Source organism: Paenibacillus thailandensis (assembly GCF_042685365.1).
Taxonomy (GTDB): Bacteria; Bacillota; Bacilli; order Paenibacillales; family Paenibacillaceae; genus Paenibacillus_AP; species Paenibacillus_AP thailandensis.
The window spans coordinates 169,395-215,452 of the sequence record NZ_JBHUMY010000011.1 but is presented as its reverse complement, the minus strand read 5'-3'; the positions used below and the strand labels follow the sequence as shown (position 1 = coordinate 215,452).

General features: G+C 54.2%; 41 protein-coding genes. 31 read left to right on the top strand and 10 right to left on the bottom strand.

The genetic code is table 11. From position 1 onward, the window contains the following. Window positions 1–106 precede the first annotated feature (106 nt). Window positions 107–250 (bottom strand): hypothetical protein, encoded by a 144-nt coding sequence (locus ACFSW5_RS11450; protein WP_379272864.1) that lies wholly within the window; start codon window positions 248–250, stop codon window positions 107–109. 161 nt (window positions 251–411) lie between these two features. On the opposite strand from ACFSW5_RS11450, the gene ACFSW5_RS11445 reads away from it, so the two are divergent. Genes ACFSW5_RS11445 through ACFSW5_RS11400 form a run of 10 tightly spaced genes read left to right on the top strand, consistent with a single transcriptional unit; the run spans window position 412 to window position 11,079 of the window. Next, window positions 412–2,181 carry a recombinase family protein gene (locus ACFSW5_RS11445; RefSeq protein WP_379272896.1) on the top strand — a complete coding sequence of 590 codons (1,770 nt, stop codon included), beginning with the start codon at window positions 412–414 and terminating at the stop codon, window positions 2,179–2,181. A gap of 28 nt (window positions 2,182–2,209) precedes the next feature. Continuing rightward, window positions 2,210–2,623: an ATPase, T2SS/T4P/T4SS family gene (locus tag ACFSW5_RS11440; RefSeq protein WP_379272894.1), complete on the top strand. Its 414-nt coding sequence runs from the start codon at window positions 2,210–2,212 to the stop codon at window positions 2,621–2,623. After that, window positions 2,620–3,612: a type II secretion system F family protein gene (locus tag ACFSW5_RS11435; RefSeq protein ID WP_379272862.1), complete on the top strand. Its 993-nt coding sequence runs from the start codon at window positions 2,620–2,622 to the stop codon at window positions 3,610–3,612. Before ACFSW5_RS11440 ends, ACFSW5_RS11435 begins: the two co-directional genes overlap by 4 nt. 14 nt (window positions 3,613–3,626) lie before the next feature. Further along, on the top strand, window positions 3,627–4,523 hold the full coding sequence (locus tag ACFSW5_RS11430; RefSeq protein WP_379272860.1) for a type II secretion system F family protein: 897 nt from the start codon (window positions 3,627–3,629) through the stop codon (window positions 4,521–4,523). 39 nt (window positions 4,524–4,562) lie between these two features. Then, complete coding sequence (locus tag ACFSW5_RS11425) at window positions 4,563–4,748, top strand: Flp1 family type IVb pilin (RefSeq protein ID WP_379272857.1); 186 nt, start codon at window positions 4,563–4,565, stop codon at window positions 4,746–4,748. After that, window positions 4,720–5,442 carry a TadE/TadG family type IV pilus assembly protein gene (locus tag ACFSW5_RS11420; protein ID WP_379272855.1) on the top strand — a complete coding sequence of 241 codons (723 nt, stop codon included), beginning with the start codon at window positions 4,720–4,722 and terminating at the stop codon, window positions 5,440–5,442. The genes ACFSW5_RS11425 and ACFSW5_RS11420 overlap by 29 nt, the downstream gene beginning before the upstream one ends. Then, on the top strand, window positions 5,442–7,709 hold the full coding sequence (locus ACFSW5_RS11415; protein ID WP_379272853.1) for a TadE/TadG family type IV pilus assembly protein: 2,268 nt from the start codon (window positions 5,442–5,444) through the stop codon (window positions 7,707–7,709). The genes ACFSW5_RS11420 and ACFSW5_RS11415 overlap by 1 nt, the downstream gene beginning before the upstream one ends. Next, window positions 7,675–8,667, top strand: coding sequence for a TadE family protein (locus tag ACFSW5_RS11410; protein ID WP_379272851.1), 993 nt, complete (start codon window positions 7,675–7,677; stop codon window positions 8,665–8,667). Before ACFSW5_RS11415 ends, ACFSW5_RS11410 begins: the two co-directional genes overlap by 35 nt. Window positions 8,668–8,702: 35 nt before the next feature. Continuing rightward, complete coding sequence (locus ACFSW5_RS11405) at window positions 8,703–9,212, top strand: A24 family peptidase (RefSeq protein WP_379272848.1); 510 nt, start codon at window positions 8,703–8,705, stop codon at window positions 9,210–9,212. A gap of 31 nt (window positions 9,213–9,243) precedes the next feature. After that, the gene (locus ACFSW5_RS11400) at window positions 9,244–11,079 is read left to right on the top strand and encodes a DUF6382 domain-containing protein (RefSeq protein ID WP_379272846.1); all 1,836 of its coding nucleotides are present in this window, start codon (window positions 9,244–9,246) and stop codon (window positions 11,077–11,079) included. Window positions 11,080–11,258: 179 nt separating this feature from the next. Here ACFSW5_RS11400 and ACFSW5_RS11395 read toward each other — a convergent pair whose 3' ends face one another. From ACFSW5_RS11395 to ACFSW5_RS11385, 3 genes are all read right to left on the bottom strand, one after another. Then, the gene (locus ACFSW5_RS11395; protein WP_379272844.1) at window positions 11,259–12,242 is read right to left on the bottom strand and encodes a TIGR01777 family oxidoreductase; all 984 of its coding nucleotides are present in this window, start codon (window positions 12,240–12,242) and stop codon (window positions 11,259–11,261) included. Window positions 12,243–12,489: 247 nt separating this feature from the next. Continuing rightward, window positions 12,490–12,984, bottom strand: a complete 495-nt coding sequence (locus ACFSW5_RS11390) for a hypothetical protein (protein ID WP_379272842.1) — start codon at window positions 12,982–12,984, stop codon at window positions 12,490–12,492. A 273-nt stretch (window positions 12,985–13,257) separates the two neighbouring features. Further along, complete coding sequence (locus ACFSW5_RS11385) at window positions 13,258–13,701, bottom strand: DUF2621 domain-containing protein (RefSeq protein WP_379272840.1); 444 nt, start codon at window positions 13,699–13,701, stop codon at window positions 13,258–13,260. A 98-nt stretch (window positions 13,702–13,799) separates the two neighbouring features. Here ACFSW5_RS11385 and ACFSW5_RS11380 point away from each other — a divergent pair, with 98 nt between their 5' ends. The 12 genes from ACFSW5_RS11380 (at window position 13,800) to ACFSW5_RS11325 (ending at window position 28,923) form a co-directional block, all read left to right on the top strand. Then, window positions 13,800–14,930, top strand: a complete 1,131-nt coding sequence (locus ACFSW5_RS11380) for a deoxyribonuclease IV (protein WP_379272838.1) — start codon at window positions 13,800–13,802, stop codon at window positions 14,928–14,930. Between the two features lie 79 nt (window positions 14,931–15,009). Next, window positions 15,010–15,903, top strand: a complete 894-nt coding sequence (gene purU, locus ACFSW5_RS11375; protein WP_379272836.1) for a formyltetrahydrofolate deformylase — start codon at window positions 15,010–15,012, stop codon at window positions 15,901–15,903. Between the two features lie 191 nt (window positions 15,904–16,094). Then, window positions 16,095–16,583 (top strand): YqeG family HAD IIIA-type phosphatase, encoded by a 489-nt coding sequence (locus tag ACFSW5_RS11370; protein WP_379272834.1) that lies wholly within the window; start codon window positions 16,095–16,097, stop codon window positions 16,581–16,583. 284 nt (window positions 16,584–16,867) lie between these two features. Next, window positions 16,868–17,761 (top strand): AraC family transcriptional regulator, encoded by an 894-nt coding sequence (locus ACFSW5_RS11365; protein ID WP_379272832.1) that lies wholly within the window; start codon window positions 16,868–16,870, stop codon window positions 17,759–17,761. 2 nt (window positions 17,762–17,763) lie between these two features. Next, on the top strand, window positions 17,764–19,041 hold the full coding sequence (locus tag ACFSW5_RS11360) for an ABC transporter substrate-binding protein (protein WP_379272829.1): 1,278 nt from the start codon (window positions 17,764–17,766) through the stop codon (window positions 19,039–19,041). 27 nt (window positions 19,042–19,068) lie between these two features. Further along, complete coding sequence (locus ACFSW5_RS11355; protein WP_379272826.1) at window positions 19,069–19,986, top strand: carbohydrate ABC transporter permease; 918 nt, start codon at window positions 19,069–19,071, stop codon at window positions 19,984–19,986. Continuing rightward, the gene (locus ACFSW5_RS11350) at window positions 19,986–20,801 is read left to right on the top strand and encodes a carbohydrate ABC transporter permease (protein WP_379272823.1); all 816 of its coding nucleotides are present in this window, start codon (window positions 19,986–19,988) and stop codon (window positions 20,799–20,801) included. The genes ACFSW5_RS11355 and ACFSW5_RS11350 overlap by 1 nt, the downstream gene beginning before the upstream one ends. A 7-nt stretch (window positions 20,802–20,808) precedes the next feature. After that, window positions 20,809–23,346: a hypothetical protein gene (locus ACFSW5_RS11345; RefSeq protein WP_379272821.1), complete on the top strand. Its 2,538-nt coding sequence runs from the start codon at window positions 20,809–20,811 to the stop codon at window positions 23,344–23,346. Then, on the top strand, window positions 23,343–24,422 hold the full coding sequence (gene bglB / locus ACFSW5_RS11340) for a beta-galactosidase BglB (protein ID WP_379272819.1): 1,080 nt from the start codon (window positions 23,343–23,345) through the stop codon (window positions 24,420–24,422). Before ACFSW5_RS11345 ends, bglB begins: the two co-directional genes overlap by 4 nt. An 81-nt stretch (window positions 24,423–24,503) precedes the next feature. Next, a complete protein-coding gene (locus ACFSW5_RS11335) occupies window positions 24,504–26,990 on the top strand; it encodes a glycoside hydrolase family 31 protein (protein ID WP_379272817.1) in 2,487 nt (828 codons plus the stop codon). Between the two features lie 170 nt (window positions 26,991–27,160). Next, window positions 27,161–27,994, top strand: a complete 834-nt coding sequence (locus ACFSW5_RS11330) for a MerR family transcriptional regulator (RefSeq protein ID WP_379272815.1) — start codon at window positions 27,161–27,163, stop codon at window positions 27,992–27,994. Between the two features lie 158 nt (window positions 27,995–28,152). Beyond that, window positions 28,153–28,923 (top strand): SDR family oxidoreductase, encoded by a 771-nt coding sequence (locus tag ACFSW5_RS11325; protein ID WP_379272813.1) that lies wholly within the window; start codon window positions 28,153–28,155, stop codon window positions 28,921–28,923. A 113-nt stretch (window positions 28,924–29,036) separates the two neighbouring features. On the opposite strand, the gene ACFSW5_RS11320 is transcribed toward ACFSW5_RS11325, so the two are convergent. Next, window positions 29,037–29,348 carry an RNA polymerase alpha subunit C-terminal domain-containing protein gene (locus ACFSW5_RS11320; protein ID WP_379272811.1) on the bottom strand — a complete coding sequence of 104 codons (312 nt, stop codon included), beginning with the start codon at window positions 29,346–29,348 and terminating at the stop codon, window positions 29,037–29,039. A 138-nt stretch (window positions 29,349–29,486) separates the two neighbouring features. On the opposite strand from ACFSW5_RS11320, the gene ACFSW5_RS11315 reads away from it, so the two are divergent. The 3 genes from ACFSW5_RS11315 to ACFSW5_RS11305 all read left to right on the top strand — a co-directional run bounded on the left by ACFSW5_RS11315 (window position 29,487) and on the right by ACFSW5_RS11305 (window position 33,113). Next, on the top strand, window positions 29,487–30,683 hold the full coding sequence (locus ACFSW5_RS11315) for a TraB/GumN family protein (RefSeq protein WP_379272809.1): 1,197 nt from the start codon (window positions 29,487–29,489) through the stop codon (window positions 30,681–30,683). 78 nt (window positions 30,684–30,761) lie between these two features. Beyond that, entirely contained in the window at window positions 30,762–31,595 is an 834-nt protein-coding gene (locus ACFSW5_RS11310; RefSeq protein ID WP_379272807.1) for a hypothetical protein, read from the top strand. A 132-nt stretch (window positions 31,596–31,727) separates the two neighbouring features. Then, on the top strand, window positions 31,728–33,113 hold the full coding sequence (locus ACFSW5_RS11305; protein ID WP_379272805.1) for an outer membrane protein assembly factor BamB family protein: 1,386 nt from the start codon (window positions 31,728–31,730) through the stop codon (window positions 33,111–33,113). A gap of 99 nt (window positions 33,114–33,212) precedes the next feature. On the opposite strand, the gene ACFSW5_RS11300 is transcribed toward ACFSW5_RS11305, so the two are convergent. Together ACFSW5_RS11300 and ACFSW5_RS11295 are read right to left on the bottom strand one after the other, a co-directional pair. Beyond that, window positions 33,213–33,737, bottom strand: coding sequence for a hypothetical protein (locus tag ACFSW5_RS11300; protein WP_379272803.1), 525 nt, complete (start codon window positions 33,735–33,737; stop codon window positions 33,213–33,215). 182 nt (window positions 33,738–33,919) lie between these two features. Beyond that, window positions 33,920–34,372 carry a DinB family protein gene (locus ACFSW5_RS11295; protein WP_379272801.1) on the bottom strand — a complete coding sequence of 151 codons (453 nt, stop codon included), beginning with the start codon at window positions 34,370–34,372 and terminating at the stop codon, window positions 33,920–33,922. A gap of 173 nt (window positions 34,373–34,545) precedes the next feature. On the opposite strand from ACFSW5_RS11295, the gene ACFSW5_RS11290 reads away from it, so the two are divergent. The 3 genes from ACFSW5_RS11290 to tatC (ACFSW5_RS11280) all read left to right on the top strand — a co-directional run bounded on the left by ACFSW5_RS11290 (window position 34,546) and on the right by tatC (ACFSW5_RS11280) (window position 37,435). Continuing rightward, window positions 34,546–36,186 carry a PhoX family protein gene (locus ACFSW5_RS11290; protein WP_379272799.1) on the top strand — a complete coding sequence of 547 codons (1,641 nt, stop codon included), beginning with the start codon at window positions 34,546–34,548 and terminating at the stop codon, window positions 36,184–36,186. Window positions 36,187–36,474: 288 nt separating this feature from the next. Further along, window positions 36,475–36,687 carry a twin-arginine translocase TatA/TatE family subunit gene (gene tatA, locus ACFSW5_RS11285; protein ID WP_379272796.1) on the top strand — a complete coding sequence of 71 codons (213 nt, stop codon included), beginning with the start codon at window positions 36,475–36,477 and terminating at the stop codon, window positions 36,685–36,687. Window position 36,688: 1 nt separating this feature from the next. Then, a complete protein-coding gene (tatC, locus tag ACFSW5_RS11280; protein ID WP_379272794.1) occupies window positions 36,689–37,435 on the top strand; it encodes a twin-arginine translocase subunit TatC in 747 nt (248 codons plus the stop codon). Window positions 37,436–37,521: 86 nt separating this feature from the next. Here tatC (ACFSW5_RS11280) and ACFSW5_RS11275 read toward each other — a convergent pair whose 3' ends face one another. Beyond that, window positions 37,522–41,208: a glycoside hydrolase gene (locus ACFSW5_RS11275; protein WP_379272792.1), complete on the bottom strand. Its 3,687-nt coding sequence runs from the start codon at window positions 41,206–41,208 to the stop codon at window positions 37,522–37,524. Window positions 41,209–41,593: 385 nt separating this feature from the next. Here ACFSW5_RS11275 and tkt point away from each other — a divergent pair, with 385 nt between their 5' ends. Then, window positions 41,594–43,612, top strand: coding sequence for a transketolase (tkt, locus tag ACFSW5_RS11270; protein WP_379272789.1), 2,019 nt, complete (start codon window positions 41,594–41,596; stop codon window positions 43,610–43,612). 140 nt (window positions 43,613–43,752) lie between these two features. After that, window positions 43,753–44,070 carry a pyrimidine/purine nucleoside phosphorylase gene (gene ppnP, locus ACFSW5_RS11265; RefSeq protein ID WP_379272786.1) on the top strand — a complete coding sequence of 106 codons (318 nt, stop codon included), beginning with the start codon at window positions 43,753–43,755 and terminating at the stop codon, window positions 44,068–44,070. Window positions 44,071–44,193: 123 nt separating this feature from the next. Here ppnP and tatC (ACFSW5_RS11260) read toward each other — a convergent pair whose 3' ends face one another. Together tatC (ACFSW5_RS11260) and ACFSW5_RS11255 are read right to left on the bottom strand one after the other, a co-directional pair. Further along, window positions 44,194–44,949 carry a twin-arginine translocase subunit TatC gene (gene tatC, locus ACFSW5_RS11260; RefSeq protein WP_379272784.1) on the bottom strand — a complete coding sequence of 252 codons (756 nt, stop codon included), beginning with the start codon at window positions 44,947–44,949 and terminating at the stop codon, window positions 44,194–44,196. Further along, window positions 44,946–45,203 carry a MerR family transcriptional regulator gene (locus tag ACFSW5_RS11255; protein WP_379272781.1) on the bottom strand — a complete coding sequence of 86 codons (258 nt, stop codon included), beginning with the start codon at window positions 45,201–45,203 and terminating at the stop codon, window positions 44,946–44,948. Before ACFSW5_RS11255 ends, tatC (ACFSW5_RS11260) begins: the two co-directional genes overlap by 4 nt. 313 nt (window positions 45,204–45,516) lie before the next feature. On the opposite strand from ACFSW5_RS11255, the gene ACFSW5_RS11250 reads away from it, so the two are divergent. Next, on the top strand, window positions 45,517–46,058 hold a 542-nt coding region (locus ACFSW5_RS11250; RefSeq protein ID WP_379272891.1), incomplete at its 3' end, for an FAD-dependent oxidoreductase.

Here is a 46,058-nt window from a genome sequence, read left to right as displayed (position 1 = left end):
CCATGTCAAGTCCGGCACCAAACTTTGGCATAACCGAGTTTACACAAAATTCTTGACAGACTCGTCTGTGCGAATCATGCACAGGCTTTATTTAATATTAAGTCCGTCACTTTAACTGGGTTTCAGTATAATATTTGATTTCACCGTTAGAATCTAACTTTACTACATACCATACTCCACTATAATCCCATATTACCCCTTTACCATCAGGCGTGGTTACTCTCCAGCCTTTGGGATAAGCCATTCCCATCGATATTCCTCCTTTATATAAGGCATGAGTCTTCATCATTTAGCATTATCCTACCATTTAGAAATTACATTGTCATCTATTGGCTTTATAACCCGAATTGTATTTTTTTTCTAATTACCTTATTATATATATGGCTATAATTTTAGAGAGGGTGATAAACTCTGATATATACATTTTACGGTCGAGTAAGTACGGATAGTAATTCTCAAATTGCTGCTCTAGATAATCAAGAAGAGTATTGGAGAGAGTATTTCATTAGAAATAATCTTGAGATGAACCTAAACTGTGGAGCTTATTATAGCCGTGAAGGAGAGCTTGTGCCTAAAAGTGGCTATTATATTGATGAAGGTATATCAGGATATAGGTCAAAGAAGTATAGAAAGGCATTTATGCGAATGATTGAAGATGCCAAGCAGAAGAGATTTGATATGATTTATACACGCTCTATAAGTCGCTTTGGTCGAAATGTAGAGGATATTATCCAGACAATTAATGATTTGCGAAAATATAACGTAGGTGTTTTTTTTGAAGATATTAATGCCAACACACTTGATCGTAATGATGATTTCAAAATATTAATATTTACTGGATTAGCACAAGAAGAATCGCGTCTTAAATCATCCAGTGTACAAAAAGGTAAAGCAACCAGCGCTAAAAATGGTGTGTGGAGTGGCCGTGAACCGTATGGATATGATATTTATACTGGTAATTTAGAGGTTCAAGGTGTTTTGACATACGTTAAAGGTGTCTTGGTCATTAATCAAGAGGAAGCAATATGGGTTCGGAAAATATTTGATCTTTATTTGAATGAGGGTTGGGGAACAAGTAAGATAGCTAAATATCTAAATACTGAAGCTGTTCCAAGGAAAAGAAACTCAAAGAAGTGGGATCAAAGTATTATCAGTAAAATACTCAGCAATGTTATATACAAAGGTGAGGTTTGGCAGCATCGGACATATAAAAAAGATCCTCAGCAAAATATTATTGAGTCCGTACCAGAAGAACAGCAGATTAGATATCAAGATGAACGCTTGCGTATAATTGATGATGCTACTTTTGACAAGGTTCAAAAAATTAAACAAGAACGATTTGAGATGTTTGGGGATTTTAAATACGAAGTAAATAAGGACGGTAAGAAAGTTAGGATCGGTATAGAGAAAACGGGACAACGATATTCTAGCCGTCACATTTTTAGTAATTTGCTTAGATGTGGCTATTGTGAAGGTACGTTGCGGTTCAAGCGGCAAAAGAGTACTAGTGGAAAAACACATCTGTATTATTTTTGTGTGAATAATGAGAAGCTAGGAGTCTGCAATTACAGAAACCTTCAGAAGCATGAGGAACTATTGGAACACATAAAGAATGAAGTTTTAAAATTTAGAACAGATAGAGACATGTTATCACGAAACTTCGATAGATTGCTTGATAATAAGTACTCCGATCTTAATGTTGAGTATAGATTAAAGCAATTAGAGGAGCAGTTGTCTGAACTACAGAGGAGAAGTGACCTTAATTTTGATTTATATGCTGATGGTGTAATTGATAAAGACGAATATGGTCATCGAAATAATCAAATAAAGGCTCAGCGAGAAGAATCAGAACGTGAAGTCAATCGGCTTAAATATATTGACACTGAGATTCAAAGTCTAAAGGATGAGTTTGCTGATTTTATAAAGCAATTAGATGAAATTGACGTTGAAAACCTCAGTAATCAAGTGTTACGGCAAATCATCGATAAGATAACAGTCAAGGAAAACAATCGCTATATTGAGTGGAAGTTTATGGGCACTACAACTAACCGAATACTATTCGACTCAATTGATAAGGTGCTCGGAATGCATGGAATTAAACCCACGGATATCGAAGAAACACTTGGCAACACACTTAGTTATCATGATTTGTTAGGAGACAGTGATTCATTATCAAACTGACTATTAAGTCAGTTTTTTTTGTTTACTCATTGATTACCTTTTTATATCTATTGTTCAGGCGATGAACACCGGGCATGCGGGTTCGATGTCGACAGGGCATAGCAACGGCGCAAAAGATATGCTCGCCCGTCTGGAAACGATGGCGCTGAGCGGAGCCGAATTGCCCGTACAGGTCATTCGCCAGCAGATCGCTTCCGCGATCGATCTGATCGTTCACTTAAGCCGGTTCCGGGACGGAACGAGGCGGGTGGCCGAAATTTGCGAAGTTGCGGATGTCGTGAACGGCGAGATCGTACTTAATCCGCTGTTCCGGTTCGAGGAAACCGGGGAGCGGGACGGATGCGTTATCGGAGCGCTGAAGGCTACGGGCAACAGGCTGCTGCATACAGATAAGCTGCACATGGCGGGCCTTAGCCTGCAGGAAGGGATTGACGAACGATGAACCCGAAGGACTCGAACCTTTGGCGGGACGGCAAGGAGCGGCCGCATGGCGGGCCGGTAAAGTCGGGTCCCGGCGGTTATCGCGGGACGGCGGTAAGGGCCAAAGCAGCAGCGGGACAAGCGGGAGCTCGGGCGAAGGCCGGCAAATCCAAAGCGGCCGCTGCATCCGCGGCGAAGCGGTGGATGCAGCGGCTTGCGAAATACGGCCCGGAATCGGCGCCGGATGGTAACGGATCCTCCGCAAACTCCTTGGTCGACTACGGCGAGTATCGGCTTAGCCGAAGGCAATTCTGGGAAGCCGCTGTCGTCGGATACGCCGCAGCCTTTTGCGCCGCGTATTTGTTTTACCATAACTTGTTCGTGTCGCTTGCGCTTGGCTGTGCCGGATTGGCTGCGCCGAAGCTGTACAGGAAGAGGCTGCTGCGGAATCGCCAGGAGCGGCTGAAGCTGCAGTTCAAGGAGGCGCTTTATTCGATCACTTCTTCGCTTGCGGCGGGGCGGTCGGTCGAAAATGCGTTTATGTCCGCGCTTGAGGATTTGAAGCTGCTGTATCCGGATCCGCGGACGGAGCTGATATTGGAGTTCCAAATTATACGCAACCGGCTGGTGAATTCGGAGCCGCTCGAATACGCGCTCCGAAGCCTGGCAAGCCGCGCCCGTATCGACGATCTGACGCAGTTTGCGGATGTGTTCGCAGCCTGCAAGCGCTCCGGCGGCGATCTGATCGAGGTGATGAAGCGTTCGTCCCAGACGATAGGAGAAAAGCTGGACATTCAGCAGGAAATCGCCGTAATGGTTGCCCAGAAACGATTCGAGGCCCGGATCATGATGGCCGTTCCTTTCGTATTTCTCGGCTTTCTCCATATGGCGGCTCCCGATTATATGGCTCCGCTGTACGGCGGAGCAGGGTACGTTCTGCTTACGGTCGTGCTTGGCGTGCTGCTCGTATGCTTTCGAATCATCTTTAAAATCATGGATATCCGAATGTGAAAGGCGTTAGTGACATGCTGATTGCTGTAACGCTGCTGTTCATTATCGTTTGGGGCGCCCTGATCGGAGCCCGAGGCTTGCAGCAGGCGCTGAAGCTACTGCTCGGGACCCGCTCGCGCAATCAAAAGCAAGGTGGTCGATGGGCAAGTGATGCGCTTCGCGAGCTGCTCCTGATCAAGCCGTTCGCCGAAGCGCTCGACAAATACCGGTTGTACGACCGGCTGCAGCTTCATATCGGCAGCTACCATACGAAGCTGACCGTGCTGAAAGGGAACGGCTGGTCGTTCGATCAGACCAAGTTGGCCGTAGCCGAAGCAGCCGCTTACGGCTATGCGGCGATGATTCTTTGCTCGGTGCTGGCCGCCGCGGCGGACGAGCCGTTGCTGCTTGCGATGGGATTTGTCGTTGCTATGGTCCTCGCGTTAAGACCGTTCCTGGAAGCGAACCGGCAGGTGGAGAGGCGCAAGCAGGACATTCTGCTGGAGCTGCCGGAAGCGATCAGCAAGCTGCTGCTTCTCGTCAGCGCCGGAGAGACGACGCTGCAGGCGATGGCGCGCTGCCTGGAGGGCAAGGACGCCGACCGGCACCCGCTTTACAAGGAGTGGCGTACGGCGGTCCGTTCGCTGGAGACCGGGGATTCGTTCAGCACGGCGCTCGAGAGATTCAATCGCAGCTGCGCCGTGCAGGAGGTGTCGATCTTTACGACCGTATTGCTGCTCAATTACCGCAGAGGCGGCGAGCACTTCACGCTTGCGCTGCGCGAGCTGTCTTACACGCTTTGGGAGAAACGGAAGGCGGTCGCCCGTTCGCGGGGGGAGGAGGCCTCCTCCAAGCTTGTATTTCCGCTTGTGGGCATTCTGCTGGCGCTGATGGTGCTTGTCGCGGCGCCGGCCGTACTGCTTATGTCGTGACGACGGCCAATGTTAAACAAATATAAAGGAGATTATCGTATGGGGAAGCTGACAAAAGCATGGAAATCGTTTTGGCGGTCGGAATCGGGTCTTGGCACGCTCGAAATTATTTTGATTATTGCGGTCATTATTATTATCGCGTTGTTGTTTAAAGACTGGATTATCGACATGATTAAGCGCTTAATGGGCAAAGCCGATGACCAAGCGGATACGATCTTCGATTAACGGCAAGCTGCTGCGCCTCCTTCGGGGAGAACAGGGCAGCTATACGCTGGAATCTACGCTTGTTATGCCGTTGCTGGTTCTGACGGTGATATGCTTTTTGCTGTTCGGGATGTATATGTACCAGAAAATCGTCTTGTATTATGCCGCAGGCATTACCGCCGAAAGAGCGGCATTCAGCTGGGATAACAGCAAGAAAGAGCCGAAAAGCGGCATGGCCCCTGCCGGAAGCTACGACGGGCTGTATTGGAGGATCGGCGAAGACCGGATGCTGGAATCGGTATTCGGCTTGGCGTCCTCCGGCGACGGGGCCAGCGCGGTTTCCGTTCCGTCGGAGCTTGCCGGAGCCGATAAGTCCGAGCTTGCGTCCTACAAGTTGAGCCGGGCAGCGGGATGGCTGTCGGATGTCCGCCCCGCATTCGAAGGGCAGGCCGATTATACGCGCGGATTGCTGCAGCGTTTGGTCCAGGTGAAACTGCGCCAGCCGGTCGATTTGCCGGCGCTGGAGCTTCTGCTCGGCAAGCGGGAGCCGAAGGCGATAGCTTCCGCGAATGTCGTGGAGCCGGCGGAGTTTATCCGCAGCGTGGATCTCGCCCGGTATTACGGGACGAAGCTGAGCAGCGGGGTCTTTGCTTCCAAGGACGCCGGGGCGGTGCTCGCAACCTATAAGCCGAAGACGAGCGGAGGGCAGCCGTAATGCGCGCGGATGTTGCGCGCGGCCGATTGCTGCGCACTCAAGCTGCAGGGGGGCTTTTATTCGGCAAGGACGGTGCCGTAACGGTATTTTCGGTCGTGGTGTTGTCCGCTTTGCTGCTATTTGTATCGGTACTGATCGACTATGCCCGCATCGCCATGCTGAACAAAATGACGGAGGATGCCGCCCGCAGCGGAGTTCGGTCGGTTCTGTCCGCCTATGACGAATCCTTGTATGGGAGATACGGGTTGTTCGGCCGCGGCGGCACCGACGGCGATCGTATTTTGGAGCATGTGACGGCGAGCAATCTGGAGCGGGCTGAGGAAACCGGTTCGGTTGAAGAAGCTTTCCGGCTCGTTAATCCGAGCTTGGAGGAAGCGCATGTCAACGCTTCGGAGACGCTGGGCCATCACGACGTATTCCGCAGGCAAGTGCTGGAGGAGATGAAATATAAAGCACCCGTTGATTTTACGCTGGAGCTGGCGGGCAAGTTTGTCCCCATTGCGACGGCGGCGAAGGAAGCGGCCGTTACGGTTAACCTCCTTGAGAAGCTCAACAAGCTGTACGAAGAGCGGCAGAAGAAGCTGGACCGGGTGCTCGGCCTTCAGCTTGCCGCCGCCCAAGCGCTGCAGGATAGCGGCATAGACCGCTTGATTCCGTATAAGGTAAGCGAGCTTGTGCAAGGCGGGGACGACACGGCGGCTGGCCTGGCCGCCGATTATCCGGAATACGCGGAATGGGTGCTGGAAGACGAAGCGCTTGCGGAGCGAGGCTTGCCGAGAGTGAACACAGAGAAGATCAAGGAATACCGGGATCGGGCGCACGGTTTGTTGAATGAACTGAAGCCCGCCGGCACCAAAGTGATGAACAAGCATACGAAGCTGCAGGGTGAAGCGTTGACGGCGCTGGAGGAGGCCGAGCGTCTTAACGAGCAAATGCGAACCGTCCATGCGCAAGCGGAGCAGTCTGGCGCTACGGAAGGCTTTGACAAAGCCGAGGGCAAGCAGGTAACCGGACAGAAGCAGGCGGATATTCCGGCGAGCAACAAGTCCGATATGGAGGAAATCCGGGCGATGGGACAGGAAGTGATTTTGCCGGCCGGCTGGTTTCAGGAATACCGGACGGAGCTGTCGGAGCAGGCGGCGGCGTATGCTTCCCTGGATATGGAGATCGGCGGCTTCGGCTCCAACCTTGCTTACGGGCTGGACCACCCGGATCCCGACAGCCGGCTGATCCAGGAGGGGGCATTAAATCTTCGGACCGCCTACGATCAATACGATCGGCAATATATCCGGCAAGGCTCGAAGCTGGACGATCGAAAGAGCAAGCTGACGGATAATGCCGTATCCGAGGAACTGAAGCGGCAGAGGGAGCAGATCGGCGAGATGTGGAAGCAGACGCGCGGCTTCCTGCATGCGCTGACGGCGATTCCGCAAAGCGAAGAGCATACGAGAGCTTTTCAGGAGGTTCAAGCTTTATATAAGGACAATCTCGCCTTTAACGAAGCGGTAGACGAAGCGGAGCAATCGATTGAGGAACCGGCCGACGCCGATGCGGCTGCGGAGGCGTCGTATTCGCTGCTCGATCAAATGTTCGGCGGCATAGGGGATATGCTGGACAAGGCGCGGGATTCGGTTTATTTCAGCGAATATGCGGCCGGACGCTTCACTTATTTCGCACCGCAAAATTTGAAAGCGGCCGTTCAGAACGGCGATTTGACGGAGCTGACGCACGGAGTTGCGCTTGCGAATCAGGAGCTGGAGTATATCGTGTACGGGTTTCACGATCCGGTAGCCAACCTGGCTGCGGCCTATGGGGAGCTGTTTGCCGTACGCTATGCGATACGGACGATGGAAGGGCTGTCGGCTTGCAAGGCAACCGGCCACCCGCTGTTGATTCTGTCTTGTTCGATGCTTTACGGTCTGGAAAAAACCGGAGAGGATATGGCGGCGTTCGCCGAGCGGGGAGCGGCGCCCTTGTCCAAATATGCGGCGTTTGACGTTACCTACCTGGAGTATCTTCGTTTGTTCCTGCTCTTGCACGGGGCGGACGGTGCGACGAAGCTCGCACGCATGTCCGCGCTTATCGAGCATAATACCGGCGCGAAGCTGACTGCGGTACCTGCCTCTGTAACCGCGGAAGTAACCGCTGCGGCCGATTTGTGGTTTATTCCGGGAGCGATCCGCCTACTCGGAAGCATGGGGCTGCTTCAGGGACGAATTGATGGAGGACGGTATGAAACGACCAGAACAGTGGGTTATTCCTACTAGCGCGTTATGCGGCGGAAGGCGGCGGCCGGGCGGGGGAGAGCAAGGAAGCATCGTCCTGGAAGCTTCGCTCGTCATGCCGCTGCTTCTGATTGTTCTTGTGTTCTTTATTGTGATGATTCGCTTGTGTGCGGTGCAGCTTGCCGTACAATCCGCAGCTTCTCAGACGGCCAGACAGATCGCGGCCCATATGCGCCCCGTCGAGCTGTCCTATCAGCAAGCGAGCGGGATGCTGTCGAGCATGCCGGTGCCGGTTCAAGGCGAGCTGGCCGATTGGGGCAGCTTGGCCGCCGAAGCGGCCGAGTGGCTGCCTGACCCGGCGGGAAGCATAGCATCCGCCGCGCTTCGCGGGGACTGGCAGCCGCTTGCGAATGCGGCCGCCACGGAGCTTGGCAGAACCGTCGTCGAACCGCTCCTCCGGGAATATGCGGACGGGGCGGTTCTCGATGCGGATCGCTTGCGGCTGGCCAAGCTGACGCTCCCCGATCTCAAAGATAAAGAAGAGCCCTATATTACGGTTGCGGCGGAGTACGAAATCCCGTTCCGGCTGCCTTTCGCCGGGACTAGCATTACGTTAAGGGAGCAGGCGTCGGAGCGGGTATGGATCGGCGACGCGGTCCCTGCATCGGGGGCGTCGTCTTCTTCGCCGGAGAATTCCGTCCCGATTCGGATCGTATCCCTTCAGCCGTCTCCGCTTCGCCCCGGGCAAAAAGCGACGGTAGTGGCCCTTACCGAACCAAACGCGACGGCGTCGCTTTCCGTCCGATACAAAAGCGGGCAAAGCGTGGCCAAAAATTTAGGGCAAGCCGAGGCGGACAGCAGCGGAAAAATTAGCTGGACATGGCTTGTCGGCGGCAATACGACGCCGGGGATATGGGAGCTGACGGCCGAATCCTCCTCCGGGGAGAAAGTATCGATGCATTTTATTGTGGAGAAGGACGAAGAGCCGCAAAATCAATAGACGAGCATATCGAACAGACGGAGGAGGAGCAAGGCATGAGCGTTTCTATTATCGCGGCTGCGGCATTGTTGATTTCGGCTTTTATAACGGATATCCGGCGCATGATTATTCCGAACAAGCTGACAGCGTTTTTTTTCGCGGCCGGACTAATCTATCATTTGGTTGCGAGCGGTTGGGGAGGCGGCGGTTCCGCGCTGCTTGGCGCCGCTGCGGGAGCGATCCCCTTGCTGCTGTTATATGCGGCGAAAGGCATCGGCGCGGGAGACGTCAAGCTGTTTGGCGCGTTGGGAGCATGGGTCGGCCCGTCGGCGGCGCTCTATGTTTTGATGTATTCGATTCTGTATGCGGGTGCGATCGGGCTCGTTATGCTGTTCATAAGCCGTCCGTTTACGCGGCGGGTGTTCACCGGGGCCGTCTCGTTGTTCGTTCCCGGAATGGGGCTAAGCCAGGCAGGGTGGCTTTCATGGGCAAAGGAAGGCAAGAAATTTCCTTTTATGCTGGCAGTTGTTCCCGGCGCGTTATCCGCCTGGTGGACGATGCTTTGAATGAACGTCTTGACGGAGAGGAGGAGATGCAATGGACAGGTTTCGAATCGATTTTTCCATGTCCCGGGGCCACGAGATGATCGTGGATCGTGAACAGGGGATTCGCCGGGACCAATTGGCGCAGGTAGAGCTTCAAATGCTGCAAAACTGCCGTCCGCCGCAGCTGCTGCCGGTGGAATGGTTCGAAATGGACGGACTGGTAACGTTCCGTTACGCCTTAAACGGCAAAAAAATGTTGGCGCACCGGCTGCAGCTGCAATCGATAACGATGCAGCAGTTTTATTCGATGCTGTTGGCGGTCGTGGAAGCTCTTGAAGAATGCAAGCATTATATGCTTCGGCCCGAAGGCTGCTTGCTGAACGAAAGGTTCTTGTTCGTGGGCGAACAGCTGACGGATATTCAGCTCGCGTACATGCCGACGATTGAAGCGGGACTTGGTCCGAATAGCGATTTCGGCGATCTGTTGTCGCTGATCGTAAGCTGGAGCGCGAATGTCGCGGACATCGACGGCGCCGGGCTTCAGCGAATTCTTCAGATGGCAAGCGGCCAAGGGTACCCGTGCCGGGAGCTGCGCAGCTTGCTGCTCGAGCTTATCGGCGGTCATTCGTTCGGCAATTCGATCCGGCCCGGCGGCTCTTCCTCGCTAACCGAGGGGGTTCCGAAGCGTACACAGGCGCAAAGGAGTTATGATCCTCCTGTTCAGGAGCTCTACGAGGGCTCCGGTTTGGCCGGCTTACGGCCGGGCGAGGAGAAGGAACCACGCCGCCGGCAATGGATGAGAGATGAACCGGAGGATATGCCGCATTTCGGCAAGCCTTGGCCGAGCGCAACAATGGAAGCGGGTATAGCGGACGAAGAGAACGAGGGTACCGAAGGGTACGGAGAGTACGAAGAGAATGGGGCGAGCATAGCGAATGAAGCGGGGGATCCGCATCGGCATATAGAACGGGGGATGAACGGATTCGACGAAATTCCTTCCCCAACAGCGGGGGGGCCGAGCAAAAGCAAATGGATACGGTCGGCCTTCATCGCGCTGGCGCTGGCTATAGCATGGCGATATTTGTATATCGCTTCGCCCGGGCGCAACAGTCTTTATATTTGTTTGGGCTTATCGATGCTGGGGCTGGCGTGTCTTTTCTTTATCTGGCTCCGAAAGCCAAAGGATGCGGAAGCGGAGTATCTGTGGGACTCGGACGGGTCCGAAGAGGAATTCGATCCCGTGTCGCGGCTGCTTGCTCCGAAGGCGAGCCGTCAGGCGGAGCACAAGAACGCCTTTGGCCGTTACTTCGGGAAAGAGCATCCGGGTTCAATAGACAGATCGACGACGCCGGGCGGCGAAGTGCGCGTTCAAGCTTTACCCGGATGGAAGGCCGAGGAAGACAATGAAAATCCGGATGCGATGGATCTCCGTTCAAGGAAGTCGGAACTCGTGTGGGCCGCCGCCAGCTCCGAGATGCGGGACGCCGATAAGGTCCCGGACGGCGGTATAGCCGACTATTCCGACGAGTTGACGGTCATGCTCGGAAGCGAAGCGGACCGGTTATCGCAAGGCCGCGGCAAAATGGCGTTGTACCGGGAATGGAAAGGCAAGGAAGAACGGCTGTCCTGGAACGGAGGTCCCTATATTGTCGGAAGAGCCGGGGATCAAGTCAGTTACGTCGAATCCGCGGCCGGGATATCCCGGCTGCATCTGGAAATCGAGTCGACGGACGACGAAAAATGCCGGGTGAAGGACCTCGGCTCCCGAAACGGCAGCCTTCTGAACGGCGAAGCGATGATCCCGTATAAGATTTATTCCATTACGGTCGGGGATGTCGTCCAGCTGGCAGGAGCGGAAGGTCCTAAATATTCTTTTAGAAGAGAGTGAGTGGAGGGAGGGGCTTAAGGCTGTCCCGCAATCAGTTACCTAGCTGCTTGCGCGGAACAGCCTCTTTTTCATTCTCCTTTGGAGGATTCAAAAGCGGGATATTGAAACGGCTCCTGCTGACGAATTTAGGCTATCGACCGGAATATCCGAGAGAACAATACTTCTCTTTATTATTCGTTCTACTTGCCTAACAGCGCTTTGACGGCATCGTCTATTTCGGGATAACGAAACGTAAAGCCATGCGCGAGCGCTTGTTCGGGAATGACCCGTTGGCCGTCGAGCAGCAAGGTGGACATTTCGCCAAGAGCCGCCTTCAGGGCGAAGGCCGGTATAGGGAGCCAGTGAGGCTTGCCTTCGACCCTTGCGATCGCTCTGCCGAAAGCATCGTTGGTCACCGGGAAAGGGGCCGTCCCGTTCACGGGTCCGCTTAGGTCAGCGCGGTCAAGGCAGAATAGAATAAGCCGCACCAAATCGTCGAGGTGGATCCACGATACCCATTGGCTGCCGCTGCCCATTCGGCCTCCCGCGAAAAACCGGTAAGGAAGGCGCATTAACGGAAAGGCGCCGCCTTGCCTGTCCAGGACCAGGCCAATGCGCAGCTTTACGATCCGACCCGCTTCAATGCGGTCGGCGGATTGCTCCCAATCGCGGACCACATTAGACAGAAAATCGTTCCCCGCAAGCAGGCTTTGCTCGGTGAAGACCGCCTCGGCCGAAACGCCGTAGCCGCCTACGGCGGAAGCCTGGATAACGGCGGCAGGCTTCCGTTCCAACGATTGTACCGCGTCGGCAATCCGCGCCGCGGCGGATGTCCGGGATTCGACGATTCGCCGTTTGGCGTCGCCGGTCCAACGTTGATTGATCGTTTCGCCGGCGAGATTGACGATTGCATCGACTCCTTCAAGCCGGGCAGGAGCCGTTTGCAGCTCCTCCCATGTAACAATGGCGGGGAAAGTCCTGGACCGGCCGTCCCGTTTTCTATCCAGGCTGCCTGTCTCCGTTTCCCCGGATCGACCGCTGCGAATATCAACTGAATTTCCAGTCCGCATCCGCACCGGTCCGCCCGACCGGCTAATGATCAGCACTTCGTCTCCCCGTTCGAGAAGGGCTCGGGCCAATGCGCTCCCGATAAAGCCGGTTCCGCCGGCGACGGCTATCCGCATAAAGAGGCCTCCTTATTTCTTTGTCTTATGAACAGTGGATGTTACGCGATGAGATAAAAAGCTTCTACAGAAGCCCGGCCGTTCCTATCGCCTAGCGGCATTCGAAAGCGAAAAGTGATATTTTTCGACGGGGTAAAAAAAAACCGGCGATAAACGCCGGCCTTGCTTAGAAGCACCAGAATAACCGGCAACTCTCTCGTCTATCGCCGCTCAATGACCCGTCCTTAAGACAGGACGGCGAATAGGGTTAGTTGCTGGCTTCGATTTTGGTCAGCCACAGTTGAGTAATCGATTGGCCGTCCGCTTCGATTTTTTTCTCCACATATTCGAACGTTACGTTCGCATTGCTTTGAATGGCGTTGATCGCGTCGGACAAGCTGTCCTCGAACTGGTACGACTGCGCGCCGCCAGACGTTTCGATCTCAACCGTATGCGTATCGGCAAGTCCGACGAATACTCCTTCGCCCTTCATGGAAGGCGCATCGGTCGGCGCCGTATTTACGGGCTCCTCGGTTGCCGCGCCGTCCTCGTCCGGGGTTGCTTCTCCCGGTTCGGTTACGCCGCCGTTATCGGTAGGTTCCGGCGTTGCGCTGACGACCGGCGTCGGTTCAATGCTCGGCGAAGGCTGTTCGCCGTTGTTATTATTGTTGCTGCAAGCAGCTGTAGCAAGCATGACGGCAATAAGGATGGCGCCGGCGATCAGCGCGCGGCTTGTCTTGTTTTTCTTCAGCATGTTCATCATAATGAGTCCCTCCTGTTGGTATAACGTTTGAACATCGGCAAAGGTTACAACGTTTATTATATAACCTTCGCGGACGAATGTGAAACTTGGTAAGTATTGAAGCGTTTTAACCGGTCAAACCTTGAATTAGTTCTATCGATTCCTAAATGCAGAATGCACCTCACGAAACGCTAAGCTTGCCGGACGGTTTGCGGCGGAAGCGGCGGCTTCCCGCATAACGCCGGAGGCGGCTAAGAGCGGATGGCGGGTGCATGATTACGTTCGAACAGTCATTTATTTCGGTTTATTCAGCAAATGTTGATAAGGGGAGTAGTCGATTCCTTTGCGTTCCAGAAAGTGGATGAGGCTCTTGTAGTCGCGCGCCGGGGTAGCTTTGATGTAGCCTTCCAGGCAATGATCTGTCGTTACTTCCTTGGCGCCGGATTCGATGGCGACTTCCCCGATCTTCGCGGCGATGGAATGCTTGGCGATATCGCGGAACGGGCCGGGAACCGGAGAAACGAGCATGTCCAGAAACTGCTTGGACTCGTCCGTCCACAAGCTGCGGCTTCGTTCCACCCAGTAGTTCTGCCAGTCGAGCTTGGACTTGCCGTCTTGTTTCGGAAGCACTTTCAGAAACTTGCGGAACATAAAAAATCCGCCGACAGCCATCGCCATCGCGAGCACGACCGCCCAAAAAACAATGAAATACATGAACCAGTCTGGCGCTGATTTCATAGCATGATTCACCTCAGCATGAATTATACCTTATTCCTAGATTTATTTCGATATTCCCTGTAAAATAAGGGTTGATCAACCGAAAGGGGCGTTGTACCATGTTGAAAATCGGTTCCCATGTATCATTTTCGGACAAGGGGTTGCTGACCGCAACGGAAGAAGCCGTATCCTACGGCTCCAGCAGCTTTATGATTTATACCGGAGCGCCGCAAAATACGAGACGCAAGCCGATTGAATCGTTATATATCGAAGAAGGCAAAGAAGCCATGAACAAGGCGGGCATCGGCGAAATCGTCGTGCACGCGCCTTACATCATCAATCTCGGTTCCTACAAGGACGACACGTTTGAGCTGGCGGTCCGCTTCCTGCAGGAAGAAATCCGCCGCACCGATTATATCGGCGTTAACAATATCGTCCTTCATCCGGGCGCTTATACCGATAAGGACGCCGAATACGGCATCGCGCGCATTGCGGAAGGGCTGAACGAGGTGCTTGAGGGCACGAAAGAGACGAACGTGAACATCGCGCTCGAAACGATGGCCGGCAAAGGGACGGAAATCGGCCGTACGTTCGAGGAGATTGCCTCCATTATCGACAAGGTGCAGAGCAACGGCCGTCTGACGGTGTGCATGGACACCTGCCATATGCACGACGCCGGTTACGACCTGATCGGCGACCTGGACGGCGTGCTGGAGCAATTCGACCGCATCGTCGGGCTGGACCGCGTAGCCGTCGTGCACATCAACGATTCCAAAAACCCGCAGGGCGCGGCCAAAGACCGCCATGCGCCGGTCGGAGCCGGCTATCTCGGCTTCGAAGCCATTAACAACATCGTTCATCACGAAGCTCTTAAGGGCCGTCCGTTTATACTGGAAACGCCTTGGATCGGCAAAGTGGACAAGCAGGAACGCCCGATGTACGAAGCCGAGATCGCCCTTCTGCGCGGCGATGCGTCGGAGCGCTTTGGCGAAGACTTTTTTGACCATGTGGAGCGGCTGCACCACTTTTTCGGCAAACAGGATATCGATCCGCGGCTTTTCGTGCTTTCGACATGGGAGCTGCTTAAGAACGACGCGAAGGCGAAAAAAGCCGATCCGCGCGAGCCGATGGAGCGGCTGTACGATCTTGTCGCCGCAAGCGACGCGCTGCCGAAAGATTTGACGGAGGAGCAGCTTAACCAGCGCATTACGGCTTGGTTCGCAGGCAAGGAGCTTCTTGTGAAAGCTTAACCGCGGCCCGCGCATCCTCGAGGACTTCGATGGAAGTCCTTAAGAAACGAAGAATAACAGGAAGGAAGAAATCATCGTTATGCAATCGCAATCCAACAACGAAGCGGCGGTTCAATCCGATAAAAGCGGCCGCGCCAGAATGCTTATCTCGTGTCCGGACCGTCCGGGAATCGTAGCCGCCGTTTCGCAATTTCTGTACGAGCACGGCGCGAACATCGTTCAGTCCGACCAATATACGATGGATCCGGAAGGCGGCATGTTTTTCATCCGTTTCGAATTCGATCTGAACGATCTGGAGCGGGAGCTGCCGATTCTGGTCGAGGATTTCGCCCGGGTGGCGGACCGGTTCGAAATGAAGTGGCATACGTTCCGCGCCAGCCGCAAGAAACGGATCGCCATCTTCGTATCCAAGGAGGATCACTGCTTGTCCGAGCTGCTGTGGCAATGGAAGGCGGGAGATCTGAACGCGGAAATCGCGATGGTCGTAAGCAATCATCCGGATATGAGAGAGCAGGTCGAGTCGTTCGGCATTCCTTACCACCATATCCCGGTTACGCCGGAGACGAAGCAGGAAGCGGAGCGCAAGCAGCTGGAGCTCGTTATGGGGAAAGCGGATCTGATCGTGCTCGCCCGTTATATGCAAATTATTTCGCCTAAATTCATCGAGCAGTTCCCGAACCGCATCATCAATATCCACCACTCCTTCTTGCCGGCGTTCATCGGAGGCAACCCGTACGCCCAAGCGTACAAGCGCGGCGTCAAAATTATCGGCGCTACCGCGCACTACGTGACGGAGGAGCTGGACGGCGGACCGATTATCGAGCAGGACGTGCAGCGCGTCAGCCACCGCGACAACGTGCCCGAGCTGAAGCGGATCGGCCGCACCATCGAACGCGTCGTTCTCGCCCGCGCCGTGAAATGGCATATCGAGGACCGCGTCATCGTACACGACAACAAAACCGTTGTCTTTTAACACATGATTAATACGGTTAATCCCGGTGTAAGGAAAGTGCCTTTGCAACGATCCGCGTGACGTTGCAGGGTGCTTTTTTTATGTACCAAAACGCTGTTTCTCGCTGGAAAATAGTGCTAGGTTTTTCATCTCCGTTTGTTACGAATAATTTGAAGGAGAAGAAAATACAGGATGGTTGACGGAGGACGTTTATGTCAATTATTAAACCTTCGCTAACGGTGAGATCGATCGCCGAGATTGACGCGGGCGCGCTGCATCGGGCGGGAATTAAAGGAATCATCGTCAATTGGAGCAATACGTTGGTTCCGAGAAAATCGGCGTCCGCGCCCGACTCGGTCATGAAGTGGCTGCAGGATCTTAAATCCCGATACGGAATGAAGGTCGTGATTGTATCGAACAGCAAGCCACCTGCGGACGGCACCGGGCTGCTTCATGACATTCCGGCTTTATTCGAGGCCGGCAAGCCGAGGAAAAAAGCGTTCATGGCCGCTTTGGACATTCTGGGAACCTCCAAACGGGAAACGGCGGTGATCGGCGACGGGATTATGACCGACCTATGGGGCGGAAACCGGCTTGGGATGTATACGGTATTCGCTTCCCCTTCTTGGACGCGCCCCCGCTTTCTAGGCGCCATCAAACGTTTAGCGGTAAAGCGCTTCGCGTGTAGCCAAATAGCTTGAAAGAATCACGGAAAGGGTTGCCCGGCGGCAGCTCTTTTTTGCTTTATGGCGGATACTTGGCTTGTCGTTACTTGCGCAAGCTTGCATTTATTGTGTAACGATTAGAGACTATAGGACCGGTTCTGCCGCTATGGAGCTTCGATGTGATGCACCGTTCGGGAGGAAAAGGAACAGCAACATTTGATAAATATTAAACAATATCCATGCTTACCCATGTAAGCCGCTATGTTAGAATCTAAAAAAGCGCTTTCATAGAAAAATGCGATAGAGGGTGGTGACATTCGATGAAGTATAACGCTCATTTTCCTACCAACAAAGCCTTGAAGCAGGAGCGTATATACATTCGTCACCAGGTTTCGGAGTGGCAGGACAGTTGGCCGCTTCATACGCATGACGGTTTCGAGATTTATTTTTTCCTTGCAGGCAACGTGCATTTCATAATCGGCAACGAAATTTATCCGTTACAGCCCGGCGATATGCTGCTGATCAGCGGCGATGTGCTGCATCAGCCGAATCCGGCCAAGGATGTGCCGTATATTAGGAGCTATATTAATTTTACGGCGGATTATATTCAGGAAATGGCAGGAGACGAATTGCAATCGAAGCTGTTGAACTTGTTCGACCATCCGAACGGGCTGCTCATTCGGTGGGGCGAAAGCGGCATGAATGAAGTGGCCGGCCATTTCACGGCGATGTTGTCCGAAAGGGAGAAGGAAGGGATCGGATACGAGTTTATGATGCAAAGCCTGATGGTGCAGCTTCTGCTCAAAATCTACCGCAAATCGAAAGACGTTTATTCTCACTTGACGGCTCCGGCACAATCGCAGAAAGAGACCAATGTACGCCGGATTTTGAAGTATCTGAATCAGCACTATAGAACCTCCATCTCGTTGGAGGATCTTTCCGAAACGATGCATTTGAACAAATATTATATGTGCCATTGCTTTAAAGAGATTACGGGGATATCGATCAACAACTACGTCACGCGGAAAAGAATCGACGAGGCCAAAAAGCTGCTGAGGTTGTCGGACGAACCCGTCGGGATTCTGTCCGAGCATCTCGGGTTCAGCACTCCTATTCACTTCAGCCGCATGTTTAAGCAATACGCAGGAATCTCTCCGCTGACGTACCGCAAGACTGCAGCAGAACATTCCATTAAAGATAGGGGCCGGGAATAAAGATGAAAAAAAGTATGAAAACGATTGTATTGTTGTTGTTATCCGCCGTTGTGGCCGTCGTTGCGGCCGGATGCGGTTCGAGCTCCGGAGGGAGCGGGAATGCCGATCAGCAGGTTACGCTCGATTTCCTATGGTTTACCGACGGAATTGAAGGGGAGGTCATTAAAGGGCTGATCAAGGAGTACGAAGGGCAAAACCCTAACGTCAGAATCAACCTGATTGAGGTCGCCTTCAAAGACTTGAATACGAAGCTGAAAACGATGATTTCCGGCGGCCAGCCGCCCGCGCTGGCCCGGATGACCGATACCGGAGCTTATGCGAAGCAAGCGCTGGATTTGACGCCTTACGTCGGAACGGCCGACGAATTTACGAGTCAATTTATCGATTCGATCAAGCCGTATTATGTGTCTGACGGCAAAATTATCGCCGCGCCGATGGATGTTACGGCAAATGGATTGATTTACAACAAAACGTTGTTCGACAAAGCCGGAGTGAAGGTGCCGACAGACCCGAATAACGTATGGACGTGGGACCAGTTTAAGGCGGCTTTGCAACAGGTTATGGAGAAAGGCGGGGCGAAGTACGGCCTTGTATGGGACGTCTCTCCGCACCGCTGGTCCACGATGCTATATCAATTCGGCGGAAGCATGATCAGCGAGGACGGGACACGAAGCGCGATTAACAGTCCGGAAGCGGTCCAAGCGCTCGACTACTTTACCGGACTGCACAAAGACGGAATTATGCCGGAATCCGTATGGCTCGGCAGCGAGAATCCGAACAACTTGTTCCGGTCCGGTACGGTAGCCGCCCATATGGCCGGGAACTGGATGCTGAGCAGCTACAAAGACATTGCGAACTTCGAGTGGGGCGTAACGTACATGCCGAAAGCGAAGATTCGTTCCTCCGTCCCCGGCGGCAAATACTTGATGGCATTCAAGGGCAGCAAGGCGGAGAAAGAAGCGGCCGACTTCATTGTATGGGCGACCTCCAAAGAGATTAACTCCCGGTATAACCAAGAGTCTCTCTTTATTAGCCCGCGCAAAGACAGCGGCAAGCTGGAGTATGCGTTCGGCAAAGAGATGTTCGAGGTGTTCGCCGACGAGCTTGCGAATACGACTCCGCTTGCGGCGAACGATTGGTCGAGACAGACGATCGTTCCGAAGTTCTCGACCGATCTGAAAAATAATATCGTGAACGTGCTATCCGGCAAGATGTCCTCGGCGGAGGCTCTGGAGGAAACGGCGAAGCTGATCGACGAAGCGATCGCCGACGAGAAATAACAAGCATCCGGGAAAGGAGGGGATAGGGTGTCTCAAGCATGGACAAGCCCGAAGAGCACAACGGAAACGTCTTGGAAAAAGGAAAAGCTGAAGAGGGCGCTGGCCCCCTATTTATTCGTTCTTCCGAACTTCGTCATTTTCGCGACGTTTATTGTCGTTCCGGCGATTGTTGGCTTTGTGTATTCGTTTCACGAATACGACGGCTTAAATGAGATGGAGTTCTTAGGTTTCCGGAACTACGCAGAGGTGCTCGCCGACGGCGAGTTTTGGGCGGCGCTCGGCCGCACCGGGCTTTATGCAGCCGTTGTGGTTCCGGGAATCTATGTCTTGGCTCTCGGGATCGCGCTTCTGCTCGTTCGGGAAGTGAAGCTGAAAGGGTTATTTCGGGCGAGCATATATTGGCCGACAATGATTTCGTATATCATTGTCGGTTTGACCTGGAAGTGGATATTCGGAGATTCGTTTGGCATTCTGAATTACTTGTTGAATGCATTGGGGTTCGGGTCAATCGGCTGGCTGACCGACCCGTTTTACGCCAACTTGTCGATTATTATCGCGACGTTATGGTCCAGAACGGGATTTTTTATGGTTATCTTTATTGCCGGCCTGCAATCGATTTCCGCAGATCTGTACGAGGCTTCCAGTCTGGACGGGGCGTCCCGGTGGAGAACGTTCCGGGATATTACGCTGCCGATGCTTAAGCCCACAAGCCTCCTCGTATTGATGGTGGCGATCATTGACGCGTTTAAGGCCTATCCGCTTATGTATGCCCTTACAGGCGGGGGGCCCGGGAAAGAAACGACGTTTATCGTGCAGTACATTTATGAAATCGGTTTTACAAAGCAGGAGCTTGGCATGGCGAGCGCGATGTCGGTCATTCTTTTCGCCATTATCGCGGTATTCTCGGCGCTGCAGTTCCGTCTCTCGAAAGGGGGAGAAAACTAATGCGAAAAGCTCAAGTGGGTACGTATGTGATCTTGCTGGCAATCACGATTGTCTGGTTATTTCCCGTCGTCTGGACCGTGCTGTCATCCTTTAAGACGGAAACGGAGCTGTACGGCTGGCCGCCAGCCATCCTGCCGGAGTCGATCTCGTTCGAGCATTTCGCCGCGGCTTTCGAAAAAGGGAATTTCGGGTCGTATTTTCTGAACAGCACCATCGTTACGATTGCTTCTACGCTGCTTCTGCTGCTGATCAATACGATGGCCGGATTCGCCTTGGCCAAATACCGGTTCAAAGGGGATACCGCACTGCTCGTCGGGTTCATTTCCACCTTGATGATTCCGCTTGAGGTCATCATGATTCCGATCTTTAAGGTGATTTCTTTCCTGGGATTGTTCAATAGCCTGCTTGGGATCATTATCCCGCCTGCGGCGACGCCCACCGGTGTGTTCCTCGTTCGTCAATATTTACTGTCCGTTCCGGACGAGCTGCTCGAAGCGGCGCGTATGGACGGCGCGGGCGAATGGAAGATTTTCTGGCGCATTATTTTACCGATCGCAAAGCCGATTATCGCCGTTCTCGCAATCTTCTCGTTCATGTGGCGCTGGGACGATTTCTTGTGGCCTCTTATCGTGATTAGCGATCCGGCGAAGTATACGATCCAGCTTGCGTTATCCAACTTTATCGGGGAATACAACGTCGATTGGGGAAGCCTGCTGGCCATGTCCACGATTACGATGATTCCGGTGCTTGCCGTTTTCCTGGTGTTTCAACGTCAATTCATTCAGGGGATCGCCACATCGGGCATGAAGGGATGAGGATAAGATGACGACCGGAAAAAACATGCTGACTTATTCTCCGCTGCAGCTGCGGCATCGGGTGATCAACCGTTGGCTTCTTAGCGGCATTTTAACCCGCAAGGTGCGGTTCGAGCCGATGACGATGGAAGGGGATATCAACGACTGGCTCATTAAAGGCTTCTCCATTCATGAGAATCCTTGCCGCAAGGAGTTTGTCGGCGAACGCCGGGCCGCAGCCCCGGAGCTTCCGTTCGCCGCGCCTCCCGCGCTCGGGGAAGGCATCTCGTTATGGGAATCGGAAGCGAGGTGGAACCTCTATTTCCCGTGGGGCAACTCGCGGGTCGAAGCGTCCGGCTTCTATTACGTGCCGACGCACCTGCTTAGATACGCGTACACCGTCGTGGTCAGTCCTGCCGCTCATAAAGCGACTTTTAATCTTAAAACATGCGGAGCCGCAGCGTTATGGGTAAATGGGCGTCTCGCTTGCGACTTTACGCCCTTTACCCGAAATATCGAACAAACGACGCAGGTGGAGGTCGAGCTTCGGGCCGGGGAGAACCCGTTCTTTGTGTGCCACGAGGATCTGGCGGAGCGGGATACGCTGTATCATTTCACGCTGGAATACGCGGGTTCCGAGCCGATCGAAATTCAAATCCCGCTTACCGATTCGGAGCCGGCGGAAGCGGTTGCGGGCATGGAGCAAGCGCTCGGGCGGGCTTATTTTCCGAAGGATAGCGTAAAGGACGAAGAGCTTCGCATTATTTTCGAAGCTTCTTTCAATCGGGACCTGACGTTCGACGTGACCTACAACAGCTTCTTTGACGGACGGTATTCGATTCGGCGGGAGCTCAAGGCCGGACAGCAGCATCTCGTGCTTGGACACACCAACGAATTCGGAGTCGACTATAAATACTTCGAATTGTCGGTTCAGGTTGGCAAAGCGACGATTCGCAAGCCGTTCGGCATAGAGGTATATAATACCCGGTTCCAGCCGCATAACGGCGAAGCCATGACCGTGGAGGAACGGAAACGCGTCGCGCTGGAGTGCGTGGCCGCGCTCGGCATCCCGAATATTCATACGGCTATCGCCAAGCTGAAGACCGGGGGCGCCCCCGAAATAGCCCGGGACATGATTCTGGAAGGACTCGCCGGCATTCGGGAGAGACGGGACTGCGCCGACTTTTATTTGATCGCTTTGTTCCGGTTCTGGCGGGATTACCGCGACAGCGGCTTATTCGACGAAGATTTCTGGGCGCAGATCAAGAGGACGGTGCTCGGCTTCCGGTATTGGATCGACGAACCGGGCGACGATGTGATGTGGTTCTTCAGCGAGAACCATGCGCTGCTGTTCCATAGCTGCCAGCTGCTGGCAGGCCAGCTGTTCCCCGACGACCTGTTCACGAACAGCGGAGAAACGGGAGCTCAGCGGAAACGGAAAGCGGAGCGGCAGTTGACCGGATGGTTCGAACGCTTTTTCGCCGAAGGCTTGGCCGAGTGGAATTCGAGCGCCTACATCCCGATCGATTTCCTTGGCTTGATCCAGCTGTACGACCTGGCCGAGCGGCCGGCATTGCGGGAGCAGGCCAAGCAAGCGATGGATCTTCTGTATTCGTATATGACCGCGGAAGCGCATGGCGGGTATTTGACCTCCACGTTCGGCCGCAGCTACGAGAAGGAGCTGATGGGCAACCATGCGGCGGGGACTACCTCGCTCATCTGGGTCGGATACGGCGCGGGGAATGTGAACAGCACCAGCTTTAACGTGTCGGTCTGCTTGTCCGATTATACGCCGCCGCAAGCCTTCGCGGAGCGGTTGAAGCTGAACTCGGAAGAAGAGCTGGAGTTCCGGCTCGAACAAGGCAAAGACGGGTACGCCAAGCTGTTTCATTACCGGACGAGCTCTTACGTCATGTCGAGCATCGCCGATTTCCGAGCGGGTCTTAAGGGCTATCAGGAGCATGTGCTCCATTTGGCGTTCTCGCCCGAAGCCCAAGTGTGGGTGAACCATCCGGGAGAAATTTACGCTCACGGTTCGGGGCGGCCGTCCTTCTGGGCAGGAAACGGCTGCTTGCCGAAGGTCGGCCAGTACAAGGGACTCGGCATCCTGTTATTCGATATCGATCCGGACCACGACGCCGGCTATACGCATGCTTATTTCCCGGCATATGCGTTCGAACGCGTCGAATCCCGCGGATCGTGGTTTTTCGGCGAGAGGAACGGCGCTTATGCGGCGGTTTACGCGCAGAACGGTCTGGAGCTCACGCAGGAAGGGACGAACCGGGGGCGCGAGCTTGTATCGAAGGGACGCCGCAATGTGTGGCTTGTTCGAGCGGCCGATCGTCAGGAGTTCGGTTCTTTCGAGAAGTTTATCGAAAGCATGCTGAAGATGCCGATTGAAGCGTCCGCAGAGGCGTTGCGGGTACGGCTTGCGGACTTCGTCTACGGCGAAACGAGCTTCGGCTGGCAGGCGCCCTTGACGGTGAACGGAGAGACGGTGCAAATCAAGGATTGCGGAGTGCAAGGCCGGTTGGTACGTAAAGGAAGGGTGGCTTCTCACATTTGAAACGAGATACGATTCTTAACGCGATCGAGCGCGTGTCCGGCGCCATGAGATCTATGAAAAACGAAGGGGTAGACGAGATTTATCCGATCGGACTGATCGATATTGACCTGTGGGAATGGCCTCAAGGCGTCGGTCTGTACGGCATGTATCAATATTACGAAGAGACGAAGGATGCCGGGACGCTTCAGTTCTTGACCGATTGGTTCGACGCCCGCATTCGGGAAGGCTTGCCCGAGAAGAACGTCAATACGTGCTCCCCGCTGCTTACGCTGATTTCGTTATGCGAGCTGACGGGGAGAGAGGAATACATCCGGGTATGCGACGTGTGGAGCCGCTGGATCATGGACCGGGAGAACGGATTGATCCGTACGGGGGACAACGCCTTTCAGCACATGATTACCGGCGATCCCAACGACGGACAGATCCTGATCGACACTCTGTTCATGACGGTCCTCTTCTTAACGAAAGCGGGGGTTTACTTTAAGCGTCCGGACTATATCGAAGAAGCGAAGAAACAATTCCTCATTCATATCAAATATTTGTACGACCGCCATTCCGGGTTGTTTTTTCACGGATGGGATTTTAATGGAAGGCATAATTACGGGGCGGTGCGCTGGGGGCGCGGCAACGGCTGGTATACTTGCGGGATCGTCGATTTCCTGGACATGACGGAGCTGGAGGACGGGATTAAGCAATATCTGCTCGATACGATGCACAGCCAGGTTCATGCGCTTGCCGCGCTTCAAGCGAATGACGGCATGTGGCATACGGTCTTGGACGATCCTTCATCCTATGCAGAGACTTCGTGTACGGCGGCCTTCGGCTACGGCATCTTAAAAGCGGTGCGCAAAGGCTATTTGCCGCAGAAATACTTGCCGGCCGGACGAAAGGCGCTGCAGGCCGTGCTCGATCGAATCGATGCGAACGGTATCGTACGGGAGGTTTCCTACGGCACGCCGGTCGGCAACGATGCCCGCTTCTATAAGGAAATCCCGATCTCGCCGATGACTTACGGTCAAGCGTTGACGCTTTTGATTTTGATGGAAGGGCTGCGGCACGCCAATAGTTCGAGCTGAGAACGATTTGATATCGGGCGTCATTCCATGAGGGGTGGCGCCCTTCCTTTGCCAGCAAATAAACTTAAGGGGTAACAGACAATGATTATATGCAAAAAGCTTCTAGAGATACGAAACGGAGACGGCCGTCTGGATCTGATCACAGATGCCGCGAAGTTTAGAATCGTGCTGCTAACGGACGAAATCGTAAGAATTCGATGCACGTTCGAGGAGCATTTTCCGGAGGAAGCCTCCTACTCGCTTGCGATGACCGCTTGGGAAGACAAGATGGATGCCTTGATGCCCGATCGGAGAAAAATCGAAGCGATTCCGGCGCAATACGACGATTGGGGAACCCATCTGCTTTTAACGACACGGACATTGCGTATAAGGATCAATAAAGAGCCGTTCGCGATTGAAATAACGGATACGGACGGGAACGTGCTGCATGCCGATCTGAAAGAGAAGTCATATGTCCGCGACGCGCAAGGAAGGCTCTATCACTACTCCTGTATGGACGATCACGATCATTATTACGGCTTCGGGGAAAAATCGGGGTATTTGAACAAAAAGAACCGAAGAATGAGGATGCACAACGTCGATACGATCGGGTACGATTCCGAGCTTACAGACCCGCTGTACAAGCATATTCCGTTTTTTATTAAATTTAACGGAGAAAGCCAAACCGCCAGCGGCTTGTTTTATCATAACTCGCATGACTCCGTATTCGATATAGGGTGCGAGCGGAGCGGCTATTGGAACAAATATTCGTACTTCTGCGCGGACGGCGGAGAGCTGGACGTTTTCTTTATTTATGGACCGCGAATCAAAGATGTCGTCCGGCATTACACCGATCTTACCGGAAAGACGGTTTTGCCCCCGAAATACTCTCTCGGCTACATGGGGTCCACGATGTATTACACCGAGTTGGATCGGCATTCGGATAAAGCGATTCTCGGCTTCTTGGAGAAATGCCGGGAGGAGGGCATCCCTTGCGACGGATTTTTTTTATCCTCGGGTTATACGACCGGAAAAGACGGCAAGCGATACGTATTTCACTGGAACGATGAACGTTTCCCCGATCCGAAACGGTTCGCCTTGCAAATGGCGGAGATGGGGGCGGCGCTCGCTCCGAACGTCAAACCCGGCATGCTGGTAACGAACCCGTTGTATCGGGAATTCGACGAAGCCGGCGCCTATATCAAGGATTCGAGCGGGGAACGGTCGCATATCGACCGGTTTTGGGGAGGAGCGGCTTCCTTCGTGGACTTTACGAATCCGGAAGGGAGAGCGCTGTGGAAAAAGCATTTGAAGCAATCCTTGATTTCGCTTGGCATCACATCCATATGGAACGATAACAATGAATACGAGATTAACGATTCGAGGGCGTTATGCCATTGCGAGGGGGACCCGAAGCCGATCGACGGCTTGCGGCCCATCATGCCGAATCTGATGGCTCAGATGGCGAAAGAGGCGCTGGAGGAGACATCCCCCGGGGTTCGGCCGTATATCGTCAACCGGGCCGGCTTCGCCGGAATTCAGCGCTATGCGCAAACCTGGGCGGGGGACAATATCACGAGCTGGAAAAGCTTGAAATTCAATATTCCCGTTATGCTCGGCATGGGGCTTTCGGGCGTTGCGAATCAGGGATGCGATATCGGCGGATTTTTTGGTCCGGCACCCGATCCGGAATTGTTCGTCCGATGGGTTCAGAACGGCATTTTCCAGCCGCGGTTCTCGATTCATTCCTGCAACACGGACAACACCGTCACGGAGCCGTGGATGTATCCCGCCTATACTCGATATATCCGGGATGCGATTCAGCTCAGATACCGGCTGATGCCTTACTTCTATTCTTTGATGTTCGAAGCCTCTACGGAAGGATCGCCGATCATGAGACCGCTCGTGTACGAATTCCAGAACGACGCTCGAGTGTGGGACGAAAGCTTCGATTTTATGCTCGGATCTTCGATCCTGGTGGCCAATGTGCTGGAGGAAGGCGCCAAGACGAGAGCGGTCTACTTGCCGAAAGGGGCCGATTGGGTGGAATGGAATACGCGGAAGAGATATGCCGGCGGACAAACGATTCATCTGGACGTTTCGATAGATTCGATTCCGATGTTCCTCAGAAGCGGCGCAGTCGTACCGATGGCTCCCGGGCTTACGAACATTCACAAGGATACGGCGGAACGGCTGCAGCTGTTGATCGAGCCGTCGGAAGAAGGCGGCTTCGTCTTGTACGATGACGACGGACGCAGCAATCGTTGCAAGGAAGGAGACTATTTGAGAACGACGATTACCGTCAAGAACGGCAGGGATACTCGAATTTCGTTTACGCATGAAGGAGAATACCGTGCCCGGCTGCAAACGATGGTTGTCGAAGCGCTTTGCAGGGATGCCGCTCCCGTTCAAGTAAGCCTGCGGGACAAGGAGCTTTCGATGTTCCTCGATCCGAAGCAATGGGATGCGGCCGAAGAAGGCTGGTACTACGATATGGAACAGAAGGCGGCGAAAATTAAATATAACGATAGAAGAGAAGATTACGAGATTCGCATCAATTTTGACGTGAAGGATTTGATTTCGATTTAATGCGAGTCCCAAGGCTGCCCGGTAATCCGCAGGCTATGGCCGGGGGGCGGCGAACCGAGACGAAGGTCTTCTTTTAGCCGGAACGGCAACGATTTGTTATGATAAGTTCAATAAGCCAACTTGCCAATTTGCGGCGCGATCGTGCGTTGCGCCTGAAAGGGGATTTTCGGATGTTTAAGATCGGGACGTTCGCGAAGCTAGCGGGCGTGACGGAGAAGACGCTGCGTCACTACGATCAATTGGGACTGCTGAAGCCTGCGCATATCGACAAGGAATCGAAGTACCGCTTCTATACCGCGGAGCAGCTGCTGACCGTCCGGCGTATCGCGGGCTTCAAGGAGCAGGGGTTGACGCTCGAGCAGATGCGGCCGCTGCTGGCCGATGCGGCGGAGCTGTCGAAGGCGGAGCAGACGCTGCAAGAGAAGCGGGAGGAGCTGGAGCGTTTCATTCAAGAGGCGCAGCGGCAGGTCGGGGAGATTGACAAGCGGCTCGTCCGGCTTGAACGGGTGTCCGAAGCGGCCGAGGCAGTCAAGGACAAGGAATTCGGGTTGCGCAGCGTGGATCCGGTACTCGCGGCTTCCATTCGAGAGTCGGTTCCGACAGGCCATCTATGTTTGCTGCTCGATGAACTGAAGCAATACGTCCGGGACCAGGGGGAGCGAGCGGAAGGCGAGATGACGATTGTTTGGCACAAGCGGGCCGACAGCGCTGCGTCGCCTTCGGACATCGAGGTCGCCATCCCCTTATCGAAGCCGATCCCGGCCAGCCGGAGGGTGATCGTCGGGCAGCTGCCCGGACTCGAGCGGGCCGCTTCGCTTAAGCATCGCTGCGATCCTTATCGCGGCGATTGCAAGGCGGAGGAAGCTTTGCGGGCTTGGATGCAAGCCGAAGGCTATCGGCCGTCCGCGGCCGAACCGGTCCGCGAGATCTACCTGACGCCGGATAGAGATATATACGGCCGCTTGCGTCTTGCAGAGGCGATCGTGCCGGTCGAGAGGATTTGACTCGATTAACCATAGGCTGTATCCGAAACTATAATCGGCTATCCGATGCTTGAATCCTTTTTTTGGCCGGGCACGGGATCTTTTTCAAATCGCCTTGACTTTGCCCTTAAGGGGAGGGTTTAGAATGGGGTCAACCATTCGATGAGGAGTGATTTGAAATGAGTAGCAGACGTTTGGAAAATCGTGTCGCAGTCGTTACGGGAGCAAGCAGAGGGATCGGCAGGGCGATTGCGCTCCGGCTCGCCGCGGAAGGAGCTCTCGTCGCCGTGCATTACGGAAGCCGGCGCGACGCGGCGGATGAGGCAGTCCGCTCGATCGAAGCGGCGGGAGGAAGCGCCTTCGCCATCGGCGCCGAATTGGATGCCTTGGACGGGGTCGATCGCCTGTTGAAGGGTCTGGACGAGGAGCTTGCCCGCCGGACCGGCAGCAACCGATTCGATATTCTGGTCAACAATGCCGGCATCGGCACATCTTCGACGTTTCAAGAGACGACCGAGGCGGACTTCGACCGGTTGTTTGCCGTCAACGTCAAAGCCCCGTTTTTCCTCGTACAGCAGTCGCTCGACCGTCTGCGGGACGGGGGACGGATCATTAACGTTTCGTCGGGCGTGACACGCATCGCTTATCCGCATATCATGGCCTATAACCTGACCAAAGGCGCGGTCAATACGTTTACGCTGCATTTGGCCCAGCTGCTGGGGCCGCGGGGCATTACCGTGAATGCGGTTATGCCCGGCATCGTCGACACCGACGTCAACGCTTCTTGGCTGCATACGCCCGAGGGCCGCAAGCATGCCGAGGAAATGTCGGCTCTTGGCCGCGTCGGCGAGCCTTCGGACATCGCGGATATCGTCGCTTTCGCGGCATCGCCGGACGGCCGCTGGGTTACCGGGCAGATGCTTGACGCTACCGGCGGATCGCATTTGTGATTTTAGCGTAAATTCAATTTATGACTTTTTAAGAAAAAGACCGCTGCGGCGGTCTTTGCATTTGTGGCAGAATGCCGGTTTTTTCTTTGTTGGAGTCGATTCGCATCTTCATTCTACTCCTTTGTTTCATTCCCGCGGTTGAACGCCAAACCTTCCGACTGCAATGCGTTTCTAAGGATCGGCATCGAGCTTGGTCCAATACCGTGAAGCTTTAGGATCTCGCGTTCGGTATAGGCGGACAGCTTTTGTAAAGTGGTTATTCCATTGTGCTCCAACGCTCGTCTGGCGGGGCTTGAAAGCCGCGAAAGGAATCCGCTTTCCGGCTTCTTCTCCCGTTCGCAAACCGGACAGGCGGGGCAGTCGCTGCTTTTGTAGTACCGGTGTCCTTTGTCGCAAGTCCTTAATGTCTTCGGTGAGGCTGCCATTGGAATGCTCCTTTCATCAGTTAATGTATGGGTTTTTTGCTAGAGGTCTGGTAGATAAGTTCATCTCCTCTATGCTAGTATGGAAATGTGAGGAACTCAACTGGATACTAGATTAGGCATTTTAGGAGGAAACCGGTTTTGAACAAATGGAAAGCTTCGCTCGTATCGCTCTTTTTATCTTTATTCGTGCTTTTGTCCGCCCTGCCGGCGGCTGCCGCTCCGACTCCGGTGTCGGTGCAGGTGGACGGCAAAAAGATCGAATTTGCTTCGAATGAACCGATTATCGATAACGGCGTTACCCTTGCTCCGCTGGATGCTTTGCTGTCATCGCTGAACGTTGCGTTAAAAGAATCCGGCGCGGAAACGGTCCTCGTTGCTGCAGACGGCAGGGAAGTTACGCTGCATACGACGATCAGGACGATTAACGGAATCAAGTATATCCCTGTCCGTTCGGTTGGGGAAGCCGCCGGCTTTGAAGTGCGCTGGGACGCCGCTACCCGCACCGTCGTATTGACCGAGAATGAAGGCGGACGCGGGTTTCTGTGGGAAGTGAAGCACAACGGCAACACCGTCTATCTGGCCGGCTCCATGCATATTGCGGACAGCAGCTTTTACCCGCTGCACCCTTCCTTTGAAGAGGCCTTTGACGAAGCCGATTATTTGGGGGTCGAAGTCGATATCAGCAACGCGGCGGATCCGGAGAATCAGCAGCTGATCGCGGAGCTGGGCATGTATCAGGACGGCACTACGCTGAAGGATCACATTTCGGAAGAAACGTACAAAAAGCTGGGGGCCATTCTTGCCCTGAACGGACTGGATACGAACGCGCTGGACGCCTATAAGCCGTGGGTTGCCGAGACGACGATTTCGACGCTTCAGTCCATGCAGGCGGGTTATGAAAGCCAGACCGGAATCGATCTCTATTTTCTGCAAAAAGCAAAAGAGCGCAATATGCCCGTTATCGAATTGGAATCGTACGAGTCGCAGCTGAACATGTTTAATAGCTTGTCCCCGGAGCTGCAGGAGAGCAATTTGAATGCCGTTCTGGATGGATATAACGATATCGACGACAACGTCGATCTTATGGCGGAGCTATGGAAGAGCGGCGACGATGAAGGGCTGCTCGAACTGACCAAGGCCATGGCGCAAAACGAAGAATACTACAAGGCGTTGTTGGTAGACCGCAACTTGGCGATGACGGATAAAATCGTCGGGTACTTGAACGGCACGGAAAAAGCCGAGTACCTGGTCGTCGTCGGGGCCGCTCATTTCCTGGGCGAGGACGGAATCGTCAAGCTTCTTGAAGATAAAGGCTACACCGTCACGCGAAAATAAATCCATGATGATGAAGAACCGGTTCAAACGGAAGAGCCGGTTCTTTTTTTCTCATGTTAAGAAGGAGGGGGAGGCTGGATGCGGTTTAGGCTGAGCGTAACCGGCAAGGAAGGCAGGAACCGCGCGGCGGTCGCCGTCTCCTTGATTGGCGCCGCCGCATTATGCGCCGCGGCTGTATGGTTCACGCTGCTCGGCAGCGAGAAAAGCGGCAGCGGCGGCGATAAATCTGCCGGCCGATACGTTTATATGGAAGCGGAAGCTTCGAACGGCATGCGGCTGCATGCGCTTGCCGTCGATCCGTCCCGCATAACGCTGGAGACGGTAAACGCCAACGTGACGAAGACGCCGTATTACGGCGTTAACGGGGGATTTTTCTACGGAAAGGATCTACTCAGCATCGCGATGGTGGACGGAAAGCCGGTTAACGGACAGCTTGGGGCTTACGGCTCCGGTTCTTCCAATGTGAAGTATGCAAGGGGGACGCTCGTCTGGGACGGGGGTGCCGGCCGACTTGACGTGCAAGTGGTGAAGGATCAGGCCGAGCTCGAGCTAACCGATCGGACCCGCTTCTGGGCGCAGGGCGGCATCAGCATGAGCATAGGACGGGACGACGATACATGGCGTGCTCAAGCCGAGCTGGAAGGGGCGCCGTTTCCGGATGACGAACGTCTCCGCTCGGCCGCCGTCTATGACGACGCGGGACAGCTTTACCTGATCGTAAGCGGCACCAAAGGAACGCTTGCCGCGTTTCGGGAAGCGATCATCGAGAAGATCGGGAACGGCAGGCTTGCTGGCGGCATTTTCCTGGACGGGGACGGCTCGTCCCAGCTTCGCAGCGGGGAGCGCGCGCTGGCCGGCGACGGCCGGTCGGTCGTCCAGATGATGCGTCTGACCGGGGATGCGGAAGAATAGTAGTTTAGCATTCATCGATTTCGACCAGTTTTGAGAAATCAAGGTTTTTTATGCTTCTTTTTGAACTTTTTTCTATCGCGGTGCGTTAATACTTCATGTTAGAAGAAATGTTGCCAATAGGAGGGTAATCTTATGTCGAGAGCCGAAAAAAGCATTAGGAGGCCGCTTTTCCAGCGAATTATGGCAAGCATTGCGGCTGGAGTACTGACTATTCAGGGGGCGGCCGCCGTGTTGCCGTCGAAGGCGTTTGCAGAGTCTCCCGATTTATCTGTCAATTGGTATTCCGGTTATGTTATAACGGTGCCCGAGCTGAAACCGGTCTGGACGGCGCAGGCGGACAGCCATCGGGATATGATTGATGCCTTTGACAGCCATAGGGTTGTTGCGGAAGACGGCAAGGTATTCGCCTTCGATGGGGCCAAGCTGATTGCGATTGATGCTTCGACAGGCAAGCGGCTGTGGACTTACGGAAAAAACTTAATGCCATATGTCGTCTATCATAATGGCACCGTATACGGTCTGACGGGAGAGCGCCAGCCCTTCGCTTTGAACGCGAAGACGGGGCAGAAGAGATGGGAGTCGGCGACATCCACCTTGATCGATGCGCGGCTGCGTACGGAGGCGTTGGTGCCGACGAACGATACGCTTTATGCGATATATGGGAGTACAACCTTCGCCTTTGATATCGCGACAGGTAAACTTCGTTGGACCGCGGATGAGCCGCTGGCAGAAGGTAACGGGACCGCTTACCTTGAGGAAGCGGACGGCGTCGTGCTGCGGACCTATTATGTACAAGGGGCGCTCACATCTATACAGCTGAACGCTTACGATAAGAAGACAGGCAAGAAGCTGTGGGGCGAATTCGGCCAAGGGGAAGCGCTTCGAATCCAAGACGGTCTCGTTTATTCGATCAATTACTATTCGCCCATGCTGGTTGAATATCAATCAACACCGGATCGCAGCTTGATCGTCAACGCTTATAACCTTAGGACCGGGGCGTTAAAGGGCACTCGTGAATATACTTGGAAAATGGCCGGCGAGCCTCCTTATGAATGGGGGCAAAGATTCGCGTTTATGAGCGGCGGCAAGCTGTACATCCAACAAGCCGATCGGGTAGCGGAATACGATTTTGATGCATATAAAGCCGGGGCGGAACCTTTGCGAACGTTTAACGGACCGTCCGGGCACAATTCGGTGTTGCTTAACATCGTACAGGATCGACTGATCTATCAAGACTTGACAACCGGGGAACTGGAAGGCGTAAAACTGGCGAACGGACAGCGGATCGGATGGATGGGAGATGCACCGGTTGCCCAGATTGACGTTTACGGAAACGGGATGTACCGGGCGCAGCGCAATGGTACATTACTCGGAATCGACATGCTGACTACGAAGCCTGTGTTTAAAGTGAAAACCGGAGCAGATTGGCACGGAGCGACACTGAAGACGGGCGATATGCTCGTCATACAGGCAGAGGGTAAGCTGCTTGGGGTGAAGGTCCCTGCGTCGCTGCAATAAAATACTTTAAGAAATAGATTAAGTGATTTCTGTCCCGGCTAGCTGTGCCGCTTTACATGAAGGAAAGTCCCGCTCCGGCGAGATTGGGACTTTCCTTCGTCAAGACGCCGAGCCTGCCCGCTTTTTTTTCATCTTCCCGAACGGTTTGAAATACGTAATGAACACCATGAAAACAAGGCAGAACAAGTTAAAGCTTCCCATGATCATGATCGACAGCCATGTCGACCGGAACTGCCCGCTCCGTAAGGCCGCCAAACCCGTATCCTCGATCAGAACCCCAAGAGAGGCCGTCCAATCGTTCAGATACAAGATGCCGAGCATGATCGTTACGACGGTGAGAACGAGCTTGATCACGACCCAATAATGCTTGACCAGTCCCCATTGCGTCCACACCGATAACAAGATGCCCGTCAACAAGCTGAGCAGCGCCGGATATTTGAGCAAATTCTCGTCAATGATTTCCATGCTGGAGAGCGTGTAAGCAAGCTGTTCGCCATTCTCGGCGCTTTGTAAATAAAGGCCCAGCAGCAGCATCCCCAAAGTCCCGCCAATCCAGGACGCTACCGCAATGACGTGTATTGCGACCAGTAAGCTTTTTTTCTTCTGATTCAGTCTGTAAGCCATAAAGCAATTATCCCCCGCCTTGTTAAAGATGTAGTCGATTTCTTGCAGCGAATTTCCAGTTCCCGTTCATCTTAACAAAGCATTGTTGCGAACTTGTGACGATATTTAGAGGTTTTCATGAAATTAAGGGGCGGATACGCAAGCAAGTGCATCGGTTTGGAGGCGGGGGGATAATCAACTTTTTACTCGAACGGCCGGAATATTTGATTGAGGTGATGCTCCATATGATCGACATAGTCGGTAACAAGCCAATCCAACGTGACCCATGATCCGTCGGCGATCCGGCAAGAATGGAGCAATCGTTCGTCAGGTATGTTGGCGATGACTTCAGCAACCTGTTTGTTTAGAACGACCCAGAGGTTTAGGATGTGACCGCTCGGGAGGTTTCGGTAATTCATGCGCTCCACCCATTGATCCTGGTTATATGTGAGAACCTTGTAAGGAAGCGGTTCGTGCTGCGCCCGGACAAAGCGTTGCAGATTCGTAAGCGCGGAGTCGCATAAGTGTCCCAATATTTCTTTTTTCGACCATTTGCCGGGTTGTGGCCTTAAGGCCAGCTCCGGCTCCTCGAAAGCTTGCAGCTTCGAAGGAACCTCTTTGATCCATGCATGCAGTCTTGCTATTTCATCTTTCATCGGTTCTCCTCCTTCAATCGATTCCTATAACGATAGGATAGCAGATTCGGCTGTTTCCAGCTGGAATTTTGAAAGCGGCCTTTACAAATAATCCACATTATAGTGAAACGGATTTAACATTCCTGCATTATGCTTGTCCTCAAGAAAACAATTCGTTCTAAGGGGTGGACAAGTTGAGTAAAACGATTGACCGCAAAACTTTCCTTTCTTATTTGGGTACCGGAGCGACGGCGCTCGCGGCGGCATCCGCCGGACTGGGGGTACTGGACGGCAAAGCTTCCGCCATGTCCGGTACGGCAAATCACTTGTTCGGATTCAACACGAATCGGGTAAGCGGCTACTTTGATCCGATCGAGCCGACGAAAGAAGATGCGCTTGTGCTGCCTAAAAACTTCAAGTATGACGTCGTTGCGGCTTTCGGCGATGTCATAAATAAAAAAGGAGATACGTTCGGCTCCGGCTGCGATTACAACGCTTTTCTCCCGATCGACGGCTCCAACGTTCGCGGTCTCCTTGTCAACAATCATGAATACAGCACGATCTTCTCGATCGGTCCGGTGACGGACGGCAAGATGACGAACGAGCAGATTCAGAAAGAGCTGTACAATCTGGGAATGTCGGTTATCGAGGTGTACCGCGATGAGAACGGCACATGGAAGATGGACACCAACTCCAAATACGCTCGCCGCATCAACGGCTTCACCAAAATCGATCTGACCGGCCCTGCGAAAGGAATTCCGGCGCTCGAAGGAGCCCAGACGGTAACGGGGACGTTCGCGAATTGCTCCGGCGGCGTTACGTTGTGGAATACGGTGCTGTCCTGCGAAGAGAACTTCGAATCGACGGCCGAGGCGGCCGGACTGCCGCTCACCCATTACGGCTGGGTTGTCGAAGTGGATCCTTTCGACAGCAAGTACATGAAGAAGCATACGGCGCTCGGACGGTTCAATCACGAGAATACGGCAATGGGATTGGCATCGGACGGCCGGGTAGTCGTGTACATGGGCGATGACAAAAAGGATGCTTGCGTCTATAAATTCATAAGCAAAGGCAAATACGACAAGTCGAAAGGCCGTGCCAACTCCGCGCTGCTTGAAGACGGCACGCTGTATGTCGCTAACCTGAAGAGCGGCAAATGGATGCCGGTTACCATTGAAGAAGTATCCAAGGCGATTCAAGAGGATCCGGAGCTTCAGCAGAAATTCAAGACGCAGGGAGACGTCGTTACGTACTGCCAGGAAGCAGCGCTGCTCGCAGGCGGAACGCCAACCGACCGGCCGGAGGACATCGAAATTTCTCCGTTCGACAATACCGTGTTTATTTGCCATACGAACAACGATAATCACGGCAATATTCACGGGCACATCACCCGTATTTTCGAAGCGGGCAACGATCTCGGAGCGCTCGAATTCGATTTTGAAATTTTCGCCGCCGGCGGCCGTCAATCCGGATTCAGCTCGCCGGACAACCTGGCTTTCGATTCGAACGGCCATCTGTGGGTCGTAACCGATATTTCCAGCAGCAGCCAGAACAAGGGCGTGCACAAATCGTTTATGAATAACGGACTATTTGTTATCCCGACGAGCGGTCCAGATAAAGGGAAAGCTCTCCAGTTCGCTTCCGGCCCTGTGGAATGCGAGCTGACCGGCCCGTTCTTTACCCCGGACGAGCAGACGTTGTTCTTGTCCATTCAGCATCCGGGCGAAAATACGAAGGACCTGAACAATCCGACCAGCACATGGCCTAACCGCCCGGGCGAAAAAATGGCAAGATGCGCCGTCGTGGCGATCAGCGGCTTCAAGCTGAGCAACTAAATCATTAAGCGAACGCTTCCGGTGCGAGGTTGGTCTGGTACCGGGAGCGTTCGTCAAGTATTTCCCACAAGACTTAGCGTATGCTTTCGAAGCAAGTTTTGCTCGAACCTAAATCGATGAAGCATTGCTCACAAAACAAAGCGTATGCTTTCGAAGCAGGATTTTTGTTTCCATTCCCTTTATTGGGCAATTCATCACAAAAACCTAAGCCAATGCTTCCGAAGCAAGTTTTGCTCGAACCTAAATCGATGAAGTATTGGCTCACAAAACTTTTAGGAGGAAAAAGTTATGCCATTCGGTAATATCGGAATCGGGGGACTGATCCTGATCTTGATCATCGCGCTGATCGTGTTCGGGCCTTCGAAGCTCCCTGAGCTCGGTCGCGCTTTCGGCCGGACGTTAAGCGAATTCAAAGTCGCGACGCGCGGCCTTGTGAACGGCGAAGATAACGACAAGAAAGACGAGGAGACGCCGAAGGCTTCCGCGGCGTCGCAGAAGTAAGATGGCGAACCCGAATGAACAAACCGTGATCGAGCATCTGGAAGAGATGAGGTCGCGGCTCATTCGTACTTTGCTCGCTTTTCTCGTATCCATGGCCGCCGCCTTGTTTTATGTGCGGGATATTTACAGCTGGCTCGTGCGGGACATGGATCAGAAGCTGGTCTTGCTCGGACCGTCGGACGTGATGTGGGTCTATATGATGATTGCCGGTGCCGTCGCGATAGCCGTGACGCTTCCGGTCGCGGCCTATCAGATCTGGAAATTCGTGAAGCCGGCGGTGCCGGAGCAGTCGCACCGGGCAGCCTTTACGCTTATACCGGGAATCGCTGTCCTGTTTCTGATCGGAATCTGCTTCGGTTATTTCATTTTGTTCCCCATGGTGCTTCATTTCATGAATCAGATGGGGGCCGGCGAATTCGAGATGATGTATACCGCGCAAAAATATTTCACCTTCATGATCCATATGACGATCCCGTTCGGACTGCTGTTCGAAATGCCCGCCATTGTTCTTTTTCTGACCAAGCTGGGCATTCTGAATCCGCTCCGGCTCGCCAAAGCGCGGAAGGTGGCCTATTTCATTCTGGCTATCGTGGCGGTGACGATAACGCCGCCCGATATTTTGTCGGACATCATTGTGATCGTGCCTTTGTTCCTGTTATATGAAGCGAGCATATCGATATCGAAGTTCGTTTACCGGAAGCAGCTGCGCTTGCAGGAAGAGGAGAACGGCAAATATATGAGCGCGTGACGAGACGCGTCCGGAATAACGATAATCTGCGGTAAAATACGAAAAACGGCAGCCGAGCGGCTGCCGTTTTTTAAGCTATTCGAAGATTACTGCTCCACCTTAATCCAGCTGATCATCGGTTTCGAACCGCCCGCTTTGACGGCCTTCACGACCAGCTCGCCGTTCGTAACGGCAATGCCTTCGAAGGTCTTCGCTTCCCGGCTCGAGCCGATGACATAACCTTCCAGCTTCGTTTCGCCGTTAATGATCAGGTTCATGGCCCGGTCGCTCGCCTTCCACGGATCGAAGAAGCCGACGGTTACTTTGTACGTGCCGTCCGGAAGCTCAAACCGGTAGGCAAGCCCTTTGCCGTTCTCGTTGCCGTCGTATTGGCGGATCGTCTCGTACGCGTCGGTCGGGCTCGTATGGGCCCAAGTCAGCCCGTCGTCCGCTTCGTAGCCCCATTTGATTCCCGTAACGGGGTCGCTGCCGAACGGCTGCTCCTCCAACGTCTGAAGCGATCCGAACGCCTCTCCGTCCTCCAACTGGCCAGGCGTGCCGTCGCCGGCGTCCACATAGAAGAGCACCCGGTCTTCGCTTCCGACAGGCGTCGCTTCGACCGGTTCGGACGCCGCCTCTTCGCTGCCGCGTTTGGCGACCACGGCAAACGAATACGGTACGCCGTTCTGAAGTCCGGTTACAATCGTGGAGCCCGGATTGGCGGACACTTCACGGGTTTCGGTATCGCTGCCCGTTAAGGCCGAATACCGGATGACGTACGAATCGGCGCCGTCGACTTCGCTGTATTTCAGCGCGACTTGACCGTTCCCGGCTTTCGTCCGGTAGATTTCCGGCTTGGATGCGAAGTCGTTCGCTCCGCGGGATACTTTCAGGAAGGCAAATGCCGCGTCGGCCCAGCTATGAAGACCGACCCGGCCGCTTGTATACACCGTGTCCGTTACATCAAACACCGGTTTCCCGTCGATCGAAGCCCGGATCCGTTTGCCGTCCAGCCTCACTTCAAGCTTGTAAAGCTCGTTCAGCTTCGCCGTAAAAGGAACGGCGGGCGCCAAGCTTTGCCCGTCCCGGCGGATAAACAGGCTGCCGTTCTCGAAGCCGAACATATAACCTTGCGAGTAGCTGCTGCCGCGGAAAGCGACGGCCCAATCGGCCCCTGCCGTTGCGTGCTTGGCTACCGCCGTTACGGTGCCGTCGATGAGCTGCAATCCTTCAACGCCGATTTCCCCTTGGCGATCGCCGCCGGACTTGTGCTTCAGCAGGCCGTCTTCGATTCGCCATTCGCTCACTTCCGGCAGGTAGCCGGACATATCGCTTGTCTCAAAATCGTCTTCCAAGCGGACGTCTTCGGCTTCCGGCGTAACGACCGCTTCCGTATAACCGGTTCCGGCTCCGCCTTTGCCGATCGAGGATACTTGGACGGTATACGCCGTGCCGTTGGTCAAGCCGTCCAACCGTACGGCGCTGCCGCCTGCGGTCAAGTCCGATCCGTCCTCCGAGCCGGAAACGACCTTTACGGAGTAATCTGCCGCTCCTTCAACGGGCGAAATTTCAAGCTGAACCGTTTGATCGCCCGGAACGGCAACGATTTTGCCCGGCGCCGGGATATCCGGCTTCACCTGAAATTCGGACGAAGGAGCGCTAACCTCTTGTCCGTCGACCGCTTCCACAATCCCGTAATACGTTGTGCCGTTGGTCAGTCCGTTCACTTCAATCGTTCCGTCAGGCGTAACGCCCGTCAGCTCTTGATCGTAACGGCCGGGCTGAGTCCCGTAGCGGACGCGGTATTCGGGCACGGTCGGTTCGGCTTCGTAAACCGCTTGAAAGCCGCCGTCGATTCCCGTTGCCGACACGCCTGCCGGAGTTAACAACGCGGGAGTGCCGTACACCCGTTTGGAAGGCGGTCCGAACCCGTTGGCGTTGCCGGCGCGAATCGTGACGAAATACGATTTGCCGTTCTCCAAGCCTTGGATTACAAACGAGTCGGCCGTCATCCGCGTCAGCACTTGTTCTTGCTTGTCGTTTTGGGCTCCGTATCTTATTTCATATTCATAAGCGCCTTTCGGAGCTTCAAACGAAATTTTCAATCCTTTATTCGTAGGCTCCGCCTTGACGTTCTCGGGGGCGTCGGGCTTCTTGTTCGCCTTTACGACGTCTCCGTTCAAGGTCACGACCGAACGGGCGGGGATAACCGTCTCGAACGTTCCGTCCGATTGCACCGGCACATCCTGTCCCCGGGCAAGGTCCGAGCCGGCCGACGTTATATACGATTTCAGCGTAAAGACAGCGTCGTTCTTGTCAAGTCCGCCGACCGAAACGCGGATTCGCTTATCCTCTTCGCCGTCATTGACGAATACGGCCGTTACCGTATTCTCTTCGTCATGCTTATAAGCGGATCCCAGCAAACCGTTCCGCGCATCCTCGTCCAGGCCCGTAAGCTTGATGCGTTCGGCGCCCGGGCGGATAAACTTGCTGTAGTTGCCGAGCGCCCACAATATTTTGGACGTCAAAATGTTCTGCTCGTCCCCGGCGTTGTTAAAATCGGTATAGATCAATCCGTCCTTGTAATCTTCCTTGGAGACGGCCGTCCACCACTGCCAAGCCGAGGCGTTCGCCCGGGTCAGGTCGAAATGGATCGTGCGGGCCACGTACAGCGCCGGATCGATGCCCAGATCCCTCCCCGGACCGTAGGAACCGAGAATGCAGTACTCGGTCATCCAATACTTCGCGTTCTCGTCGTATTTCTTCAGGTTGGCAGCGAGCAGGTCGCGCAGCTCGCCGAGCCGGTCGTCGCCCGGGCTGCTGTAATCCGACCAGTAGGAGTGGGATGCGATCTTATTGCCGACCGCTTCCTTCAGCTCCGGATCGCCAAGCAGGTCTTTGATGTATTCGCGGTACTTGCCGAGTCCCAGACTGTTGGCGCCGCCGGTGTATTGTTCTTTGCCCGTGAACTGCTTGTAATACTCGTCGTCGAGCAGCGCCGTAATCTCGACGCCGTCGGGAGCGCTGATTTGCGCCGACAGGCCGCCGGCCTGCAGCTGCCGGTACAGCTCGAGAATGACGCGCTTCATGTCGTCGTTGTTGTAGCGGTTGCCTTCCTGTCCGGCCTTGTTCCAGTCCCAGGTCGGTTCGTTGATCGGGCTTATGTATTGAAATTCAAGCCCCTCTTCCTGAAAATGCTTCAGCACGTCGACCAAATAAGCGGCGAATTCGTCTTCGTAGCCTTCCTTCAAATTGGTCGATCCGACGCTCGAATCCGGCTGAGCGTGGCCGTTTTTGGTCATCCAGACCGGCGGGCTGTTCACGAAAGCGATCAGCGTCTCGACGCCCCGATCTTTGGCCGCTTGCAGAAACCATTGCTGTCCCGATTGCTTGCTCCAATCGTATTCGCCGTCCTCGGTCTGTTTGAACGCTTCCGCGCGCCGCCACGGATTGCCGATGATCGCTTGGTCGGTTTCGGTCGAACCGGCGCCGATGTTGAAGCGCCAAGCCGACAGGCCGATTCCTTTTTCCCGGGAAAAAAGAAGATCCGCGACGCGAGCTTTGTTGTCTTCCGTCCAGTGCTTGCCGAGCGGATCCATCGACCAGGCGTCGGAAGCGCCGAAGTTGTCGATGGTCTGGTACTTGACGGATGCGTCGATGGCAACGACCGCATCGACCGTCCGTTCCGCAGTCGGCTCGCTTGCGGCCGAAGCGCCGGCGGTTAAGCTGAAACAACAAGTGCAGGCGAGAACGGCTGCCGTCCATTTCTTCATCACTGTGCGTCTCAATTGCATTACCCCTTTGCGCGAAATTGGGTTGCTTCATGAAACCCGTTACATGAAACCGGTTTCAGTACAGTTTAAAAAAAGATGCGCGCCATTAACCGGATTTTATGTAAGGGCTTTCAATCCTTATTTTAACGCGCTGTTAAAAGCTGTCAACGTACTTTGTGCTTATTTTCGTTCCGGCGGGGAGGGACATTTGAAATATTCGGCATACTATTCATAACTTGAGCTTACGGCGCCTATAAGCAAAAACTATGTGCGCCCGCGGCTAAAAGATGGAAAACGAAGTTGGACAATGGTACAATATCAAAAGCCATTGCGCTGCTTGTGCTTGCGCGAAATTTTTAAAGAGATAAAGAGAGCATGATCAAATGGATTATAGGAGGAAATGGTAATGGCAGTTACTCAAAAATCAATCGAACAGCTGTCGATTGACACAATCCGTACTCTCGCAATCGATGCTATCGAAAAAGCCAAATCGGGGCATCCGGGCATGCCGATGGGCGCCGCTCCGATGGGCTATCAGCTTTTCGCGAAAAACATGAAGCACAACCCGTCCAATCCGGCATGGATCAACCGCGACCGCTTCGTGCTGTCGGCCGGACACGGTTCCATGCTGCTGTACAGCCTGCTGCACCTGTCGGGCTACGATCTTCCGCTGGAAGAACTGCAAAACTTCCGTCAATGGGGATCGCTGACGCCGGGCCATCCGGAATTCGGCCATACGGCAGGCGTTGACGCAACGACCGGCCCGCTCGGCCAAGGGATCGGCATGGCGGTTGGCATGGCGCTGGCGGAAGCGCAGCTGGCAGCGACTTACAACAAGAACGAATTTAAAGTTATCGATCATTATACGTACGCCATTTGCGGCGACGGCGACTTGATGGAAGGCATTTCCCACGAAGCGGCGTCGTTCGCGGGCCATCTGCAGCTCGGCAAGCTGATCGTCCTGTACGATTCCAACGACATTTCGCTTGACGGCGAGCTGAGCCTCTCCTTCTCGGAGAAAGTGAAAAGCCGCTTTGAAGGTTACGGCTGGCAAGTGCTTCGGGTGGAAGACGGCAACGACCTGAACGCGCTGTCGAAGGCGATTGCCGAAGCGCAAGCGGAAACGGGCAAGCCGACCTTGATCGAAGTGAAGACGATCATCGGCTACGGCAGCCCGAACAAAGGGGGCAAAGGCGGCCACGCCGGCACGCACGGATCGCCGCTCGGCGCCGAGGAAACGAAGCTGACGAAGGAATTTTACGGTTGGCCGGTCGACCAGCCGTTCCATGTGCCGGCCGAAGTCCGCGCTCACTTCGCGGAAGTGAAGCAAGCGGGCGAGCAGGCGAACGCGGCTTGGGATAAGCTGTTCGCGGATTACAAGGCCGCTCATCCGGAGCTTGCGAAGCAATTCGAGCTCGCGATCGCCGGCGACCTTCCGGAAGGCTGGGACGCCGATCTTCCGAAGTATACGCCTGAAGACAAGCCGGTATCGACGCGCGTCGCTTCGGGCAATGCGCTGAACGGTCTCGCGAAGAACGTTCCGTTCCTGGCGGGCGGCTCCGCCGACCTGGAAAGCTCGACGATGACGCACCTGAAAGGTTATGCGCAATTCAAGCCGGGCAGCTACGAAGGACGCAACATCTACTTCGGCGTTCGCGAGTTCGGCATGGCCGCGGCCATGAACGGCATCGCCTTGCACAGCGGGCTAAAAGTATTCGGCGGCACGTTCTTCGTGTTCACGGACTATCTGCGTCCGGCCGTGCGCCTGGCAGCCATTCAGAAGCTTCCGGTCGTATACGTGCTGACGCACGACAGCATCGCGGTCGGCGAAGACGGCCCGACGCACGAGCCGATCGAGCAGTTGGCTTCGATCCGCGTCATTCCGGGCTTGACGGTCATCCGTCCGGCGGATGCCAACGAAACGTCCGCGGCATGGGCTTACGCCGTGGAGAACAAAGAAAACCCCGTTGCGCTCGTGCTGACGCGCCAAAACCTGCCGATTCTCGAAGGCACGGTTAACGGCGCGGCCGAAGGCGTTCGCCGCGGCGCATACGTCGTATCCGACGCCGCAAACGGCAAGCCTCAAGCGCAAATTATCGCAACCGGCTCCGAAGTGCAGCTGGCGGTAGCGGCGCAGAAGGCGCTGGCCGAAGAGGGCGTTCACGTTCGCGTTATCAGCATGCCGAGCTGGGATCTGTTCGACAAGCAGGACAAAGCGTACAAAGATTCCGTTCTGCTGCCTGACGTTAAAGCCCGCCTTGCCGTCGAGATGGCTCATCCGTTCGGCTGGGAGCGTTACGTGGGCGACCAAGGCGCCGTGCTCGGCATCGACAAGTTCGGCGCATCCGCCCCTGGCGACCGCGTCATCAAGGAATACGGCTTTACGGTCGAAAATGTCGCGGCCAAAGTAAAAGCATTGCTGTAATTCAAGTTCGTACGGCTTGAGGCATAAGCAGGCAGCCGCCTTAGCCTTTAAGCCCGTTATCTTGCGGAAACGCCGCTTTAAGACAGCGGCGTTTCTTTCATGACATCATCCATCTTACAAGCGCGAGGAGCTAAAAAACTATGTCCCAATTTGATAACGTAACGGCAATCAAGAAAGCGAATATTTACTTTGACGGCAAAGTGACCAGCCGCGTCATCGTCTTCCCGGACGGCACGAAAAAAACGCTTGGCATCATGCTCCCGGGCGAATACGAGTTCGGTACCGATTGCGTGGAAATCATGGAAATACTGGCTGGCGATCTAAAGGTGCTGCTGCCGGGCGAAACCGAATGGCGCCACATTCAAGGCGAAGGCGAATTTACGGTGCCGGCGAATGAAAAATTCAAGCTGCAGGTCGCCGCGGTGACGGACTACTGCTGCTCTTATATTTACGAATAATCGAAGCCGAATAATACGGGATTGTTATCGTCTCGTAAAACAAGCGAAGCCTGCGACAGCCGGATTTCTCCGTGCCGCCGCAGGCTTGTTTTCGTTACGGAGCGGCTTGCCCCCGCTTGTGCCTTATCCGTACGGCTGCAGGCTTCCCGCGTTCATGCGAGCGGCGGACCGCCGGTAGACGAAGCCGGACAGCCAAACGCTGGCTTCATATAATACGGCCAGCGGAATGAGAACGATGAACGCCGACATCATGTCCGGAGGCGTAATGGCCGTGGAGACGACGACCAGTATCAGATAGGCGTAACGGCGAAATTTGCGAAGCCGGTTCGGGCTCAATAAGCCGATGCCGGTCAGAAACATGACCACGATCGGAAGCTCGAAGGCTGCGCCGACGGGGATAACGATGTTGAACATAAATCCGAAATATTGGGTCGCTCCGTAAGTTTCCACAACGTTTAGTTTAGCCGAGATATCATGGACAAACGCGAAGCTCATCGGGAACACGACATAGTAACCGAACGCGATGCCAAGCGCCAGGCACAGCAAGGCAACAGGGATGTAGCGAAGGGCGGCCGTCCGCTCGTGTTTTTGCATACCTTTGCAGACGAACAGCCAAAGCTGGTGAAGCGCGAAAGGCATCGTCGCCGTCGCGGCCAGAAATACGGCGATATTCACGTACAGCTTGACGCCGTCCCACGGCGAAAACACGTTCCAGCTTATGCCCGACGCAGGGGGGACGCTTTTTAAATAATCGAGAATGTAAGGGGAGACGGCCATTCCTCCGGCAAACGCCAAGGCGAATACCGCAACTACGATCATAAGCCGTTTCCGAAGCTCCTTCAGATGGGCGAGGAGCGGCATCGGTTGGTCCTCGTTCATCGGGACAAGCTCCCTTCCTCATAAGGATGAAGCCATTTTTCCGGCTGCTGCCTAAGCTCGAACGTATGGAATCCGTCTTTCAGCTTGCTGTGAATGAGCTTTAGCAGCTCCACATCGTCAAACGAAAATTTCCGGGCCCCTCCGGCCGTCCGCGTTGGAAAAACGAGCTTCTTCTCCTCGTAATAGCGGATTTGCCTTTCGGTCAAACCGGTCAAATCCCGGACGGTTCCGATTGAAATCACTTTTTCCTTCATCCTCTTTCCCTCCCGAATCGATAAATTCGTACGGCATAGCTGCATACTTATTAACGTTGGTTGTTAAAGAAAATGACACAAAAGCGTTTTGATTCGGATTTTAGCAAGGGGGAACGTAAAAAACAATGGTCGAAGCGGACTATAAACGAACACCGGAACATGACTTCTTGCATATATTGGTTGTTTTTATCGGCAATGGCTGGGGAAATAAAAAGAATTTATGTAAGATAATCTTACAATAAAATAGATGGGCGGCCCCGCCTCATGCTACATTCTCGTTGAGCTTTAGATCCTGCTTTGGGGAGTGAACGAGATGGAGGTCAAAGAGAAAACAGGGGAAATGTCGCGCAGGCAGTTTTTGACGGCGGTCGGCAAAATCGGCGGAGGCGCGGCCGTATTCAGCGTCATGGGGACGCTGGGGCTGCTTTCCCCGGAAACGCTAAAGGCGGCCGAGTATACCCCTCCCAATAAAAACGATCTTGTGCTCGCAAACCGCAACGGGAAAAAAATCATCATTTTGGGAGGAGGGATCGCTGGCCTAACGTCCGCTTACGAGCTTGGGCAAGCCGGCTACGATTGTACCGTACTGGAGGCGAGAACCCGTCCGGGCGGGCGGATATGGACGGTGCGGGGCGGAACGTCCGATACCGAAATTACCGGCGCGGCGCAAGTTGCCCGATTCGCCGAGCATTGCTATCTGAACGCGGGGCCGATGCGGATTCCGCAATTTCATGTCACGATGGAATATATCCGCAAGTTCAATATTCCGATCGAGCCTTTCAATAACGTGAACGATCATGCCTATTACTATAACGAGAACGTGGGGGAGCTCTCCGGCCATAAGGTCCGGAAACG

Bases quoted from the DNA above. Each gene is read 5' to 3' on its own strand.
- ACFSW5_RS11295 (WP_379272801.1), bottom strand. From the start codon at position 34,372: ATGAAAGATGAAATAGCAAGACTGCATGCATGGATCAAAGAGGTTCCT.
- ACFSW5_RS11400 (WP_379272846.1), top strand. From the start codon at position 9,244: ATGGACAGGTTTCGAATCGATTTTTCCATGTCCCGGGGCCACGAGATG.
- ACFSW5_RS11330 (WP_379272815.1), top strand. From the start codon at position 27,161: ATGTTTAAGATCGGGACGTTCGCGAAGCTAGCGGGCGTGACGGAGAAG.
- ACFSW5_RS11350 (WP_379272823.1), top strand. From the start codon at position 19,986: ATGCGAAAAGCTCAAGTGGGTACGTATGTGATCTTGCTGGCAATCACG.
- ACFSW5_RS11420 (WP_379272855.1), top strand. From the start codon at position 4,720: ATGACCAAGCGGATACGATCTTCGATTAACGGCAAGCTGCTGCGCCTC.
- purU (WP_379272836.1), top strand. From the start codon at position 15,010: ATGCAATCGCAATCCAACAACGAAGCGGCGGTTCAATCCGATAAAAGC.
- ACFSW5_RS11305 (WP_379272805.1), top strand. From the start codon at position 31,728: ATGTCGAGAGCCGAAAAAAGCATTAGGAGGCCGCTTTTCCAGCGAATT.
- ACFSW5_RS11310 (WP_379272807.1), top strand. From the start codon at position 30,762: ATGCGGTTTAGGCTGAGCGTAACCGGCAAGGAAGGCAGGAACCGCGCG.
- ACFSW5_RS11325 (WP_379272813.1), top strand. From the start codon at position 28,153: ATGAGTAGCAGACGTTTGGAAAATCGTGTCGCAGTCGTTACGGGAGCA.
- ACFSW5_RS11380 (WP_379272838.1), top strand. From the start codon at position 13,800: ATGTTGAAAATCGGTTCCCATGTATCATTTTCGGACAAGGGGTTGCTG.
- ACFSW5_RS11405 (WP_379272848.1), top strand. From the start codon at position 8,703: ATGAGCGTTTCTATTATCGCGGCTGCGGCATTGTTGATTTCGGCTTTT.
- ACFSW5_RS11360 (WP_379272829.1), top strand. From the start codon at position 17,764: ATGAAAAAAAGTATGAAAACGATTGTATTGTTGTTGTTATCCGCCGTT.
- ACFSW5_RS11300 (WP_379272803.1), bottom strand. From the start codon at position 33,737: ATGGCTTACAGACTGAATCAGAAGAAAAAAAGCTTACTGGTCGCAATA.
- ACFSW5_RS11320 (WP_379272811.1), bottom strand. From the start codon at position 29,348: ATGGCAGCCTCACCGAAGACATTAAGGACTTGCGACAAAGGACACCGG.
- ACFSW5_RS11365 (WP_379272832.1), top strand. From the start codon at position 16,868: ATGAAGTATAACGCTCATTTTCCTACCAACAAAGCCTTGAAGCAGGAG.
- ACFSW5_RS11430 (WP_379272860.1), top strand. From the start codon at position 3,627: ATGCTGATTGCTGTAACGCTGCTGTTCATTATCGTTTGGGGCGCCCTG.
- tkt (WP_379272789.1), top strand. From the start codon at position 41,594: ATGGCAGTTACTCAAAAATCAATCGAACAGCTGTCGATTGACACAATC.
- ACFSW5_RS11415 (WP_379272853.1), top strand. From the start codon at position 5,442: ATGCGCGCGGATGTTGCGCGCGGCCGATTGCTGCGCACTCAAGCTGCA.
- ACFSW5_RS11275 (WP_379272792.1), bottom strand. From the start codon at position 41,208: ATGCAATTGAGACGCACAGTGATGAAGAAATGGACGGCAGCCGTTCTC.
- ACFSW5_RS11385 (WP_379272840.1), bottom strand. From the start codon at position 13,701: ATGAAATCAGCGCCAGACTGGTTCATGTATTTCATTGTTTTTTGGGCG.
- ppnP (WP_379272786.1), top strand. From the start codon at position 43,753: ATGTCCCAATTTGATAACGTAACGGCAATCAAGAAAGCGAATATTTAC.
- ACFSW5_RS11425 (WP_379272857.1), top strand. From the start codon at position 4,563: ATGGGGAAGCTGACAAAAGCATGGAAATCGTTTTGGCGGTCGGAATCG.
- ACFSW5_RS11345 (WP_379272821.1), top strand. From the start codon at position 20,809: ATGACGACCGGAAAAAACATGCTGACTTATTCTCCGCTGCAGCTGCGG.
- ACFSW5_RS11370 (WP_379272834.1), top strand. From the start codon at position 16,095: ATGTCAATTATTAAACCTTCGCTAACGGTGAGATCGATCGCCGAGATT.
- ACFSW5_RS11335 (WP_379272817.1), top strand. From the start codon at position 24,504: ATGATTATATGCAAAAAGCTTCTAGAGATACGAAACGGAGACGGCCGT.
- ACFSW5_RS11410 (WP_379272851.1), top strand. From the start codon at position 7,675: ATGAAACGACCAGAACAGTGGGTTATTCCTACTAGCGCGTTATGCGGC.
- tatC (WP_379272784.1), bottom strand. From the start codon at position 44,949: ATGAACGAGGACCAACCGATGCCGCTCCTCGCCCATCTGAAGGAGCTT.
- tatA (WP_379272796.1), top strand. From the start codon at position 36,475: ATGCCATTCGGTAATATCGGAATCGGGGGACTGATCCTGATCTTGATC.
- ACFSW5_RS11390 (WP_379272842.1), bottom strand. From the start codon at position 12,984: ATGATGAACATGCTGAAGAAAAACAAGACAAGCCGCGCGCTGATCGCC.
- tatC (WP_379272794.1), top strand. From the start codon at position 36,689: ATGGCGAACCCGAATGAACAAACCGTGATCGAGCATCTGGAAGAGATG.
- ACFSW5_RS11255 (WP_379272781.1), bottom strand. From the start codon at position 45,203: ATGAAGGAAAAAGTGATTTCAATCGGAACCGTCCGGGATTTGACCGGT.
- ACFSW5_RS11435 (WP_379272862.1), top strand. From the start codon at position 2,620: ATGAACCCGAAGGACTCGAACCTTTGGCGGGACGGCAAGGAGCGGCCG.
- ACFSW5_RS11395 (WP_379272844.1), bottom strand. From the start codon at position 12,242: ATGCGGATAGCCGTCGCCGGCGGAACCGGCTTTATCGGGAGCGCATTG.
- ACFSW5_RS11450 (WP_379272864.1), bottom strand. From the start codon at position 250: ATGGGAATGGCTTATCCCAAAGGCTGGAGAGTAACCACGCCTGATGGT.